We start from the raw sequence: 57,671 nt of genomic DNA, 5'->3' as shown, positions 1-57,671 counted from the left end.
GGGGACTAGAATGTGAGGCGAGGGAGTAACCCTGGTACAATTTTCGCACTCAAGAATTTAAAACATACAATGGTAACCCAGTTAATCCAGTTAGGGGAGTTTGAACGTGGGATCGGGAATCATTAACTTAAATGGTTTGGTGCGGGCAGTATGACAGCAATCCCAGAAGCAACAAGCCCAGAACCTAATCTAGTTGCTGATGTCCCCCCCTCTACTCTGGCCTTTGATCGCCAGGAGTGCTTGTCCCTGATGCTCCCGGTCAAAAAATTATCGGCCCCGGAAATTCAACAGCTATCACCCATCGCCCTAGCCTATCTGGGAGATGCGGTGTATGAACTGTTTATCCGCGCCTGGTATTTACGACCACCCAAACGCCAGAAGCTCTATCATAATTGTGTGGTGTCGCAAGTGCGAGCCGAGACCCAAGCGCGAATGCTGCGATCGCTCGAACCGTTCCTAACCCCTAGCGAATTTGAGATTCTCAAACGCGGGCGCAATGCTGCCACGGGAGGGCCGAAACGAGTCGATGCCGCGATTTATCAACAGGCAACGAGCTTGGAAAGCCTGATGGGATATTTATACCTCACTGATCCCAACCGCTTGATCTTCCTATTCACCCAATTAAATCTCGAACCTGCCGAAAGCGGTGGCTCTACTGAACTCTAAAGCCAGTTCCACCCATTACGATCACGCTGATTCCCTCCCTTGAGCTTCCCCCACGGGGAAAGAGACTCAACACCACATCGGGATGAAGCTATCTACCCCCCCAAATTATAATTGTCATGCCTGGTAAACCCGAAAATTTGAAGCCCTCCGTCCGATCCAAGCGAGAATCTTATCCGAAAAAAGACAGTGGACAGGGATCGTCCTACCCCAAAAAAGACAGTGGACAGGGATCGTCCTACCCCAAAAAAGACAGTGGACAGGGATCGTCTTACCCCAAAAAAGAGGGTGGACAGGGATCGTTCTACCCCAAAAAAGACGGTGGACAGGGATCATCCTATCCAAAAAAAGATGGGAAAAGTCGGAAATCTTTTCCCTCGGGCGCTGGTCAACCGGCCCTAGACACAGATACAGACCTCAAAGATCTGATCTATGGTCGCCATACGGTATTGAGTGCTTTAGAGGGAGAACGGCAACTGCATCGGGTCTGGATTACGGCTCAATTGCGGTATGATCCCCGCTTTCATACGGCGATCGCCAATGCCAAAGCTACGGGAACTGTCATTGATGAAGTCGATTACCGCCGCTTGGATCTCCTCACTCACGGAGAAAATCACCAAGGGGTTGCCGCACAGGTTTCTCCCTATACCTATTGGGAACTTCCGGATTTAATTGCCAATGCCTTAAAAGTCTCCGATCGCCCGGTTCTCCTCGTGGGCGATGGGATTAACGACCCTCACAATTTAGGGGCAATGATTCGCACCGCTGAGGCGATCGGCGCTCAAGGAATGGTGATCCCCCAAAGACGCGCGGTGGGGATCACATCCACCGTGATGAAAGTCGCCGCCGGTGCCTTAGAATTTTTTCCCGTTGCCCGGGTGATCAATCTCAGTCGAGCCTTGGAAGAGTTAAAAGACGCAGGCTTTTGGATTTATGGCACTGCCGCCAATGCGCCTTCGACTGTGAGCAGCATCGAATTTACCCGACCCACGGTTTTGGTTGTGGGATCCGAAGGGGAAGGTTTGAATTTGTTGACACAACGTCACTGCGATGAATTAATTTCTATCCCCCTCCAAGGAAAGATCCCCAGCCTGAATGTCTCAGTGGCAACGGGGATGGCGCTTTACGAGATTTTTCGTCAGCGATGGACTCAGCGTCCCAACATGGGAAATCTGAAGAAAAATACTGTTGAAAAAATAAATCCAAGGGAGTATAAAGAAATGTAAATTAACCACTCAGACTGAACCAACTCTTAATAGCACCTCGTCGTCATACAACGGTAAATAGGGGAATGATATGAAGGACTTGAAAGAAATCTTGATTAGCTTGCTAAACCTTTTAGGCTGGGCCTGGTGGGTGGAAATTGGCACAGACAATCCTCGGTGTACTTACTACTTTGGACCATTCCTGAGTAAAACGGAAGCCGAAACCGCTAAAAACGGATATATAGAAGACCTCGAACAAGAAAGCGCTCAGGGTATCTCCTTTGCGGTCAAACGCTGCAAACCCAGCGATCTCACGGTTTATGAGGAGCCGGGGGAGATGGGTAGTCGGGGAAAATCCCCGGCCTATAGTGGTTAGTTTGAACGGGGAGGCTGCCTCATTATTGGGAAGAACGCTCGGATGATGCAACGACTTGGGGATAGAGATCAATCCAGCGATCAATGTCCCCGAGGACTTGTGCCGGTATTTCCCAAGGAAACAGGTGAGCCGTATTGGGGTAGCAGATGAACTCAGAATGTTTCAAGTGTTCAGCAGTTTCCCGGCTAGAATCGGCGGTAATGTGGCGGTCCGCTTCCCCCGCCATGACTAAGGAGGGACAAGTAATGTGTTCCAGGTCAGAGAGTCGGTTGTAGCCCCCTCGGAGGGCGGCATTGAGTGCATTCCGGGCTGGACGGCTGGTTTGAAGATAGGCAGATATTCCGCGATCGGCTAGGTATTGGTAAGCGAGCGGAGTATGTTGCTGAATGAGGTATCGAAAGAGCGATCGCCTACCCAAGGTTTCGATATTCCATTGCCAACTGGGGATGACTCGATTAATAATCCCGGAAATTCCGGTAAATGCTAAATCTTGCCAACTAATTGGGGGATGGGAACCCCGGGGACGGGCGGCAGAAGCTACTAACATCAACCCCGTGACGCGATCGGGGTGGCGCAACGCCAGTTCCATTGCTAAAATTCCGCCTAGGGACCAACCTAAGAGTAAAAAGCGCTCCACTTCACAGCGATCGAGCAATGCTTCTATATCCCTCAGATGGTCGGTCATTTGAAAATGGCCTCGGGTACGACTTTTCCCGTACCCCCGCAAATCCGGGGCAATGGTTTGGAATCTTTGGCTTAAATGGTCCGTAAACACAGACATGGAAGCCCCATGTCCCGGATGTCCATGCAAACAGAGAATGGGAAAGCCTGATCCCCGGATAATCGAACTTAAGTGATGGGGGGAATAAGTGAGGGTTGGAGTAGACACCATGTCGAATCGTTAAGGTCAGAGGTTTTCTTTTTCATAGTATCGGGAGCAACTCCCTGGCGGCTACTGATCCCCCGTCTGGTACTCATGGGTCTATTAAAACCCGCAAGCTGTTCTATGAGCGTTCCGTAAGGAAAGCCTGGAGGCTCACAGGACAGCGCCTCTCCTGCGCGGGCTAAACAGCGAAAACTGACTGTTGAACTCCGGAACAGAAATGTTTTCAACTGGATGGGGTGTGATGATCCCCCCTCTGGTATTGATCGCTAGAACCCCTTGCTCTTAGAGTTGACCACTGCGGAAGAGATATTCTGAGATTTCAGAAATAAACTGACGAATGGTCGGTTCACTATAGGCACCATCGTCAATGACGGTAATAATATAAGTCTCGCCGAAGAGGTTCATCGCTAGGGTGGTGCCCAGGACGCGAGAGGTTTGCCCAGTTTTTTCTCCTAACCAGTGACCGAACCCACCTTCTAACCCTGCGAATCCGAGTTCATGGTCATATTGCCGTTCCAGGGAACGAATCAGAATTTCATCGCCGAGATGTTCTCGGTTATAAATTTGAATCATCATCTGAGTCAGATCATCGCTGGTGGTGGTGTTTCTGCCGATCGCCACATTCTGAGGATAAATGCGATCGCCCACAAATTTGGAATAAACCCGCGTCTGTTTGAAACCCCGTTCTTCTAAGACTTGATTAATGTAATCCCACCCCAAATAATCAATAATTTGATTGGGGCCGATATTACTACTGTGACCGATGGTGGCATTTAAAACAGTTTCGATGGGATATTTTTCACCCACGCGAAGTTCTGAGGCATCCTCCGTATAGTTAGCCGGATCAACAAAAATGGGGGTATCGAATCGGAGTTTTTCCGAGGTGACTTTGTTCATTAAAGCCACGGCGATCGGGACTTTCATCAAACTGGCGGCATCTCGCGCCGGTTCATTTCCGCGCAATCGGCGACAAGTGCTTGTAGTGAGGTGACAGATGGTGATTTTGACTTGGGAAGAAAGCCCACTGCGTTGGGCAATGGGAATTAAAAATTGGGATTGTGCTACTTCCAGACGGTAGGAAACATCCTCTAAATTAGCTTGATATTCGGCAATTTTTGCCTGGGCGCGATCGCCATAGTCGGAATCAGGGGGAACTTGATGCAGGTTATCCAGGGCTTGTTCCCAGAGAGATTTGAGGGTTTGTAATGTCTCAACGGAGGAGTTCCCAGCTTTACCCAACTCTGATGCTTGCACACCATACTTGAGTGCTTCTTCCCAGTAGGGTTTGCCATTGAGTTGTTTAGCCAGATTTCGTTCTACCGTTTCCATCCGTGCCAACAGGGTATCGTATCGTTGCAACAACGGTGCAAACTCAGAGGGGTAGGCCCATTTATCCGTAGAGTCGGACATCGAGTCAGCACAGTTCGGATTAATAGGCGAGGAATTGTCCTCGGGAGTGGGGCGATCGCCAACGGTATCCCTCTCGGAGTCCCTCTCCATTGCAGTGGGAGAACAACTAAGCGGTGGGGCTTGGGCTTGAGGTTGGGGCATCCACCACATCCCAGCCGCCAGTAGACTCAGAGAACTTGTCAGTGCGATCGCAATCCGTTTTTTACCTCTGTGCATATTGCACACCCTACCTCACAGAATAAAAACCATCGACGTTCGTTATTTTACTGAATCTTGTACCAACAAACCGAAAACAATTCATAGAGAAGAGTTTTGCGGAATCTACCCCCAAACCCTTGTAGCTCAATAGATCCCTCATCTCGTTGGGAAAACGATTCCAACAAACTAAAGTACAGAACACCCCCGAGAAATTCTCATTCCTTCATGTAACAGAATTCTCTTGGTCATCAGCAATCCGCCATTAAGAATCAGCTAATGCCTCTCTAAATTGGAGACTAGAACATTAGGAAACTTTTGGAGTCAGAGCACTGAGCTTCCCTAGGAGCCTCTAATTTTAAGGCTCAACAGCTTCTACGGAATCCGGTACGGATAGGTTTATAAAAACCCGCACCCTCAAGGGTGGAGACTCAGGGGAATTTATTTAAGTGTATATACTCAGTATCAGCCAAATAGCTGATTTCTGTTAAGACATTTGGCTGATGTGAAAATAAACGGACCGGGTAGAGAATGAATGCTTAAGTGATTTCACTTATTCGAGAGTGAGGTTAGAAAAGTTCAGGAGAGGGTCGGTTTACTGAATCACCAGAGGCGGGTGAAAAAGCCAGAGAAAAAGAGGATCACGATGGGAAGCATCTCTACCAGGATTTATTTAAAAAAAAGTATCTTTTCAAACAAAAACATCTATCCTTGGATGGATATTACAAACAAAAAAGCTCTAACTCCAGAGCATCGCTGGTCCCCGTTGAGAGAGGATCAAATGGATGGGGTGATTGAGGGGAATAAGGCTCACCCGATCAGTCTGAGCGATCGAGGGCAAGCTAAAACCCCAAAAATTTTGACGCTGGAGGGTAGCTGGTATCGATGCCACAGTCTCTAAGTGAAATTGATAAAAATTCTTAGGAAACATGGACTGTCTCCTATTTTATGCTATGGGAAGAAAAATCTTCTGAGTTAGGAGCCAAAGGGGCTACGGCGTTCCTTCAGGGACTGCTATGGGCATCAAAGTTCCTGGTTTAAGCAAAAGTAATCCTACTCCAAAAACGGGAGGTTACTCTCCCTGATTGCTTTTGCCCATGAAGGGTTAAACCCCATATCTAAAAATGACCAACTTGGCCTATAGTTACGAAAGTTAGCCAATTCTTATTAAAACAAGGTTTATTCCGGATTTCAGTGAAGTTAAAGCCCGAATATGAAGCAATTTTTTAAGTGCAAAAATTGCCACTGTTTTATAGACTAATGAAATCAGAAGACTTTCGTATCAGCTAATGCTAACACTCAAATTTGCACATTTCCGATTGAATCTGGCACCGTTTCTGTTGCCCCTCCAGCTATCTTTTGGGCCCGGACTACCCGCGCCGGATATTCACGCGATGTCAGTCCCCGTGACGAGACCCTATGAGGAGCGTCCAACTACAGAGGCAAATTCCGACTGTAAGGAGAACGATCAGAAAGAATGCGATCATCATCGAGGTAGTCGGGAGGAGCGTTCAGAACGCTAGTTTTTTAAGTTGTACGGCTGACCCTGTTCTGTGGAACTGAAAGCGATCGCTTCATGAGGTAGCGGGTCACAAATTGTGGCCCGCGAGTCCCACTCAAAGGATTGAAATTCAACCCCGAACAATCTGCTCAATTTTCTGCGCTTGCACCGGCAAGGCAGCAGTAAAGACCTCCCGACCCTGTTGGGTAACCATGACATCATCCTCGATGCGGATGCCCCGGACATCGTGAAACTGGGCTAATTTATCCCAGTTGACGACCCCATCATATTGAGAACGTCGTTGAGGGTCGTTTAAAATTGCGGGGACTTGATAAAATCCTGGCTCAATAGTGACTAACATTCCCGGTTGTAGAGTCCGGTTCAGACGCAGGTAACATAATCCAAAGCGATCGCTCCGATCGCGACCCTCCTGATATCCCGCAATATCTCCCAAATCTTCCATATCATGAACATCCAATCCCAGGAGATGACCAATCCCATGCGGAAAAAATAAGGCATGGGCGTCCATTTCCACCAAATCCTCGGGATTGCCGCGCAGAATTCCTAAATCTACCAATCCTTGGGCGATCGCCACCCCTGCGATCCGATGAATATCCGCATATTCGACCCCAGGACCCACCTGCTCAATGCAGGCGTCATGGGCCGCCAAAACTACATCGTAGATATCCCGCTGGGTGGGGGAAAACTGCCCTGAAACCGGCCAGGTGCGGGTGACATCTGCTGCCCAACCTGTGGCGGTTTCTGCACCCACATCCACTAAGAGCAAATCTCCCGGTTGCAAGGGGTTATGGTAATGCTGATTATGCAAAACTTGGCCTTCAACCGTGACAATACTGTTATAAGCACAGGTAAAATTCTGGGCCATAATTGCCCCTTCCATTGCACCCCGGACCATTGCTTCGGTTTGAGCGCGTCGAGTGGACATCATTCCGACGAGATGCGCTTGGACGGTACAGGCAGCCGCTTGTAACAGTTCACGAATCGCGGATTCATCGTGGATCAGCCGTAATTGAGCGATCGCCAGGGCTAATTCCCGATCGCGCGCAACGGTGGGGTTCCCGTGATCAGGAAACAATCCCACGGGGCGATCGAGGATATCCACCTGTTCCATCCGCGTTTTCAAATCCGTTGCTGCAACCGTTGCGGCATTTTGGCTACGAGATTTTAACTCCGAGAGGGGAAATGCCTCATCCGCCGCGATCGCCTCGGCAACCTGCGATCGCTTTGGCGTTTCTCCATGCCAGAGGGTACTCCCAGGGTGGGGATCATCCATAAACAATTCCAATCTGCCCCCTTCCAGACGAATTGCCGCATTTTCTAGGGAAAGTCCAGCAAAATATAAGAAATGACTGCTTGAGCGAAACGGGTAGACATTCGCCGGAAAATTGCGGGAACAGGGACTTCCCGACCACAAAATCACGGGAAAAGCCACCTCGTTTGCCAGCTTGCTGCGGCGCTGATGGAGGGCCGTTTCTAGGGACGTTGCAGCAGAGGATATTTGCATAAGGGATAATTTCGTCTTGGGATCAATTAGGGTGTGCTCATCCATCATAGGGACTAAAGAGATTTCAGCCCAAATCCCCCTTAAGGCGTTCTGACGAACGGTTACCCTAGTTAAAGAGGAGTCTTTATTCCATTCAACCCATGAACGCATCTAAATCGGGGCAAGTGCGCCCCTTAAAACAGACTCACTGGCCGATCGCCCAATTACCTGGGGTCAGTTCCCCGGACCAAAATTTACTGGAAAGTTGCGGGATTACCACGACTGGGGAACTGCTGCGCCGAGGGAAAACATCTGAGCAACGGCAGGCGATCGCCAGGGAGTTAGGCATCCATGTTCAATATGTGAATAAATGGGTGGCAATGGCAGAACTGGCTTCAATTCCCAGTGTCGGCTGTCAATATTGTGGATTATTGCTACACGCCGGGATTGCTTCGATCGCCCAATTGGCTGACTTACCCATTCATCGATTGCACCAACAACTTTTAAGGGTCCAAGTTGCCAATCTCCAACGCCGGGACCTTTGTCCCCCCGTGGATGAAGTGACACGATGGATTCAACAGGCGCGGACCCTTATCAAGGGATGAACAAGGGAGGATTACTCGTTCTGCGGTTGTGCTAACACTCCATGCAAGAAGATATCCGCCAATCCTTCCGCCATTTCCTGCATAGCTTTGGGAGAGGAATCGTTTTCCAGGAGGGTTTGTTGACTAAAACCTGCTACGGCAAACATTCCCAGAAAAACATGAGCCACCAGGCGAGGATTCATGGGACGATAAATGCCGCGTTCCATTGCGGTTTCAAAGAATGCCTCAGCGACATCGGTCATTTTGGAAATCACCTCCGCTTGGATGCGATCGCGTAACTCCGGGTGAAACTGCGCCTCCAGAAAGCAAACCCGCATCAAATCGGCATTCTTGTGAATATTCAACATTCGCCGCCGCATCACCTGCGCCACCGCCTGATAACTGCCCATTTCACTCAGTTCTGTGAGCAGATCCGTGAGGATTTCGATCCATCCCTCCGTTGCCAACTCTACCAAAATTGCTTTTTTATTGGCAAAATGACGGAATAGGGTGCCCTCAGCTACACTAGCAGCTTGAGCGAGGTCCCTTGTAGTGGTTCCGTTGTAACCCTTTTGGGCAAATAACCGTTGCGCCGCATTTAAAATCCGGGTGCGCGTATCGGTTTCAGCAGGTTGGGAGCGAGTAAATATATTCATCGTTAATAGAAAATAGTGCTGTGGGAAATCACATCAGTAGCGTTTTTTTCTAACCCCGGAGGACTCAACGAACCCGAATCAAACAGAGGAATAACCGCCCTTGCGTCTCTTAAAATGGCTGACCCTCAATCGAGGGGTCACCCTCAGACTGATGAATCAAAATCACCGCTTTTTTTTATTGGCTATGTCAATCTCTAGGTTTCCGATGGCGATCGCAAAATGGGGAAAATCCCGCTGGACTGGGAACGAGTCCCATTCCCGACACTTCATGATCGCCCTTGTGGTCACGCTTCTGCTATGGTCCGGGATTTCATTAAACCCGGCACTAGGGCGAGAGCAAGTCTCCCCCGCTACCACTCAATCAATCCAGCCTTATTTAGACCGGGTTGCCGAGAAAATCAGCGAGTTTACCCTGGATAATGGACTCAAGTTTATCGTTTTAGAACGACATACCGCCCCGGTTGTTTCATTTCTAACATACGCTGATGTCGGGGGTACCAACGAACCGGAAGGCAAAACCGGCGTTGCCCACTTTTTAGAGCATTTAGCCTTTAAAGGGACTCAGCGAATTGGGACCCGAAACTATCCAGCGGAAAAAGAGCTACTCGACAAACTCGATCGCCTGGATGCTCAAATTAGAACCGCCACCGCCGCTGGAAAAACTGCCGAAGCTCAACAGTTACAAGCGGAATTTGACAAAACCGAGGCGGCAGCCGCTGAGTTGGTGGTTCAGAACGAAATGGGTCAAATTGTCGAACAATCCGGCGGCGTTGGACTCAATGCTACCACGTCTGCTGATGCCACTCGCTATTTCTACAGCTTTCCTTCCAATAAGTTAGAACTGTGGATGTCCCTAGAGTCTGAGCGTTTCCTAGAACCCGTCTTTCGGGAATTCTATCGGGAAAAGCAGGTGATTCTCGAAGAGAGAAGAATGCGCACGGATAACTCCCCCATTGGCAAAATGATTGAAGAATTTCTTCAGACTGCCTTTGTGGCGCATCCCTATCGCCAACCTGTGATCGGCTATCCCGAAGATTTAGTTAATCTCCGGCGTGAGGATGTCCAGGAGTTTTTTGAGACTTATTACGTTCCCAACAATTTGACGATCGCTGTTGTTGGAGATGTGGACCCGGAGAATGTCCAGCGATTGGCACAGATTTATTTTGGTCGTTACTCAGCGGGTCCGACACCGCCGAAAGTTGATAAAACCGAGCCTCCCCAAACGGAACCGAGACAGGTTGTCGTCCGCTTCCCCTCTGAACCTTGGTATTTGGAAGGATATCACCGTCCCGGTATCGATCATCCCGATAATGTTGTCTATGAATTGTTGGCACAAATCCTGAGTTCAGGTCGGACTTCTCGTCTTTATAAATCCCTCGTAGAACAGCAACAAGTCGCCCTCACTGCTCAGGGTTTGAATGGATTTCCTGGACAGAAATATCCCAATTTGATGCTATTTTATGGCCTGACTGCGCCCGGTCATACCGTAGAAGAAGTCGCGGCTGGATTGCAAGAACAAATCAATCGGTTGACGGTAGAGGAAGTCTCGATTGAGGAGTTAGAGCGGGTGAAAACCCAAGCTAGAGCAGAGGTGTTGCGATCGCTGGCTTCTAATCAAGGCATGGCGAGTTTGTTGGTGGAATATCAAATTAAAACCGGCGATTGGCGCAATTTGTTACAAGAACTAGAGCAAATTGCTGCGGTGACGCCGAAAGATATTCTCCGTGTCTCTCGTGACACATTCCGGCCCGAAAATCGGACCGTAGGACTGCTGCTGCCAGAGGAAGAATCGTAATGAGTTATAGAATGGTTACATCTAAGAATCGACCCCCAAAATATTGGATTCTGCTGTTTGTTTTACCGATCATCTGGTTGCTATTGAATACGGTGAATGTCACTGCCGAATCGGCGAAACATTATACGGATTTGGAGTTTCCACCGGCTCCGGAAATTGTGTTACCACCTTTTGAGCGCTTTGAGCTAGAGAATGGTATGGTGGTCTATTTGATGCAGGACCGGGAATTGCCTTTAGTCTCAGGAACTGCTTTAATTCGCACCGGCGATCGCTTGGAACCGGCGAATCAAACTGGACTCGGGCAAATTTTGGGTCAAGTATTACGAACGGGGGGAACAACATTACATTCCCCGGATGAATTAAATGAGTTACTAGAACGGCGCGCCGCTTCGGTAGAAACAGGGGTAGACACGACCTCAGCATCGGCAAGTTTTAGTGCCTTAAGTCAGGATTTAGAGGAGGTGTTTGAACTATTTGCGGAAGTGATCAGAACTCCAGCATTTGCACCGGAGCAAATTGAGTTAGCCAAACGCCAACAATCCGGGGCGATCGCCCGTCGGAATGATGCGCCAAATGCGATCGCCTCGCGGGAATTCCAAAAGCTGATTTATGGCGAAAGTAGCCCTTATGCTCGGACGATTGAATATCAAACTTTGGACAATATTTCCCGGGCCGATGTGGTGAAATTTTACGAGCGTTATTTCCATCCCAATAACATCATTTTGGGCATTGTTGGAGATTTTGAAATTGCTGAAATGCGATCGCTCATTGAGCAGAAATTGGGGGACTGGAAACCCGATAAAACCCTCAGTCAAAGTATTCCCACTTTATCCCCAACCGCTCAAGCGAAACAAGGGGGAGTCTTTTTAGTGGAACGCCCTCAATTAACCCAAAGTACAATTCAAATCGGCCATTTGGGGGGAGAATTAAGTAGTCCTGATTATCCGGCATTGTCTGTCCTGAATGGGGTCATGAATGGATTTGGGGGACGGTTATTTAACCAAGTGCGATCGCGCGAAGGATTAGCCTATTCCGTGTATGGGGTCTGGAGTCCCCGCTACGATTATCCAGGAATGTTTATCGCTGGGGGACAAACGCGATCGGAAGCAACCGTACCTTTTATTCAGTCCGTATTTCGAGAAATCGAACGCATTCGCACGGAACCCATTACGGCTGAAGAGTTAAAATATGCTCAAGATACCACCCTCAATTCCTTTATTTTCAATTTTGCCGACCCGAGTCAAACCTTGTCCCGGTTAATGCGATATGAATATTATGGATATCCCGAGGATTTTATCTTCCAATATCGGCGCGGTGTCGAAGAAACCACCATTGAAGATGTGCAGCGGGTGGCACAGAAATACTTGAACCCGGATCAGTTAGTGACTTTAGTGGTGGGGAATCCAATGGAGATTAACCCTCCTTTAAGTAGTCTCACTCCCAATACTGCTGTTACTTCGATTGACATTACTATTCCTGAACCATCGAGAAGTTAGTCAGCAGAGTTTCTCCATCAGGGCTGTAGGGTGGGCAATGCCCACCCTATTTATTTGGGGGAGGCGATCGCCTAGGGTATCGGTACAGCATTAACTTCAGAAAACCGTTACCGAGTGTCTGTTTTACAGCAGGTTGCTAATGATCACCATTCTGTTCAGAAAGCAGCGTTTTTCTCACTCCTGTACTGGCATCCTAGCGGGGGCTAACTCTAGGTTTCCTAAACCCTCAACCCCGATTTCCGAAAAAATCAAATTCACTTAACACATTTTCAATTTTACGATCCGTAATAACGCTTAGTTTTTTATAACTTCATCATAACTTTATATAAATTTTAGATAAATTCCCGGTTGTGTTTTGACCTATCACTTCAATAAAAATTCACAATTCAAAAATCTGCCAAAATGGCATTTTTATGAAATTGTTCCAGGTAGCATCGGGTTATTCGAGAGTGAAAGTTAGAGGAGATAAAAAATGCTGCCCTATAAAACTGAGAATTACACAATATATAATATAAAACTAAACAGAAACTTGCTTTTCTGGGTTACCCCTGGCGTAGCGATCGCGGCGATCGGTGCGATCGCTTCATCCCCCGCACAGGCGGGTACGTTATCCTTTTCCGGAGGAATGTTAGAGTTTGAAAACTTTAGCCACAGTTCGTATTCCACGGGGGTATTGAGCCAGACAAATACCTTGGCGATCGCAGGTGAAGGCAGTTCTGTTAATGCAATGAGTCAAGCAACAGCGAACTTCTGGAATCTTCCTAATTGGGCCCCCTTGGCAAATCTAGCCTCATCAAGTTTAGTCCTAGGGCAAGGTTCTGATTACCTCGGCAAGGCACGAAGTCAAGCTCACATCCTAGGAAATTTTTCAATTGGAGAATCTGAATCATTTTCTTTTGATTTTAATGCTTTTTTGACCCTGGGTTTATTAGTAGAAGAAAAATATGAAACTGCTAAAGCTAAGGGTACGGTAAGTTTTGGCTTATTTGATACGACAAAATCTGACCAAGTTAGCCTGTTAGATTCGGTGACTTTATCGGGAAAATTATCACCAAGTCCAGGGGATAGTAACTTCATCAACTATCAATCTTTCGGTCAAATCCAAGCCACAGACTCCAGTTATACGGCATTTGATTCTAAGCAGAAATTCGCTCAACAATTAGTCAGTGGATCATTACAACGTTATTTTGAAAATCCCACTCATCTTACTTTAGTCGCTTTCAGCATCAATGAAGCTGAAGTCCAAGTTCCTGAACCAACGGCAACATTTGCTCTCTTCTTAGTAGGGATTGGATTTTGTGTAAAAAACAAACAGAAAAAAGTCCATAATTAACCTAAAATTGTTCCCTTGAGGGGAGAATAAAAAAGGCTTGTAGGACTTAAAATTGATTTTTTTAGGGGAGAAGGAAAAGAAGATAACCACGAAGCGTTTAGGGCGGAGTGGAAGATAGCTTTGGGATGGAAAACTTAGGTCTTCAAACTGTGCTATGGATGAAATAAGTTAACTCATTCGTCAGCCACTCTTTAAACATTTTTTCGATAATTTGTTGGCGAAGTTCCGGGGTGAGTTCGGCAGGAATCGTCTCTTCTACCAGAAATAGATGATACCCTTGCTGGGTTGTTACTGGGCCAATCACCTCTCCCATCGGCGCATTCAATACAGCAGCGGCGATTTCTGGGGTTAAGGTAGAACGGGAAACCTTGCCTTCACATCCGCAAGATAAACGCCGCCGCTCATCTCTATTATAAAGATGTGCGGCTTCATAAAAACTAATTTCCTGTTCTTCAATTTGATAAAAGATTTCTTGGGCAACTTTTTCGGAAGCAACAATGATTTGATAGAGCAAGATTTGGTTAAAATCTATCCGATTTTCGGCAAAAAACTTTTCCACTTGTTGGGCAAATAGAGCCTCGGCTAGTTTTTGAGTCAGTAGGCGATCGCGTATTCCCGCCTCCCAATCTTCGGGGGAAATCATTTGATCCTCAAGCCAAGCTAAAGTATCCGCAGCTTTCTCCAGACGATGTTGTGCCCGAAAGCGATCGCCTGCTGCTTGTATTTCCTCTGGAGTCACCATGACCCCTCGTTCTCGACTAGCCTCTTCGATGACTTTTTGATATAAAATTTTTTCACACAGGGTTTTGAATTGCAGTTCTTTTTTAAGAAAATCAACAATCTCTTCGGCCTCAATTCCTGCCTTGGATAAATTCGCCCTCATTACGTTATCTCCCTTAAAATTATCTAAAAACCCCTCGGGAACATCCTCTGGATAGCCGCTGTAAAAATCTAAAAATAAAATAAACCCTTAATTATTATACGATAAAATCAGGACCGTTTCAACTGATTTGATGATTTCTCAATAGAAAATCAGTTGAAACGGTCCTGATAATAGTAGCAATTAGCTGAGTAACATCCCACAGTAGAAAGCTAAACCCTACCAAAGAGTGGCTCCAGCTAAGGGATAGGGCAAGGACGGTAAAGTGTAGCCAACTGAGAAGGTATAACCTATCCCAAAGGCTAAAGAACCGGCAGAAAAAGAAGATTCAGCCATCGTAGCTGTATAGGAGTAGGTTAAGGCTAGGTCCCCCCCATTTGCCCATGAGGAAGACCCGACTCCCACTGAAGCAAATCCCCCTTCTATCGGAGAAATTTCTTCGGTCAATTCTTCGCCATATTTCAAATCAGAAATAACCATACTATTTGTTAATCTCCTGACAACAAAAATTGGGTGCAATTTTTAGAGAACATGGAAAGTCAAGGAATTGACTTTCCATGCTATTGATTACTCATTGAAATCTCGGACTAAGTTCGCCATTTAATCCGGCTATTGTTCGGATTTATAGCTAGAAACCGCTTGGGGATTGAGGGACTACGAGGCGGACGCATTTGAGGATGAGTTAGAGCTAGCGTAGTTAGAGCCATACCAGTAGTAGCTCTGATATACACTAGCACTTGCGTAAGTATCGGTATAAGTGGAGGCGTAATAGGGTCCCGAAGCATAGGCCCCTGCCCAAGCGCCTGCATAGGCATAACCGCCTTCAACTTTGAGATCTTCAGCAAGGGTTTCTACGTGAGTCAAATCGGAAATAATCATCGCTTTTCTCCTAATTAAATAAAACCAGCTATTCCAAAAAATGAGAATGCAAACTGATGAAATATCATCAGGGAAGTTTATCTCTCAGCGCTTAGATTAAAGGCGACAAATCAACCTTCTACGGGGGGTCAATTGAATCAGGTATGCAGTTCCCCTCTATCCTTTACCAGGCAGGTGGAAATTTGGAACAAGTCGGTAAATCATTAAACCGTTCAAGGCTCCGGTAAAGTTGACACTTTATACCCCGGACTTAAGCAGTATTAGAGTTAGCGAAATGCTGGCTGCTACCTTAATTTGCCCTCCAATAGTTAAAAATCTGACGATAAACTTCCCTAGAGGATAAATTTATACCCTTATGGTTTGATTTTAAAGTTTTAATATGACTCCGTGTAAGGCGACGCAAAATAATCATGAATTTTCTCCGCAATGGATGAAGTGATTTGAATCTTAACTTAGATGATTTAAAAGACCCGCTGAATTCTTGAAATATGGCGAAGTATTCAGCGGGTGATTTGTCATTTTAGCTGGATACTGATAGGCTAGATGTGCCAGATTGGCTCGAATAGTGAGTCGTAAAAGTATAACTTCCTGAACTGGCGAATGTGCCATTATATCCTATAGCAACAGCTTGAGAATCAGCCATCGCGACGTTACCAATTGCCACTCCAACGGTTAAAGAGCCGAATAAAAATGTGCCAGAAAAACCACCTTTGATGTTGTCATCTGCCATTTCGAGATGGTTCAAATCGGAAATAATCATGACTTTCCTCCTGTAGAAATTGGTGAAACTTTCGAGGGGTTAATTTTGGTTTTTATCCTAACAAGTGTTCCTGGGTTTGACCTGCCATGCTGGCAAGTTTTTGTAAGGTGTCACTGTTAATCTTTCTAGGTTAATATTAGCGAATTTTTCTGAGCTAAGGTTGCCATTTTGGCAAATTTTTAAAAAATTTAGTTTGAGAGTTGTTAGGATTAATCTAGCCTCTTTTCTGGTAAATTTATGCCATTTTGGCAGGTATTTGTCCACAAATCTGCTAAAAAACTCGCTTTTTATTTATCCGAATATTTATTTGTTACTGATATTTTTATGGAATCAAAAAGATGAGTAAGTGGTATCATAAAAGCGGTCTATAGGGATTACTTACAAGGAAAAGGGGGAAGTCAATTTAATAAAAATCGGTAATCATTACCCAGGGGAGAGGGTACAGGACGTAAAAAAAACCTAGTTCTGAAACGGAACTAGGCAGGAGTATGATGATATGTTAAAAAGTTAGTCAGTAGATGAGATAAGGGGTTAAAGAGAGGGCCGAAAGGGTAGGTTTGCCTTAAAGTTATCTACGGTTTAGAGAAGGGGTTTGTCTGCTGGCTTTGAGCGGGGAGTGATGGGGGCTGGTCTCAACATCGTTCATGGGATTTTCAACCACTTCTAAATAAGTGCGCTCTTTCAAGGGTGAATCTTCCTGCTCATGAGGGTCGAGTGAGTAGGCGTTAGTTCCATTATTTTCGGGGGTCCGATGTCCGCTCTCGGTGAGCCCTTGACGTTGTTGCTTCATCAACCGATTGTAAGTCCGATAGGGTATATAGTGGAGCGGGTTATAACCGCCAAAGCGCAGGATTAAAACGCAAGCCCAAGAATACTGTCCGGCGAGAATGGCTTCGACGACTCGATCAAATTGCTCTTGGGTCATGACTTTGTTAAGGGGGTTATTAGAATATGACATGGGAGAAGGCATGATTGATTTTTCCTTATGGCTAAAAAAAAACTTTAAAAATTCAGTCCACTTTCTTGAATCCGCCGAATTGGATCTAGGAAAATATCAGCGATTCGCTGGTGACGAATGATGATTTCCGCATTGGCCGTCTGACCGGGTTTAAAGTAGATGGGTTCTTGATTTTCGATGATGTAGTTGCGGTCAAGGGCGATCTCCACTTGATATACATCCCCCAATTGTTCATCTCGTTTTGTGTCAGGGGAGATTGAGGTAACTTTCCCGGGAATGATGCCGTAGCGTTGATAAGGATACGCATCGAATTTAACCTGAACGCTCATGCCAGTTTGCATAAATCCCGCATCGCGGTTATTGACGTTGGCAACGAGGACTAGGGGTGCATCATCCGGAGCGATCGCCGCAATGGGTTGTCCCGGCTGGACTACTTCCCCGGGGTTGCTCACTTCTAGGGAGAGAATCACCCCATCGACGGGAGCATACAGAAACCGATTGTTAAGTTGTGCTTTCGCCGTTGCCATTCGATTGCGGGTATCGGTGACTTCGCCTTGGAGATTGCTTAATTCGAGTTCGAGTTGCTTGATCTGTTGCTGGGATTCGAGTTGGATCCGTTCGGCTTCGGTTTTCTTTTGGGCAAGCTGGATTTGTAGTCTTTCTAATTCCCCTTGTGCTTGCTCAATTTGGCCTTCAGTTTCGGTAATTCGCTGGCGTTGGGTCCGGGCGGCTTGTTCAGCTTCAAATAACCGTTCCCGCACTTGAGTGGCTTCTGACATTTGCGATCGCACTGCGGCGGTTTGGCGATCGCGCAATGCTTGTTCTGCCTCAAATAACCGCTCTTGGGATTGAGTCGCCTCGGACATTTGCGCTCGGGTCAATGCAGTTTGGCGATCGCGCAATGCTTGTTCTGCCTCAAATAAACGGTCCTTGGCTTGATTGGCCTCGACCATTTGTGCTCTAATTAAGGCATTCTGGCGATCGCGCAGGGCTTGTTCAGCTTGAAACAACTGTTCTTGAGACAAAGCCCCTTCCTGTACTAAGGGCCTTAACCTTTGCAAGCGCTCTTCCTGGGCTTTGACATCCATTTCCAATTGTGCGATCAACTCCTGAGTTTTCTCCTCCAGGGGTTGGACCAAATTTCGCCGTTCCCCCTGCGCCGTCACATCAGTTTCGAGTTGCTGGATCAATTCGTTTGTCTTTTCTTCCAAGGGTGCTAACCTTTCCCTCCGTTCCGCTTGAGCGCGGATGTCCTCTTGCAGTTGGGCGACGAGTTGTTCTGAGTGCAACATTAGGGGTTCAAGGGTCTTAAGTCGCGAGTCAATGGCAAGTGCATCCTCTTGCTGCTGCTGGAGCAGGGTACGGGTTGTTTCCAAATGCTTCTGAGCTTGCGCGATCGCCGTGGCATGAGCTGCCATCTCGGTTTGAGCGATCGTCGTTCGAGTTTTTGCTTCCTGACGAGTGGTCTCCATCGCACTTTGCTTTTGTCCCCATTGCATTTCCAAGGCGGATAGCTGGGATTCGATGCGCGCTATTTCCGTGGTCAGGAGGGTGCTATCGAGTTCGGCAATCATGTCACCGGATTTAACCCGATCGCCTTCAGCAACGGCGATTTTAGCAACTTTCCCCAGTTCTACCGGATGAACGGGATATACATCCCCCTGATATACTAAGTTACCACGCGCCTGACCCACCTCGTTCACTTCCCCGAACCAGGCCCAAGCTGCAAAGGCCAGACAAAACGCCAGTCCTCCCCCCAGGACCCGACTCGGAAATGCTGCGGTAGGCTGATCCAGCAAGTTCTGTAGGGAGGGGGACCAAATTTCGTCCCCTTTTCTGGCGTCATTGAAAGACTCTGCTGGGGGGTTGGGGACAGAAGTCCCTGGGGTCCCCGCACTGGCAATCCCTCCATAGATAGAAGTGGCGCGATCGCCTGCATCGGTCAACTCCTCGACCCCATCGTCAGCGTTAGATAGATCCCGGATCTCTACCCCCTTGGATTGAAGCGATCGCTGTTCTTCACCCTGTAATGTTCGATTTTTAGCTCTGAGTTGGCTAGGGCGGATATTAATATTCATAACTCTTACTTTCCTGATTATCGATATCGTGGGGTTAGGGGGGAACTGAGCTGTTTTTCTGAGTGCTGGTACTTCCGGCCCTAGGGAGTGAGTTCAGTCCCAGGAATACAAACTCAGTTTCTTAATCAAGAATGGGCGGATGAGCCGCCGATTAGGAACAGTAGTCCGGTTTCTGGTTCTATTTCTGTGATACTGTACCGATGCCCTAAACGCCTTAACCTTTCGATGGATCTCTCAACTTTTTGGTGATGACAACATCCCCCTCTTTTAAAAATCAAGTGATACCTATTATTGTAAAAATTTATTACACACTTCAAAAGAAGAAAGCTCCTCTCTGTAAATATCCTAGACTTTTGACAGAGGGTTTCTGCCAAATTGGCATAATTGTTACAGACTTTATCCTTTCTTTAAAATTAAGGCTGGAAAACTGGGGATTTATAAGGATTTTTTGAAGGGAGAGGAAAACATAAAACTTTACATTTTAGTGATTTTACAGAGCCATATATTGGAATTTAAGATAAATTTCGTCCCTCTATAGGTAGAGAATGCTAACCTATCCTAAAAAGCCTAACCGGGTTGCCTCCACAAAACCGATGATAGGTTTTGAAATTAAAGATCAAGCTGTTGCTGGGCCAGGTGATAATAGAGACCTCGTTGCTTCATTAACTCATCATGACTGCCGGACTCGACTAGAAGTCCGCGATCGAGGACGAGAATACAATCGGCATTGCGGACGGTAGAAAGACGGTGAGCAATGATAAAGGTAGTGCGATCGCGGCGGATACGTTCTAAGTTCTGCTGAAATCGGCGTTCGGACTCCGTATCTAAAGAACTCGTCGCTTCATCTAGGATTAAAAGCTGGGGATTTCCCAACAAGGCACGGGCGATCGCGATTCGCTGTCGCTGACCTCCTGAAAGGGATGCTCCGCGCTCCCCCACCTTGGCGTTGTATCCTAAAGGCATCTCCTGAATAAACCCATGTGCTTCCGCCAGTTTGGCGACATCCACCACCACATCCAGGGGAATATCATCGGCAAAGAGCGTAATATTCTCGGCGATCGTCCCCGAAAACAGGAAACACTCTTGCGGTACAACCCCCATTTGACTCCGCAATGATTGGGGTGAAATGTGCTGAATATCGTGACCATCGATCCAGATGCGACCGCTAGTCGGGTAATACAACCCCTGGAGCAATTTCACCAAGGTACTTTTTCCCGACCCACTGCGACCCACAATGGCGATCGTTTGCCCCGGTTCCACCTCAAACGAAATATTTTCTAACGTATTGCGTTCCTGCTCCTCACTGTACCGAAACGTCATCTTATCTAATCGCACCTGGCCCCGTAATTTCGGTAACACCAGCATCCGACTTCCCGGGGATTCCTCGGGTGCAGCGCACAGGACATCATTCAGCCGTTCCACGGAAATCAGCACCTCTTGCAGTTCGTCCCACAGGTTGACCAAATCCAAAACGGGAGAGATTACCTTGCCGATCATCAGATTGAATGCCATCAACTGACCCACGGTCAGATCTCCTTGAATGACCAGCAGCGCACCATACCACAACAAGGCAATATTCCCTAAGTTTTCAATCAATCCTCCGGTGCTTTGTAGGGTATTAGCCAATTTTTGCGCCCGGAATCGAGCATTGAGAGATGTTGTTAACTGCTCCTCCCACCGCCAGCGCAATTCGCGCTCTGCTGCCGAGGTTTTTACCGTGGATACCCCGGTCATCATTTCCACCAAAGAAGAGTTTTGATCCGCAGAAGCGTTAAAGACTTCGCGGGAGACTCGACGCATGAAAGGGGTTGCCAGGAGAGTCAAAATGACGAGGGGAGGAATCAATCCCAATACCAAGAGGGTAAGGCGGGCGTTGTAGTACAACATTAAGCCGAGATATACAAACGCCGTTAGGAAATTTAACCAGGCTAAGACGACTTGGCCGATTAAAAATCGTTGGATTTTCTGGTTTTCCTGAACCCGGGTAATAATATCTCCGACTCGCCTAGATTCAAAAAATTTTAAGGGTAATTTTAAGGTGTGACTGATAAATCCGGCAATTAGGGTGAGGTCAATGCGGTTGGAAAAGTAATCGAGTAAATATCGCCGGGTAGCATTGAGGAAGATACTTCCTATGCCAAATAAGAGCGCTCCTAATGTAAAGACTGTGAGGGCATTTACACTTTTGCTAACGACCACTTGGTCGATAATAATTTGGGTGAATAAAGGGGTGACGATGCCAAAGAGTTGGATCAGCACCGAGGCGAGGATAATTTGCAGGGAGAGGGTACGGTAGGGGGAGAGTACCCGCAAGAAACTGCCGAGGGTGCGTTGCTGGCTGTGGGAGTCTTGCAGCCGTTCTGTGGGGTCTAGGAGGAGGGCATACCCGGTCCAACTGTTTAAAAATTGGGCTTTGGGGACCCAGCGCTTGCCTTCAGCGGGGTCGGAGACGAGAACCCGGTTATTTTGGACTTTATAGATGACGACATAATGCATTCCCTCCCAGTGTGCGATCCAGGGATTGTGCTGTTCGGCTAATCGGCTCAGGGAAGCGCGCACGGGTCGAGCTTGGAATCCCAAGGTTTCGGCGGCTTTGGCGAGGCTTTTGAGGGAGGCTCCGGCACGGCCCACATTGGCAATCTCCCTCACATAATTGATACTAAAGTTTTTGCCCCAGTATTTCCCCGCCATGACTAAGCAGGCGGCACCACAATCTGAGGAGGATTGCTGTTGAATATGAGGATAGCGGGCTAGGGTATCGAGGACCCGACGCCGCAGGGGTTTGGGAAAGAGGGCGAGGCTGTCGGTGGAGGGACTATTTGGGCGGCGATCGCCGGACTGATTGGGGGGTTGCTGGATAACAGGTGGACCCGTGGGGGTGTTGATTGGGGTCGCTCTTCTAGCTTTTGGGGTGATTTGTCCGTTGCCGTTTTCGGGGCGATCGCCAGCTAGGATGGGGGCGATCGCTGTGGCAGATTCCCAGTGGCTGATGGGGAGTTCAAGGACGGTTAATTCTGTGGCGGCAATCCAGTCGGCAGGAATTTCTTCGGGATATCCCCACCGGGTTCCCATCCCCAGAATTTCCAACTCAGATGCCTCTGTTTCCCGCTGAATTTCCCCACTCCTGAGCCAGTAACAACCCCCCTCCATCGGAGTGATTTCCACCAGGGAGGCACCGGCGGGGATGGATTTTTCTTGGAGATACGGGAGGAGTTGCTGAATCTGGTGACTGGAGAGCGATCGCAGTTCAGTCAAGGTTTTCAAAAAAAGCTGCCATTGCCGTTGAGTCGTTTGTTCCTTTAAATACGCTTGGAGTGCCGATTCTTGCTCCAACCAAGGCAAAAGTTCACCTTTATTAATCCGAGAGACAACCCCCTCACTGGCAGCCACGGCTCGATAAGGAAATGGATTCGGGTTGAACAGTTCATCCAACCCAAAACTATCCCCTTTCTCCAGGACCATCCCACAGATTTCTCGTTGTCGTTCGGCATCGAATACCAGCAACCGGACTCGCCCTTGATCGATGAAATAACAGGGCTTAGAAATTAGCGGATCATCGCTTGCAGTTTCTGGATCGGACTCCTCGAAACCCAGGAGCGGGTCTCCCACTTCAAACTCCTGCATTTGACAGGATTGAATGAGTTGGGTTGTAGGGACTAACTCAGAAGTTGAATCGCCCAAAATTTGCATCAGGGTGGGCTGAGTTTCTAAAGGAGGGGAGGAAGAAACAAGGGGGGATTTATCAATCTTGTTTTTCGGGAATATTCCTTTCATAATTGACCGTTTTAGGGCGATTTATTAAATCAAGCCATTTTTCCCAAAAATCAGGCTTTGAATATCTTCAATTTAGGAGGGAAGGGGGACCCAGGGAGAGAAACCTTTAATATTGATTTTACCGCTGAATTTTACTCCGATTAGTCGCCCGGATCATAGGAAAGATCGGGGTAGCTTCCTAGGGCAACTCGGGAGGAAATTTGAGGCTTTCATTTCGGCTAAGGCACAAGGAAATCACCCTGTCACAGAAGGATTTTAACCAGTCTCGCGAGTGCTTAAATTGTCCCTAGGGTGCAATTTCTAGGACACTTTCCCGGTTCAAAGAATTTTGATTAATTCTCACTCTTTTAACATAGGGTCATCCCCAGGTTAATCCCTCTCCGGATAGATTAGGGGGAAAGGGTTAAAAGCCTCGGATGGGTGAGTTCTAAGTCTTAAGGTAGACAACTTGTCCATTGACGCAGTAATGCCTCTTCTGGAACCTGGATCACCCCAAGCAGTTAACCGGCCTTAAAAGCTTGTGGAGTAAGGCTTTTGAGGGGTAAGGCTCAGTGATTGTTCAGGGGAGTGATGGAGAAAAGAATTAATCAAGTCCATGAGGGAGAATGTATTCCTGTAGGTAGAGATAGCCGCTGACTTTTTTGGGGTCAGCTTGATAGCTTCGGGCAAGATTTAGTGCTTGACTTTGCCCAAGTTTTCATCAAATCTTTAAATTTGAAACTTCCACTTTATGCTAGGGACTAAACTCTCATTAAGTTATAATAATTGAATGGAGCAATTGTGTCAGTTGGCCTCTATACCAGGTAGTAGTAAATTCATGGAATATAATATCAATCTCCACTCTTTAACCCGATTAATGGCGTTTTGGTTTTTTTGGATGAGTCTTTGTGCTGTTAATCTGAGGAAGGGGTGGCAGGAGTTTAGGAAGTTCGGTAGCAATAAAGGCATCCGGTGACTCGACTGCCTCCGATGCAATCCCCAGACGGGTGAAGTGTTGCCAGACGGGTTCTGAGAGTAACTTAACAGCAATAGTGCGATCGCTACTGGCAATAACCGCTATCACTTGCCGCCATGCATCGCACAAGCTATCCAGTTCCGGGAAATCCAGGGTGAGTTCTGATAGCTGGGAAAGCGCCTGATTCAAGCTAGGAGAATCCGGAGACATTTGCTGCGATCGCAAGCCCTGACAAGCGATTTTCAGCCAAATCGGGAGCAATTCCAGCCACCCCCTATCCTGAATCTGCTGTAAGGCAGTGTCTTCTCTACCCAACCCCCCCCAGATACTTAGAGAGGTGGTGGCAAGGGACTCATCTTGATTCGTAATTGCCTGTTGCCAGAGGGATTCGGCGCGTTGTTGAAATTGGGTAGAGAGGGATTGATAGGCATCACTGACGATTTCGGGAAGGGTAACTTGATAGACGGTTTCTCCCTGGGGTAGGCGATCGCCTCCATAAGTTAACCAATTATGCGCGCTACAGAGATAAATCTGGCGATCGATGACCACTTCTTTAGCGTGAGACTGTTCTAACTCAACAATTTGTATAGCAGACAGTCCTTCTGCTGTGGTTATCCCTGCCAATTTTGTCACCCATTCCGGAGAAATGGACGGAGTTTCTGAGGATTCCTCGGATACAGTTCCCTGTCCCATAAGAATCCAAACCCCCCGTTTTACCAGAGATTGTAATCCTTGTAATAGGCGATGATTTATCCCTTTTTCTGTCAATTTAGGCGAATAAATTAACACCTGATGGGTAGCCATTTGCAGGGTTTCTAAAACTTGGGTCTGAATCTGATTCTCCGTCATTAAAATTGCACTACCGCTTTCGGGGGGATTTTCTTCAGCATTATCCCCCTTACTATTTAAAGTTGGGATTACGACTTGGCGGACTTGTTCCAGTCTAGCTTCAACCCCTGGATTCTCCTGTAGAAAACTTCCATCACTGGCGATCGCCCTCAATTCAAACAACTCTGTTAGGGAAATTCCCTCCTCAGATTGAAGTGTTTCTAGCCAAAGAGTGGCAGATTCGAGTAACTGTTGTCCCCGTCTAAATTGGAGCGTTAAACCCTGATTTAGGGTATCAAAAATGGCAAATAGTGCCACCGATTGCCAGCGCATTTCTGGCGATTCTGCAATTTTAAAAGCAGTGACTTCTTTGCCGGATTCGGGACTGTGAAACCCCAATCCTTGATGGATCAGGCGTTGTTGGACTTCCGTGAGGGTCAGGGAGTCTATGGGTTGGATGCGACGGTTGAGGGGGAGAAAATCCCCTAAATTGGGGAGGTTTAAGGCGGATTCGCGGAGGGGATTGAGTTCAAAGGTAGTTACCTGTAATAACGGGTCGGCGATCGCATAGAGGGGATGACTTTCGGGCGGTTGCGGGACTGACCCTTTTTCATAAAAAATTCGACCTTCGGGGGTGAGTTTAAGGGACCCATCGGGCAAAACATTTAAGGTATTTAATGCCAGGAGATTGGCGGTGGTACTTCTGACAAAAATGGGGTCTAAACCCAGGACTTGGGCAAGTTCAACTTCAGTGGGTGACGGGGTAATTTCTAGACTGGCCCGGAGGATAAATTCTTCTAAAACATTAAATTTTCTCGGGGCGGTTACCATCAATTCGATGCCTGTTTGAACCAAAGCGTAGCGGAATTGTCTAGCGGCAATCACCGATAATCCCGGACTGGTTTTTTCCAGCTTTTCCACGGAGGATTGCAAGGAGGAATCAATGGGTTTAGGGGAGGATTCGAGAAACATCAATGAGACCTCCTTGATGACGTACAACATTAGACACTTCAGAATAAATTCGGCCCACTTCCCCATGATGATGGGCAAATAATTCATGACAACCAACGATAACCAGCAATTCTCGGGCGCGAGAAAAAGCCACATTCACCCGTTCTGATTTTTTAGCAAATCCAACTTTTCCTTCTGCATTGTTACGAACCATGCTAACAATAATGACGGACCGTTCCATGCCTTGAAATTGGTCAACGGTTCCGGTTCTAATTTGCAAGGAAGGGAAGCGATCGCCTTCCAAAATTCTCTCTTCAATCCGGTTGAGTTGCGCGCGATAAAAGGTAATGATACCAATTTCTTTAGGGGGATGGCCCTGGGCGATTTTTTCTGCCCAAGTGGTTTCCATATTCTGACATAACTGTTCGATCGCCTCAATTTCTTTGGGATTAATAAAGGAGGTCCCTTCTTTACGTTCGCCAAAGGTGGAGTCTTGGGGCATTTTCACCCAGATCAGGTGTTGATGTGGCTGGATGATGGAACTATCTAGGTGATGTTTGCGGGCTTGATCCGGGTCTAAAATACCACATTGCAGACGGCGATCGTAAAATTGATTAATCGCGCCCATGATGTTGGGATGCATCCGATACTGAATGGTTAGCATAGTTTTGATGGACTCGGGGGCGGCATCAAATTGCAGTTTAAAAAATGAGTCTTCCAAAAATTGCAATGCCTCTTTACTGCTACCCATTTCCACAGCAATATCTTCGATGGTATCATCATTTAGCATAGGCGGTAACTGACAGCGATCGCCGACTAAAACTAATCGTTTCGCTTTGAGGGCGGGGATTAATAATTCTGGGGGCGTGCATTTGCTGACTTCATCGATAATCACTACGTCAAATTTATTAAATTCTTCGGAAAAGTCTCGTCGCGCAGCTTGGACACAGGTAATCCCTATCACATTGGCATTGTCCAGATAAATTTGACGCAATTCAGTCCGGTCCTGTTCCGAGGGATTCCGAAGTTTTTCGATCCAATCTTGCACTAAGTTTTGATAGCGATTGAGATACTGTTCTTCCTGATTGCCTGCCTGTTCCCAGGTTTCAAACTGACTTTTGACTTGATGTAAAAAGGGTAATTCAAAGCAGTGATCTTCAGAAATTTGCGGCAGGCGATCGCGCAGGGTTTCCCAGGTTTGCCGCCACCAGTTACGATGGATGAGTAAGGGTTCGGGTAGATTCGTGGTGAGTTGTTGGGTGATTTCATGCAGTTCTAGTTCACACTGTTCTAGTTGTTGTTGCAGGGGTTGCAAATTTTGTTGCTGCTGGGTGAGATAACTTTTAATTAGGGTATGAATATGACCTAAAACTTCAAAGGGGGCTAAAGTACCAAGGGCGGTTTCTAAGGTAGCAATTCGACTCTCCCAAGATTGCACTATTGTCCCAAATTCTGAGGGTTTTTCCCAAATTAAAGCCCGGTTAGCTTGATATCGCTGGACTCCGGTTAAAATTGCCGGAGGGAGGTGCGGTTGTTGGCTTAATTGTTGTAACTGTTCTAACGCTTGTTGAAGAGTTTTTTCCCCTTCTTGACGCAATAAGTTGAGGGCAGCTTGCGATTGTTCAATTTGGGGTTTTTGGGCGGCAATCCAATGCTGAATTTGATGCCACTGTTGTCCGATATGGCTTAATCCTTGTTCCGTTTCGGTTTTCAGAGGGAGTAAACATTGCCGCGCCTGGGTGACAATTTCATCAATGGTGGTTTGGGCGATTTGTTGCAGGGTCAATTCGACTGACTGAACTTGCCATAAGGTGGCATACTGTTGTTGCTGCTGCTGTAAAACTTCCTGAGTTTTGACGACTAAATTCTGCCGTCCCGATGTCGTCAATTGGGGATAATTGCCATATCCTGCCGCCAGTTCCCGCCAGAGACTGCGATCGCTGGCTGAAAAGACAATCGGGGGCTGATTCAGACTGCGGTGCAAAAATTCATTAAAATAGGAATGATTGCCTTTGGTATTGCGAAAATTTCCCTTAATTTCATAAGCTAAGGCTTTCAGAAATTGCTCCCAATTCGGCAGTTCCGTCACTGGATAATTCCCATAATTGGGCATAATTACCACATTCAAGGTTTGGGCTATAGTCAGTAAACTAGGCGGAACGTGAATTAATTTACTGTTAAAGGGTTGACCCGTTTGCACCGATTGTTTTAAAATTGTATAAACTTGGGCGGGCGCTGTTTCCAACCAAACCCCAACCTCCTTAATCACGCGGTCAATTTCTAACTTCCGAGTTTGTAAATTTTGGAAGCGTTGCTGGAGGGATTTTTGCTTAGTCAAAGCTTGTTCATATTCCCCTTGCCGTTGATGCAATGGAGTGGAATCTGCCCGAAATTGTTGGACGGCAGTAGACGCAGCGGCGATCGCCTCAGCAGTGCGATCGGCTTCTGTGACAATTTCCCTCAATTTAGCCAACTCTGGCGCAACAGTTTCACAACACCAAGCGGCTAACCCAAATGCACCGAGATCGGGACGAACCCAGCCCAATTCTTGGGTTAAAGGTAACGCCACTCGCACTGCATCAATAAACGTTTTAACCCTACTATCTTCTAGGGTATAAGGGCGAATTTCCGCTAATAACTTCACTACATCCGGCGATTCCCAGGATACATTTGGTGCAGTAGCTAACAACGTTGCCAACTCCGCATTCACTCGTTTTACCTCGGGATTTTGCGCTTGTGCGGCTTGATATTGCTGTTCCCAAATTGCCCGATTTTCGATTAAACTCTCCTGACGCTCTTTCCAAAACAGGCGATCGCTGGCGAGTGCTTCTTCCGCCGCCAAATACATCTCAAATTCCGCCGCCACTTGCCGCATTTTATGATAAAATGCTAAATCATTGCGCCGTTTTTCCAAATCTGTCTCACAGTGACTTGCGGTATTTTGCAGCCAAGTTCCGATCGCATTTTCTTCTAAATAGGGTGCACCTTCTTCCTGCACCTTCTCCGCTTTTCCCTTGCGCAACGCCCGAATCACGGGACTATGAACCAATCGACTCAAGGCATTATCCACCGCTAAATTCGCTTGGGATGCGATTAAAGTTCGTCCCCCTCGCCGCGCCACTTGGTAGCAAATTTCCGCAATTACTGTGGTTTTTCCTGTTCCTGGAGGACCTTGAATTAAGACCAAATCTTTGGCAGATAACACCATTTCCACTGCGGCAATTTGGTCCGGATTGGCAGCCGGTAATAATAATTCCGCCCTCTCCAGTTTAATCGTTTGTTTAGGAACTCGTGCCTGTCCCGAATCAAAGAAAAATTGGCCTAAATAGGGATTCTGGCTATGACCCTGTTCTAGGCGTTTTAAAGCGGTCATTTTATGATTGATTTGACTTAGTTCCCCAAAGGCTTCAAACAAAAAATAACCCCTTTCGGGTAACTGATAGTAACCCCCCGACATCAACTCTAGCAAGTCACCATCCGGCTTAATTCTGATCAAACGCCGTTCTGAATCTACAGAGTCAATTCGCCCTAAAATTCGTCCATCTCGGCCACTTTTTCCTAGGGGAGAACTTTCAAACAAACGAAGCTGTTCGCTGCGGGCTTTATAGGTACGACTCCAGAATTCTGCTGCGGTTAATTCGGTTTCGCTGCTGCCGTCAATGGTTGCCTCACGACTCTCGATTTCAAAGCTAATCCGGCGCGCATCTGCCCCATAATTGTGACCCATAAACGGCACACAAAACTGACGAGACTCCGCAATCCGTCTCTCAATTTCCACATAAACTCGCCATGCCTGAAGTTGTTCTTCCGTGGGAATTAAATCTCCAGAAACTGGCAGCTTTGCCATGCGTTTTAAGGCGGAACGGGGAACACCTAAATCATACTGGTGATCCGGTAGCAACCGCAAAAGACAAAGGACTGTAAACCCGTCCCCCCGTCCCCGAGTCAGGGGAACAAAATTGACATCAATCAAGCGTAATCCCCCCCGTCCATCGGGACTGACTACTGCTATTAAAGATAAAGTTTTGTAGCGCTTTTCCAGCAAGGGAATTCCGGGTTCCTCCCGATCGCAAGCTAGGGTGAGTTGCCACCGTTCCTCTCCCGCATCTTTCCCCGTCCCCAAACGGCGCAAGTAAAAAGAGTGCGATCGCTGTTCTAACAGTTGTGAGAATAACAGTTCCGCCCGATCGCGACGACTGCGGAAATCCTCATCGCGATCGCCAGGTTTTTCCCCTGCGAGTTCCCGAATCACATTCGCGATCGCGGTTTTGCCAACGAACCGATACCCCCACTTTGCCTCCTCCTGCTTGGCAGCCGATTTTTCCGAGGGTACTACCGTCGTCACCCACTCCACCCGACTGATAATCTCCGCCGTCACCTGAATCTCACGCTTGTCATCCTCGGAACATAAATATACTGACCCTGACAACCGAGTTCCTGCGGGGATTCCCTGGGAATTCACCGCCATTTGCAGCAACTGCAATCCGGGGGACAAATACTGCGATCGCACTTGCAACCAATCCAAGTCCGACACCACCTGACAAGACTCACCGAGTTGCAGTTCCCAAGCTTTTTCTACCTGGCGATTGGGTTCAATTTCCCCAAACTCCAATCGCGCCGGAACCTCCCAAATCGCGCCTTCCCACTGGACATTTTCCGCGCTGCCGGTTAATCTCACCTGATACAAAATCGGCGCGGTATTTGCCTCACCCCTCACCGCCACAGCACCTGTTTCACCCCCAACAGTTCGGGCGATCGCCAAATTCTCCAAGCGCACTCCGGCAACCGTCACCACCACCGCAGGCGCATCCACTGCAAACAGCACAGAATCACCGCCACTCCCGCGAATTGTGACTGAACGCGCGATCGTGAATGTCCCCTTGTAATCTCCCGGTTTTAGAGAGATTTCATATCCATCCCGGACAATTTCCAGTAATTCACTAAAATTGCTAGGATCTGCTTCAATCGATGGCACAATCACTCCTGATTCATAACAAGCGGGATACGGAATCCGATACTGAGAGGTTTGCAAAAACCTGAACTTTCCAAGGTGGGGCTATACAGACAAAACCTGCCTCCCCAGGGTACTCGATAAAAACAACTTTTCATATCGGGCTTCTATAGGAAACCGTAGTTTTATTTTAACTAAAATTGTCTCTGCCTACCACATCGCATTTTTAGAAATCATCCTCAGTTTTTTAAAGTAATTATCATAAATCCTCTATTTTGTCAACCTCTATTTTTTCTTCTATTTCTTCATTCTTATCGCTGCTATCCTCCGCCGAAACTTCTAATTTTTGAGCCAATATTTCCAAGCGATGTTGTTCTTTTTTGAGCTTTTCTTCTAAGGCTTGAAGTTGGTCTCTCCGGGCTTCTAATTCTAGGGCACGCCGGGAGAGTTCCTGACTTTGTAACGTCAAAGATTGTCGCCATTGTTCAATTTCATCCGCCTGGTCCTGTAAAAATTCGGGCGTCAATCCTTTAGTCAAATATTGTTGAACCAGCTTAATCGCCCATTCCGTCGCCTCATTGATGGTGCGAATTTGTCCCCCAGTGGTAATATCCGCTAAAACGAGAATTCCCTCGCCAAATGCGTTGGCTTCTGTGGTGACAATTGGATCAGTTTCCGATACCAAAGCCCAGATCTCTCCAGATTTCTGACAGGCTAATAATCGCAACCCAGTTTTGCCTAAGAATCCTTTTTTTTGCACCTGAGCTAAGTATATCATTGCAGTCTGCTTCAAAAGGTGATGGATTGGAATGGGCGAGAATTATCGTTTTCCGGTCCCATTCTCAATGAGAGAGAGGACCGGAGGCAGATTTATCTTCAACAGTTAGGGTGGTTTCGGATTATTCACCTCTTAATTGACGGAGGCGATCGCGTAAAATTTCACCCTGTTTCTCTGCTTCAGCGAGGCTATCTCGCGCCCCTTGGACCACTTCAGGAGGGGCTTTATCCACGAACTTAGCATTAGATAATCGTCCAGAAATCGATTTAACTTCCCCCTCAATTTTATCCAAACTTTTCTCTAGTTTGGCACAGAGTTGTTGGATATCTACTACTCCCGCTAGAGGCACTAAAACTTGAACAGTTCCCACCACTCCGGCAATGGTTTGTTCCGGTTCTTCTGCTAAAGCAGGGGTAATAGTCAACTCTGCAACTTTGGCTAAATTTTGAATATAAGATTCCCCTCGCTGTAGAATATCCCGTTCTTTATCGCTGTCACTTTGCAAAATTGCCTTAATTTTTGCCCCGGGTTTAATTTCCACCTCAGCGCGTAAATTCCGAATGGTGCGAATTGCACCAATGAGTAACTGAAAGTCGGATTCTAATCCACCGTTTATCAAATTAGAATCAGCGTCGGGATAGAGTTGCACCGCTAAGGATGCCGTTGACTCCGCTTGGGTTAACGTATGCCAAATTTCCTCGGTAATATGAGGAATAAATGGATGGAGTAATTTGAGAATTCCTTCTAACACAAAGGCAAGGGTTTGTTGTGCCACTCGTCGGGAAGCGGCATCTTCTCCCTGTAACCGCGACTTGACTAATTCAATATACCAATCGCAGAAATCTCCCCAAATAAACTCATACAAGGTTTTGGCAGCATCCCCTAACCCATAAGTATTAATTGCTTCACAGGTTTGCTGCACCGTGTGATAATAGCGCGACAAAATCCAGCGATCGCACAGTTCCAAATTCGAGGGATTCTCTCCTGGATTTCCCAACTGTTGCGGCGTCTGTCCCTCCAAATTCATCATTACAAACCGCGCCGCATTCCACAATTTATTCGTGAAATTCCGCGAGGCTTCTACAGAAGCAGATTCATCCGTTGTCCGATTATATTCTAAACGAATATCTTGACCCGCGCCAACTACTTCTCGAATTAACGTATAACGGAGAGAATCAGTTCCGTATTTTTCAATCAACAGCAAGGGGTCAATGCCATTCCCCGCAGACTTTGACATTTTCTTGTTATTTTCATCCCGGACTAATCCATGAATGTAAACGTCTTTAAAGGGCATTTTCCCCGTAAAATGTCCCGCCATCATCGTCATCCGCGCTACCCAGAAGAAGATGATATCGAAACCAGTAACTAGAGTTGTGGTGGGATAATAGGTGTCCAAATCTTCAGTTCTATCCGGCCATCCCAAGGTTGAAAACGGCCATAATCCCGAGGAAAACCAAGTATCCAACACATCCGGGTCTTGTTGAATTTCGACGGTTTCTCCAAATTGAGCTTTTAGTTTGGCGGTAGCTTCCTCAGCGGATTTTGCCACCACAAATGGCGTATCATCGGCAATCATTCCCCCGGTTTCACTAATCGCATACCAAGCGGGAATTTGATGTCCCCACCAGAGTTGCCGAGAAATACACCAATCTTTGAGTTTTGCCAACCAATCGCGATAAACTTTCGTCCAGCGATCGGGGACAAACCGAGGGGAATTTTGCTCATCCAGGAACGTCAAGGCGCGACTGGAGAGAGAGTCAATTTTCACAAACCATTGCGTTGAAATCAGAGGTTCGATGGGGACTTTACCGCGATCGCTATAAGGAACCGTATGCTTATATTCCTCCACCTTCACCAGCCGTCCCTCTGCCTCCAACTGCTGCACCACCGCCTTCCTGGCATCCTGGCGATCGCGTCCGGCAAAAGGTCCAGCATTCTCATTCAATGACCCATCTTTATTCATAATGGTAATAAACGGCAAATTGTGCCGCATTCCCATTTCAAAATCATTGGGATCATGGGCCGGAGTTACTTTAACACAACCCGTCCCAAAACTCGGATCAACAAACTCATCTCCCACAATCGGAATTTCCCGATTCATAATCGGCAGAGTTAACATTTTCCCAATTAACCCTTTGTAGCGATCGTCATTAGGATTAACAGCAACTGCCGTATCTCCTAACATTGTTTCGGGTCGAGTCGTCGCCACCTCCACAAATCCCGAACCATCACTCAGGGGATAACGAAAGTGCCATAAATGACCATTCACTTCCCGCTGTTCCACCTCCAAATCCGACACCGCAGACTGACTCGCCGGACACCAGTTCACCATATATTTACCGCGATAAATCAGTCCCTCGTCATGCAAGGCGATAAACGCTTCCAGAACCGCCTTGGAGAGTCCGGTATCCATCGTAAACCGTTCGCGAGTCCAATCCACGGAAACTCCCAACCGGCGCAACTGATTGGTAATCGTATTCCCCGACTCTTCTTTCCACTGCCAAGCGCGTTCCAGGAACTTCTCCCGTCCCACTTGATCCCGCGTTTTGCCTTCTTCGCGCAGTTGCCGTTCCAAAATTGTCTGAACCGCAATACTGGCATGATCCGTCCCCGGCAACCACAGGGTATTGCGCCCTTTCATGCGATGATAGCGCACCAGCACGTCAATCAGGGCGCTTTCAAAGGCGTGTCCCATGTGTAAGCTACCCGTAACATTGGGCGGGGGAATCATGATACAGTAAGGCTCTCCCGGGTGATTCGGGTCCGCTTTAAAAACCTGATTCTCTTCCCAAAACGCTTGCCACTTGGCTTCTGTCGTCTTGGGTTCATATTGACTCGGTAAGTTAGGAATGGTGGAAGTCATCGGGAATATAAGGTGAACGGACTACAAACTGATCTATCTTACGATTTTGCCACAAGCCTTTGACGGAAACGAACGGAAAATAATCAGGACCCCTCCAGGAAGGATGGTGCGGCAGTTCCCGAGGGACCCGGACCCCCACAGTTGGAGACGGAGGGCGCTAGGGGAGGAGTCTATGCCATTTCTAAGGGTCCTGGCGATCGGCGAAGGGTGGGAGAAATTGCTTGTTGTGGAATCAAAAAGGCGATCGCTGTTAAGTTTATCAAATCTGTTTTGTAGGGAAGCGCTAATTTCACTTCTCTACAAAACCCGATTTTAATTGTCAGTCACGGGAGGAAAAGCCGCCATCAATTCTTCCAAAGAATTTCCATCTATCAGCCTGTCCGCGACCATTTCTAATTGCTCCCGGTTCAATCGTTGCAAGTTAGCTTCAACCGCTTCCGATACTTTTCTAAACCGATGCCGGATCATGCGTTGGATGATTCGTCGTACTACTTCTTGACGTCCTTGTTCCAATCCTTGCTTGAAAATTTCTTGACCCCAAGGGGATTCCACGAATGCCTGGGTGAAAGGATTTAGGATTTTATCCACGATATTTTCCTCCTAATACATAGCTATAAAAAATCCCCAAGTAGCTGGTTCCGGTGGGTCAGGACTTAAGCATATTTTGATAACCTGGGCTAAATGTAGAGGCGATTCGCGAATCGCCTCTACATTTAGGGTTTAACTTTTAAGAGTGTGTAAGTCCTGGCTTTTCTACAGAACTTGACTTTAGTTGTCAGTCCCTGTAGGAAAAGCCGCCATCAATTCTTCCAAAGAATTTACATTCATCAGCCTTTCGGCAAACAGTTCTAATTGCTCCCGGTTCAACCGTTGCAAATTAGCTTCCACCGCTTCCGGGACTTCTCCAAACCGACACCGGATTAGGTGTTGGATGAGTTGTCGTGTTTCTTGGCGTCCTTCTTCCACTCCTTGCTGTAAAATGTCTTGACCCCAAGGGGATTCCAATAATGCCTGAGTTGCAAAATTCAGGATTTTCTCCACGATATTTTCTCCTAATACATAGCTAGAAAAAATTCCCAACAATCGTTGTAAATCTTCCGACCGTTCTTCCTGTTGTATTCGGACTGCGGCGCGACGTAAGATGGTTTCGTTTGCACCCCCTTTCATCACCGTTGCTAAGGGCAATAGGGCCTTGAGTTCCGGTTGAAAGGCAACCTCGGCATCGATTTCCCAGAGGTTGATCACCTCATAGTCTTGCCTTGCCTCTAGTCCCATAATACTCGATTCATAACGAGTGGGAATGGGGGTGTTCCCGGTTGGCGGAAAAATATTGACCACCATCGGATGCACGCGCAAATCATATTTTTCTTCTGCCAGTGCCGCATAAGCCCGAATCCGCACAGGCATCCGAGGATCCGGGCGAAATTGGACTTCGGTTAGGCTAATAAATTCCCCTTCTTCCTCGCTATAGGCTTTGATGAGGATATCGCTATCTCGACTCAGCCATTGAAATTCTGAATCGAGAATGACTTGGGCAACTGTACCGGATGATCGAGTCACCCATTTGACCCATCCATCGGGGTAAAGTCCGATTAATTTTTTACTGCTAATATCTGCTTTCCCCATTGTTTTATGCGGATATTTTCCCTTAATATTATAATTATTTTATATAAAAAGCAAGATAATTTACAAATATTTTTGCTTGTTAAGCATACCCGATTCAATAGGCTAAAGTATGCTATCTTTCTACTGAAGTGGGAGCATTTTACTTCCTAATACTGCTATAAAGGAGCAAGATACTCCCACTCCTTAAAGGAATTCTCCAATTATTCCAAGAGTCGCTCTATAATAATTAGGATTAAACCAGGAATCACTTATGGCCTTAATCGATCAGGTTAAACAAGTCTGCGATCGCCTTGCGAACCACGGATGGCGAGAATTACTGTTACAGCATGGATTGGATATCACAGCGGCAAACTTGGCGGGGGAACTGGGAAAAATCCTCCCGAACATCAACCGCACTATTCCAGGATTTACGGATTTTGCCGATGAAGGGAATCGGGCGATCGCACCCGGATCTCCTGGGCGCAGTTTACTCTATCATGCCTTAGCTTCGGCGACGGTGATTACCGGGACCCCGGGCAATGAATTAACCGCCTTTCCCACCCTCGCTGAGATTGAGGCGGTGGAAAACTACGTTTATGGCGTCAAACCCCCCTCCTTAACGGAATTGCGGGTCAAGGCGAATTATGGACCCTTGGCGATCGCTGTCTTTGCCGCCGAATACCGTCCCGCCTCGGATACCCCCCATCAGAAACACGCCGATTTGTGCTTTTCCCGGACTGGGGTCGCCCGAGTGGGAACCGCTGAAGCCCTGTATGACGGTAAACATCGCGGGTTTTTACCCTTTGTAGAAGGGGACTCCCAAGCCATGCGGGTGATTCCCGCCCGGTATAGCGCCTATGTTGCCGTGATCCGGCGAGGCGATCGCCCAGGATACAAGCCGATGCGAGTGCGCGATGGAGACGATCGCCGGTTATTTTGGTTTCCCTTACACAAACTGTTTAACGGTAATGAATGTATCCGTAATTTTAACTTAACCCTGACCCTAGAAGCCAAGCATATCAATGAAAAACTCCGTCGTATCCATCTCCAACTCCAAAACCAAGGGTATGACACCGGCTGGAGTGAACCGGATATCAGCAATCCCCCCTTTATCTTTAGCGAAGGTATCGCCGAATTCTCACAAAATCCCGATGATGGTATGGGAACCCTCATCCCCATTGTTCATCCCCATCTCGTTGCCGTAGCAGAATATCAAGGCAAACCTCTCACTTATCAAGTTCCCGCCAACTATGGCTTAACCCTCTCCTCCAGCTTGCTAATTCCCGCAGACAACGAAGCCCGACGCGCCCCAGAATATGTACACGCCCGTCACCAAGTGCTACCCAATGGCACAGTAACCGACCTGAATGAACGCCCCAATGTTGCTAGTATAGTAGCCCAAGGTGGATACAATGCCTTACATTACCTCGATTTTACTGCCGATGGCTGGATTGAGGCCCTCTGCCCGGAATTAGCCATTCAAATCCCCCGACGGGTTCCTGCTTATTCCCTGGTGAGTGCCCCGGATTACTTCCCCACCTGCGATCAACGGCACATGATGGATTGGTGGGAACAATCGGTGCCAGAAGCAGTGAGAAACAGCATTTGGCGAATTCCCCCAGAAACCTTGTCCGATGAGCGAATGCCGCCGAATTTGGCCTTACCGGGCTCCGATTTTCGCCCGGAAGATACCACGGTAACGGCGATCGTCTCCTTACCCGGAGAACCTTTTGTCAAACAACGTCCCCTAGACCGTTTCATCCTGAATCGCCAATCCTACCTCCCGGATGCGGCTGCCGGAATCTATGCACCGGGATGGGATGTGAGCTTTGATCGCACTCCAGAAGGCTTGGATTTCCTAGCTGCTTATGGTTTAGGTAGTCCCTTCCCGGAAGATTCTAAACTTTGTGCCGCACTTAGTGCCTTTTGGCCTGCGGTCTCTCCTGATGCCGCCCGTACCTTTGAACCGATGCGAAGTTGGCCCACCGTCAGCCCTATGACTGATGCGGAAATTGGGCAAACCGGCGAACTGCCTTGGGATGGGGTTCCGGGACCGCGCCTGGTCCAACTGCCCGATCGCCAGGTGGTCGAATATGAGGCGATCGATCATGTCGATTACGTCACCAATGCCTTACAGGGTAAATTCACTTTAGCCCTAACAGGACAAGTAGATGTGAGAGAGTACGAGGCGAGAGTGCTGACAATGGCCTATGTCTATCACGCTTTAGGGATCGAAGAGGAGAAATATTTTCCTCCCGGACAGTCCGAGGGGCAAGACGCTGAGGCATTTGGCCGAATTGTTAATGAAAAATCCAAATGGGGGGTTCTCTCCTTCCGGGAAGTGACCCCAACGGAGACAGAACTACTAGAAGCCCAAACCCAAACAGGTCAACGCTTACGGGGAAAAATTTATCGCTTTGAAATGTATCGACATGGAAATATAACAACCCCGGAAGACGTTCGGAAACGCTGGGTAGAAATCCGCGAACGGGTCACCCTGTTTGTGGATGGACTGCGGGTGTTGATGAAACGGGATTCCGGCGTCTGGGAATCGAAAAATGTGTGAGGTGGACGTGGCGATCGCCGGGAGTGGTCCGGGAGGCACTGCTGCCGCCATTGCCTTGGCACAGCAAGGGTTCCGAGTGGCGATTGCCGAAGCGGAATCTTTCCCCCGCGATCGCCCGGGGGAAACCCTTCACCCCGGCATTGAACCCCTGTTACAGCAGTTAGGAGTCGGCAGTCGCCTCTTAACTGCCGGATTCCTGCGTCATCCCGGAAACTGGATACAATGGGAGAGCAATCGCCGGTTTGAACCCTTTGGGTCCGATGAAACTGGACCTTGGCAGGGATTTCAGGCATGGCGGGCGGATTTTGATACAATCTTGCGCGATCGGGCGGTGGAATTAGGCGTCAAAGTCCACCAACCCTGCCGCGCCTCACATCCGATTGTCAGCCAAAACCGAGTTACAGGAATCGCCACGAACCAAGGTGAAATCAAGGCAAAATTTGCAGTCGATGCCACCGGCAGTAGACAATGGTTAGCCAAACAATTAAAGTTAGCAATTAACCCATTTTCTCCCCCCTTAATCGCCCATTATGGCTATGTCCAAGGAGACTGTCCTATTCGAGATCATGCACCGGCGATCGTAGCAGGCGAAGGGGGATGGATTTGGACCGCCAAAGTCCGTCCCCAACTCTACCAATGGACTCGCCTAGATTTCCACCACAAACCCCTAGAAAAAAACTGGCAACCCCCCGAATTCCAAACCCTAAAACCCTGGAAAAAACCCGCCGTTGCCGATGTCACTTGGAGACAAGTTTTTCCCCCTGCTGGACCGGGTTATTTTCTAGTTGGAGATGCCGCCACAGTCCTAGATCCAGCCTCCTCTCATGGAGTCTTAAAAGCCATCATGTCCGGCATGATGGCCGCCTATTTGATTACCCAAGTCTTGCAAGGGAAAGCCTTGGAGGGTAACGTTATAGCAGGATACAGTCAGTGGATGGAGAGTTGGTTTCAGAAAGATATCGAAACGTTAAAAACCCTTTACGCCTTACTCCCGAATGCCCCAGATTGGGTAAGATAGATAAAGCAGGGTAAGATTTGTATGTTATAATCCAAATTGAAGCGTTTAGCGAAAATAGCTATGCATAAAAACGAAGTGAAGCTGGAAATTATCGACGCTCAATCACCCTATTTGGAAGCAGTAATTGCATTAGGGGATTCCAACAAAAAGACTTTAAGCTTTTTTCCTAAAGGAGCTTTTCAGGATCATGCTTCACGGCGTCAGATTATTGTAGCTATTGATTCTAACAAGAAATGCGTGGGCTATCTTTTATATGGGAAAGCTGAAACTTGTGATAGGATAACACTTAAGCATTTATGTGTAGCTGAGTCACACCGAGGCATGGGCATTGCTAAAAAGCTAGTAGACTTGCTAAAAGAGGAAACTAAAGAATATAGTGGCATTGGCTTGACCTGCCGCACAGATTATGAAGTAACCGAAATGTGGCCTAAATTAGGTTTTGTGTGGAGTCATGATAAAAAAGCAAGAACATTGGGCAAGACTAATGCATTTTGGTGGTTAGAGAATAAGCAATTACCCCTCGTTTATGCTGCCACTCAAAAGCAACTAGAAAAAACTCTATGTGTTGTTATAGATAAAAATATTTTCTTTGAATTAGCCAGCCCTGAAAAACTGGATAAAAACGCCGATTCAAAACTTTTATTGACAGACTGGCTGCAAGCTGATGTTACAATTTGTTTGGTTGACGAAATTTTCAATGACATCCGTCCAATTAAGTCAGAGCAAGACAAGAAAAATTTGCGAAAATTAACTGAAAATTTTATAATTATACCTTCTGAATCCTCTAAAGTTGATTCAGTATTGTGTGATTTAAAACAAATAACTAAGGACCATAGTGTATTATTTAGCTTAAGACATTTAGCGAAATGTATTGCTTCTGAATCTCGTTTATTTATAACTAACCAATTACAATTAGTGGAAGGAGTAACTGAAAAAATATATGAAAAATTTAAGGTTTCTATAATTACCCCCCAAGAGCTAATTATTAAAATTGACTACCTTCGCCAAAAACCTTCCTATCAGCCTGCTAGTATAGCTGGCACTAATTTAATAGAGAAATCAGTTCAAGCGAGTGAAATTGATTTGTTAGTTGATTCTTTTTATTCTTCAATAGAGGGTCAAAGTAAATCTGAATTCCAGCAGCTATTGCTTCGGTATATTACTGAACCTGCTCGGTTTGAGTGCAACGTTGTTTCCGATAAACATAATACACCAATTACCCTGTGTATCTATGATACCAACAAAAACAAATCTCATGAGTATGAGTTAGAAATTCCTGTTTTGAGAATTGCCGACAATATTTTAGGAAAAAAATTAGGAAATACTCTAATTCGTCACATTTTGTTGAAAGCAACATCAAGATCTGCATTTAATAATAAAATGTTTACAAGGATTACCGATTGTTTTCTTAATGATTTTGTCAAAATAGCTATTCAAGAAGACAACTTTACCACGGTAACCAATGGTTTGATTAAGGTTAATCTGGCTGTTGCAGAAACAGCTCAAAAACTATCTGAGCGTCTCAATTTTTTAGCATCTGATTTGGGAGAAGAATATTATTTTTGCCATCAACTTGCCACAGGTCTTAAAGAACTAGCTTCAACAATGGATGGTAAACTTATGTTAAAAATGGAGCGATATCTTTGGCCCGCAAAAATTATTGATGCTCCCATACCAAACTTTATAATTCCTATTAAGCCAACTTGGGCTAGAGAACTATTCGATTATGATTTAGCGAATAAATATTTACTTTATAATACAACGGAATTAGCTATTAATAGAGAAGCAGTTTTTTATAAAAGTACAAAAGGCGGATCTCAACACTTAAAACCTGGAGTAAGTGGTAGAATACTATGGTATGTTAGTCAGGATAATGATAGAGGCTATAGTGAACATGAAGTAAAATGTATTAGGGCCTGTTCTATTTTAGACGATGTTGTTTTTGGGAAACCCAAAGATTTATATCAGCGATTCAAAAATTTGGGGATCTACACTTTAAAAGATTTAATGGATATAGCCAGAAATGATGAAAATCAAGATATAATGGCTTTAAAATTCAGTGAAACGGAGGTCTTTGAAAATCCCATTCAACTCGACAAGGTTAGGCAAATTCTCCAAAAAGACTCGGAAACTATGCAAAGTTTAAGGTATATTAATATTAATGCTTTTCATAGAATTTACAGTTTAGGTCGTTAGATTTTCTATTCTTGATAAAAATGTCAAACAAAATTTTATTATTATCTGTTCGTCCCAAATATGCAGTCAAATTGTTTAATGAAACCAAAAAAGTGGAGTTGCGGAGGCTTAAGCCTAATGTTAGTACAGGAGATTTTGTATTAGTGTATGTTTCGTCACCAGTTAAAGCAGTATCGGGAATATTTTATGTTGAAAACATTATTCAAGATACTCCGAGCAAGTTATGGGATAAAGTTAAAACACTAGCAGGAATAAGTAAAATTGAATTTAAAGAATACTATCAAAATTGTAATTTAGGATATGGTATTTTCCTGAAAAAATCAGAAGATTTTAAACCCCCTATATCCCTAGAAATTATTAAAAAAAAATGGAAAAATTTTCATCCTCCTCAAAGTTATAAATACCTGAGCTATCCCGAATTGGAGTGCTTGAAAGGAATGGCGTTAAAAGCTGATGAATAACATAGTTTAATTATAAAAATAATCATAAAAATGAATGTTTTATAGTTAAATAAAGTACCAAAATCTAAAAGTAAACAATAAAATGAATGTTTTATAGTTAAATAAAGTACCAAAATCTAAAAGTAAACAATGATGAAAATGTTGGATACAAAGTTAATAAATTTATTTAATGAATTTGTAAAAACATATCCTTTCACCCCTAAAGGAATTGCACATATCTCTGCTCATAATGAACAACAAAAGCAGGGGCGTCGCAATTTTAATTGGATATCGGAAGCTGCGGATTCTGGCCGAGGTATTACAAAATATGTAATTCTACACTTACTGCTGCATGACGAATCATCTAGCAGTAACAAAGAAGGAGGTTGGATACATACATCGCCATCAATTAATGGAAACTGGGAAACATTGTTTGAAGACTCATGGTTTAGCCAAGAATCAAATTATTCAGGTATTTCTGATGCAATTTATAATTTTATTCAACAGTGTAACAACGATCCAAATCAGTTATCTACATCTTGTATTACGCTTTCAAACTTTTTGCCTTTAGAAAATTTTTCCGCAGAAATTATTACTCCCATTTTGAATGCGCTCAAGCCAGATGACTTTCTTATAGTTGATGAAAACTCAAGATTAGTTATTAATCATTTTGCCAATACAGATTTTAGTCCAAAACTTACCGACTATCCTTCTGCTAATGCCACTGCGAAACAATTGATTAATAAACTGGCTAAAGAAATGCAGCAGCCTGGAGTCCCAGCTATGCAGGAAGGTGACTTATTTGATATGTTTTGCTATTGGCTGGTGGCTGTCAAAAAATATGATTTCAGCGCCCCCACTCTTTCTACCTTAAATAAAATCGCTGAACAACCGATAGAGTTAATACCCCAAACTGTCCAACCCGAATATACTCTAGCTGACTGCGCTGCTAAAACGGGCATTAGTGAAGACCTATTAAAGCGATGGAGCTACGCCATTAATCGCAAAAAGCAAGCCATATTACAAGGTCCCCCTGGTACGGGAAAAACTTACCTTGCAAAACAGCTTGCCAAGCATTTAATTGGGGGCGGTGATGGGTTCATGGAACTGGTGCAATTTCATCCCGCTTATTGTTATGAGGATTTTATCCAAGGGATTCGCCCTCAAGCAAACGAGCATGGACAGCTTGATTATCCAGTGGTTCCAGGGCGGTTTTTGGAATTTTGTAAAAAAGCAGAGTCTTGTGAAGATACTTGTGTTTTAATTATTGATGAAATTAACCGGGCGAATCTCTCTAGCGTGTTTGGAGAGTTGATGTACTTACTTGAATATCGGGATAAAAAAATTCCTTTAGCGGGCAGTAATGAACTGTTTGGCATTCCTGAAAATATCCGGATTATTGGGACGATGAATACCGCCGATCGCTCGATCGCCCTCGTGGATCATGCACTGCGTCGCCGCTTTGCTTTTATCGAACTGCGCCCCAATTATGAGATTCTACGGCGTTATCACGAACGAGAAGCAACCGATTTTCCGGTTGATGGGTTGATTGCCACATTACAGCGCGTGAATCAGGTAATCGATGACCCCGATTATGAACTGGGTATCTCGTTCTTTATGCTGCCCGATCTGGCGTATCAAATCGAAGATATCTGGCGCATGGAAATCGAACCTTATTTAGAAGAGTATTTTTTCGATCAAAGGGACAAACTTGAACCCTTCCGCTGGGAGGCGATCGCCAAAACAATTTTACCCTGACCCTGATTTTTCAAAATTGGAATTATGGTAAGATCCGATAGGGCAGTGTTTATGCGGGCGAAATCCAAACTTGTCTTGGATTCGGTGCTTTTCCGGGAATGACAGGTTTAAGATTTTAGTAACTCCCCCTATTGAAAACTGCTATCTCTATCCGTTTATCTAAAATCTCTCAATCAAATCCCCAAAGGCAATGACTATCACAAACTATTTTATCGACATTGAAAGCGAAGCGGGAATCAGCATTCATAACCTGAATCCCTACATCAAAGACTTGCTAGAGACAAATCCGGTTAAAAATGGTTACGTTCTGGTATTTGCTCGACATACCACCACTGCTTTATTTATTAACGAGTATGAAGAAAGATTGCTGGATGATATCAAGGTCTATTTGGAAAAATTAGCCCCTCCCGATGCCAAATATCTCCATAACGATTTGCATCTGCGCGTCGTCCCTCCCGATGAACCCATCAACGGACATTCCCATCTGATGGCAATCACCCTCAACAATAGCGAATACATTCCCATCGTCGAGGGAAATTTAGCCTTGGGGACTTGGCAATCGGTGATGTTAATTGATTTAGATGGACCACGAAAACGCAATCTGCTGATTCAAATTTGTGGGGAATGAGGGGGAACCCAAAAATGCCGGTTTTCTCCCGGTGGGCTAAACTGATGGAAAGTCTATAAAAATCATTTGAACATCCGAGGTTTTCTATGAATCGAGAAACCATTTCTTTTGAAATTTCTCAGGATCTCCTCGCTGCTTTAAAATTAGGCAGCGAGCAATTGAAGGAAGAGATGCGACTAATGGCAGCCATTGCCTATTTTCAAGGAAAAAAACTCTCTCTCGGAAAAGCCGCCGAATTAGCAGGAATCAACCGCTTGGAATTTATGGATATTTTATCACAAAGAGGGATAATTTTATTCGATTATGACGAAACGGAATTAGAGACAGAACTCAGGGGCATTAGTGAGTTAAGAGGGGATAATGATAGTTAGTAATGCCACCCCCTTGATTGCTTTTGCAAAAATCAATCAACTTTCCTTACGCAAAAAAATCGTAGGAAATTTGGTCATTCCTACTGCCGTTGCTCGTGAAATTTCTACCTACCCTGTAGGGAAATCAGGATTTATTGATTTACCGCAAGAAACCTGGATAAATGTCGGTTCTCTTGCTTCTGATCAACAAGTGAATTTACTCTTACCCATGCTGGATAGAGGAGAAGCGGAAACTATTGCTTTAGGGTTGGAAGAACAGGCGAAACTTGTGCTGATAGATGAACTTTCAGGTCGGAAAGTCGCCCAGGTCCTCAATCTTAATATCTCCGGCGCGGTAGGCATTTTAATTTTAGCGAAGCAAGTCGGAGAAATTGCTGCGGTGAAACCCTTGATTGAGGCCATGCGTCACCAGGGAATCTACTATAACCCAAGGTTTATTAAGGCGGTTTTGCGGCAAGTGGGAGAGGGGTGAGACAACATGAATGCCAATCGGGTAAGCACAATTGAACTCAGGGAATATGAAACCCAGCGATTTCCTCGGAATGCTATTCCTGAATTTATCATTAAGGTATTGCAGCAAAACTATACGAGTCAAATTAAGGTAACGCTTCATAATTCCCAAAGTGGGGACGAATGGCAATTCAAGGCAAAAGGATGGGTGGGTTATATTGCGGTGACTCCAGAATTTGCGGTCAAAATCAACCCAAAAGTGGCGATCGCCAATCTGTTCGGAATGTTAGAATATGCCTACGACCTCAACAGTTTTCGCTTTCTACAGGGTCTCATCCCCTGCAACACTTTAGAAGACTTTTTCGATCGCCTCGCCAGTCTCCTCGCCCAACTCATCCGCGATCGCACTCGTAAAGGATTGTATCGCGCCTATCTCCCCCAAACTGGGCAACTCGGATATGTGCGGGGACGCCTCGACACTCGCCACGCCATCCGCAAACCTTGGGCGGTAAAACTGACTTGTCACTACGACGAACAAACCAGCGATCTGGAAGATAACCAGATTCTTGCTTGGACTCTACATTGTATCGCCCGAACTGGACTCTGTAGCGATCGCACTCGTCCGTTTATCCTATCGGCATATCGCGCCTTGAATGGATGGGTGACCCTGCGCCCTTTCACCGCTAAGGATTGTTGCGATCGCACTTATAACCGCCTCAATCAAGATTACCAACGCCTCCACGCCCTCTGTCGTTTCTTCCTGGAAAATATCGGACCTAATCACGACAGCGGAAATGCCTCTATTCTCCCTTTTTTAGTTGATATGGCGAAACTTTATGAGCGATTTGTCGCCGCCTGGTTAAAAGTCCATTTGCCTTCAAAATATTCTGTAAAAGCGCAAGAACGGATTGAGATCGGGAAGGACAAGAATCTGTATTTTAATCTGGATCTGGTCCTCTACGATCGCACAAACCGTCAAGCAATCTATGTTTTAGATACAAAATACAAAACGGGTTCTAGTGTTAAAGCTGAGGACTTTCACCAGGCGACTTCTTATGCCATTTGCAAAAATTGTAAACAGGTCATTCTAATTTATCCTGAACCCTTAACCATCCCCCTAGATATAACCATTCCCCTAGATAAAAATAACCACTCTATCCGCATTCGCAGTCTGATTTTTTCCCTTGATCGCAATCTCAAGGAAGCTGGAGATTTACTTCTGGAATCTTTGGGATTATCGTAAAGGCTGAACTTCCGATTATTCTGTTACCGGGCAAAGTATCTGATGTGGTCGGGTGGAATGAAAAAATATTGCATTTCTGGGTTTCTTTTGAGCGATCGCCACTTGAGTTGGGTATCATAAGCTAGAGTCTGCGAGAAAACCTATGCCTAGAATTAAACCGCCCTCGTCAATGCCGCCGAAAATTAGCCCCAGTCCTCGCAAAAACTGTGAGATGGGGGAACAAGTGGAACTCTCTAAAATGATGACGAAGCGACAGCGGATCCAGCATGAGCTTCAGATGATGAAACAGCGCATGGAGTTATTGAATTCTCAGTTAAGTGTGTTGGATAGTCAAATTGAGACTAAGGAAAAGGCGATTCAGGAGTTGCGGCAATCTTCAGGTCAGGGTTTGGCGGCGGTTTCTGGGGAAATTAAGTTAATTCAAGACCGTTCAATTCGGTCTCAAACTCCCCTGTGTGAAGCAACTCATCGGGGGAATTCTAATCCGTTTAAAACGTTTCATCTGGAATATTAAGTTTCCGGTGAATTGGGGGTGGTATCTCCATCCCCGTTGTTTTATTTTTAACGGTTTTCGAGGGTTCAGGTTAATCCAGGACGGTGATGGAGAAAGAAGATAATCCATCCTCGCTGATGAATGCTTCGGGTTCTATTTCTTCTGCTTGTTCAGCTTCCATCTCTTCTTCCATTGCTTGAATTTTGAGCAACAGTTCCTCTTCTTGTATCTCAAAATCTTCTTCAGAAATATCGCCCATATCAAAGGCGAGTTGTAAGGCTAATAACTGTTTTTGGACATTTTGAATATCATCGAGTTCGCTGGTTGCTCGTTCTAGGAGTTGTTCGCCTAACCAAACGATGCCGCCAAGGGGTCCGGAGATGGGAAAGGTTAACAGTTCAAATAACATAGGATTATCCCTCGGATTCGAGTTGGGCAAAGGTATAAGGGGCGGTAAAGTTATTATAGCGAATTCGTAGGCGATCGCCAAAGGTTTTATCGATCGCCTCTACTGCATCACTAAACTCCGGTTCCCGGTCCCAAGGAATTAAATAGGCCGTATTATATATCATTTCTTCGGTCATCGGATCGCTTTCGATGATTTCTTCCGCCAAGGGATTTAATCCGGTTTGAAAGGCAGCAATCACAGCTTGTTTTCTGAACTTTAAGCTGCTTTCTATCATCTGACCGATATTGATGACTTCTTCCATGCTTAAAGCTCTCCCTAAGCTGGCATCACGCATTTGTTTTAAACTAGGATTCTCTTCTAGTAATGCCTCTATCTCGCTTTTGCTCTCCCAAAATACCTTAACACTAACTTCCCGCCGTCCTTCCAATTTCTGAAATAGGGCTTGGAGTTTCCCCTGATAAGGATCAATTAAGTCTCGAATTACCGTATCCCAGGTTTTAACGACTAATCCAAAGCGCAGGGGGAGTAAAGTGCGAAATCCGGCGTTCATCGCCTCTTCTAAGACTTTTTCATGACCTAATAGATTGCGCCGGGAGGTTAGATATTTGGCCTGTTTGGCTTCGGAATAGAGGAAATGAAATCCTTCGATGGTTTGGTTATGAACAGGTGCGCGATCCAGTCCAGCGATCGCCAAGGTGTCTGGCAGGGGTGTAGGCAAAATTCCGTATAGATAAAACCCTAAACTCATTTTAATTTATTGGGTAATTTATTCAACAACAGTTACAACGGTTGGGAGGTTAAGACTAACCTCAGTTTGGCCTGAATTAAATTCAAGTTTGCTACGCCAATGTCAATGTCTCCTTGGACAACAATACCAACATTTAAAAGGCGGTCTAGTAATTCTAATACTGACGCTTCTTGACTTGGTTCGCCGGGATAGTAGCTGCCTGGTTTGGGTAACAAAGTACCTACTTCTCCAAGGTCCAGGTTTAAATCATTGGGGTCAATCTCGAAAATATCGCACAAGCGCAGGATTTCTTCTTCTAGTTTTTGCAAACTCTCGGCAGCCGCATCTAACTCAGTTTCACTGAGCACTTGTTCGTCCATGCGACGAATGACTTGTGCTTCCATCAATTGCCGAATCAGTTCCACAAGGGTTAAAACGAGGGATGCTAACCCCGCTTTACTGTTAATGGCGCGACGAGTGGGGAGAATTTCGCTGATTGGGGACGGTTCGGACGGGGTTTCAGCTAATGCCATGAGGTTGCGGTTTTCTTAAGGGTTTGACCGGGTTTAAATCTCTCCAATGCTTCCCCGGGGTTCGGGGTTGGGTTCAGGAATGGGGGGACTGCTGGTGAGGGCTTTGAGCGATCGCATTTCGGCTTCTAAGACTTGTAGGCGATCGTGCAATTGGCGGTTTTCTTCGATTAAATCTTGGTTTTTACTACTCAAATAAGGGTCATTTTCCCACCAGTTGATTCCCATTTCTCTGGCTTTATCGACGGAGGCAATCAGTAAGCGAATCCGGATATGAAGTAGCTCGGTTGTAGCAACCGAAATTGAAATATCCCCGGCAATGACAATTCCTTTATCTAAGACTCGTTCGAGGATATCTGCTAAAGTCGAGCCTTGGGTCGAAGTGGCAATGGTTCGATTGGAGTTGGATTTAGCACTTGAAGGCTGTATCGGGTTAGAAGACACGATGGATTTAACTCAGTAAAGGGATTTAATCAGTTTGGACTGGAGTTAGTTGTACTCAGTCCGTCCTAAAAGATTTGGTCCAATCTAAGGCAATTCTCAGGAGGGAATTGATTGCGATCGCCCTAGCATCCAATCTATCAGAACAATCAGACCGAATGAATATCCTCTGTTATTTTTCCCGGTTTAACCTGCGATCGCCCACCTAAACCTCAGTTTTTTTAGGGTTTAAAGTGACCCCACTTTATTTAGATATTCTAACACGCCAATTCCCTTTAAACGGCTGCATCCTTCCTATCTTTTGTTAAATTTTCTTTTGACCTGACTGGTAATGGTTACAGGTCTAAGTATTATAAATCAAAAGGGGTTACACCGCTTATATAGTTTCATAAATATTTCTAAAGAAATATTGCAATTTTTGGGGTTGGTAGTAACGACTTCAGTCACTCCCACCATCACTGCGTAAGAAATTCAGTCATTTTGAACATCCGCACCCTGTTAATTGACCTCTCTTGACAAAAATCCCCAAACATGATTTAAAAATAAACCCTGGGATAGAGAAAAAGACTTAGAGAGAATTTCTAGCCCCTCCAAAACCCCCAGACCCCTAAAAATCTCTCTTTAAAGTTTTGTTAAATTTGTAATTTTCTTGATAATTGAGGTTGCCGAGTGAGGTACGATAACAACAAGTAGATTTCCTTAACAAATCCCCCATCGAATCAGGGTGTGGAACTCGCGGCAAACTGAGGAGAAGATTTTGCGATCGCCTCTTAAGGATAGCCCTGAAAAAAACACCCAGAGCGCCCGGATAAAACTCAGGGAAATTACTTAACTAAATCTGCTTAAAATCTATCTTTGGGGGTCATGAGTTAGAAGGGGGTGGATTTCAGCATAACGGCAAAACACCGGAAACATCAAGGGAGGGACTGTTGTTTCAGTTCGACTTGTGCAGATAAAATATCAAGGCGAACAAACCCTGTTCTTCCTCTAAATTTTAGGGGTTAAACCGGAGTAGGAGGGGTCCCTTTAAATGTTGCGTCTTGAAGGGGGCAGCAGGAGGGGGGAGAGAACCATCGCTGACATAAAAAGTCAATATTTTTATGTTAAATGGACTCAATCCAGTTATTAATCCACCTGAATCAAGGGGTGGGCAAGTTCAAGTCTTTATTTACGCTCTGGAGCAATCATCATGGCAGTTGAAAAAGTCAACTCATCGTCCAGTCTAGCCGAAGTCATCGATCGCATTTTAGATAAAGGAGTCGTGATCGATTTATGGGTACGGGTATCCCTGGTGGGAATCGAACTGCTGGCGATCGAAGCTAGAATTGTTATCGCTTCGGTGGAAACCTATTTGAAATATGCGGAAGCGGTAGGGCTGACTTCCCAAGCTGCTGTACCTGCGGCTTAATCCATGATAGTGGATTGAAAATAGCGATCGCCCGGAGATCTAACCTGCTGCCTGCGAAGAAAAGCAGCAGCAGGTATTTCCCATCCATGAAAAAGGGAAAATTGACCCGGAAGGGAAAGTCAGACTCGGCAATGTCTTTAAAATTTTGCCCAGGATTTAGGTGGGATTATATCGGGAGGAAAAGTCGTGTCTTTGCGAGAACAATGGAATGCTGCTAGGGCGCAACGTCAAGCAGAACTTTTAGTGCGGCAACAACAGGTTTTAGAACAGCGCTATGAGACTCAAATCCAATTAGAAGAAATTGCCGCAAAACGAGCAGAAATGGCGGTGGAAATGAGCGAGTTTTTACAGGACTTTTATGCCAACTTAAAAGCCGATGTTGCCGCTTTTCGAGAGGAAACGCGATCGCAACAGGAACAAATGTGGGCTGCTGAAAAACAGCAACGAACTGCCTATGTAACCAACCTGCAAGCGTATGTTTGGGGGACAGCGCCTACCCCCATGAAACCCCGTCCCAAACCCAGTGCGGTTTCCTTGAATCCCCCTAAGCGCTAACTCAACGGACGTGATGCAAAGAGGTTATTTGTGACCACAGTTTTACAAGCCACTTCCCAGAATTTTGTTGATACACCAGCCATTCATCGTCTGACCAAACGCGCTTTGCGCTATCTCCATGCGGGATTTTCCGTTCACCTGCGTGGTCCCGCAGGAACGGGTAAAACCACCTTAGCCATTCATCTAGCTAATCTGTTAGAACGTCCAATTGTTTTAATGTTTGGCGATGATGAATACAAATCATCAGACTTGATTGGTAACCAACGGGGATACAACCGCAAAAAAGTGGTTGATAACTTTATTCACAACGTGATTAAAGTCGAAGATGAATATCGTCAATCCTGGGCCGATGCGCGGTTAACCACTGCCTGTCGCGAGGGATTTACCCTGATTTATGACGAATTTAATCGATCGCGTCCCGAAGTGAATAATGTGTTGCTATCAGTTTTAGAAGAAAAACTGTTAGTGCTGCCCACCAGTGCACAACAACCGGAATATATTCGTGCTCATCCCCAGTTTCGCGTGATTTTCACCTCCAATCCCGAGGAATATTGCGGAGTCCATGAAACTCAGGATGCCTTAATGGATCGGTTGATTACCCTTGATATTCCTGAACCCGATGAACTCACTCAGCAAGAGATCGTCGTTCAAAAATCAGGATTAACCCGAGGGGATGCGGCAATGATTGTGCATTTGGTCAAGACCTTTCGAGAACGGAGTACCACCCATGAAAAATCCTCGGGTTTACGCGCTTGTTTAATTGTTGCCACAGTCTGTCACCAAAATAATATTCCCGTCTTGCCCAGCAGTTCCGACTTTCGAGAAATTTGTGGAGATATTTTGCTCTCGCGGGCTAAAATTCCTCATGGAGAGGGTCTTACTATTCTGGCGCAACTGTTTAAAGAAATCATGGCGGCAGACAAACGTCCCGCCCCTGGGGAGGTTTTAACTCATGGTAAATTAGGTTAGTTTAGCTAAACTCTAGCTTTCTAGGGGCGGTAGGTACAGAATTGGTTAGAACCCGGGTTTCTTGAGAAGATTTTTGCTTATTCTTAACCACTCTCGGCCAGAAACCCCGTTTTTTATCCTTTGAAACTCAATCTCAAACTGTATCGATATCCTCGGGAATAATATCACCCGTCAAGTTTAACCTGAATGGCGATCGCTCAATTAGCAGCTACGAATCCCCTCCAATGATTTTCAATAACTCTGTTGCTGTTCCACCCACCGTTAGAGAAATTAATCTGGGCTATTCTTATCCAGAAATTCCCTTATTTAATGGGAGTAGCGATTGGATTGAAATTCCTTATTCGGGAGATTTTAATCCCCCTCAGTTTACAGTAGAACTGTGGGTAGACTATCAAGGAGGAATCGGTTATCGAGCAATTTTAACCTCGGTTTGTAGTTCTGCTCAAGAGGGAAGGCGGGGCTATCTTTTTTGTGTGAATCCCGCAGGAAATTGGCAGTTTTGGGTAGGTAGCGGCCAACCGGATGCGCCTTGGGTGATCCTGACTGGACCCAGAGCTTCAAAAGGGATCTGGACACATTTAGCGGCAAGTTATAATGAGGCGTCGCAAACACTTTTCTTCTATATTGATGGGAGTGTAGTGGCCCAACGGTCCGCAATTCTCTTTCATCCGAATAAGCGTAATTCCCTGCGAGTGGGGGCCGGGGCCACGGAACAAAGTGGCGCGAGTCCTTGTTTTTTTCAAGGACGGATTACACAAATTAGAGTCTGGAATAGTCCGTTAGTTTCTGCGGATATTGCCACTCTATCAAGTCAGGATTTAAGCGGCGATCGCCAAACTCTAACCCCATCCATTGTTCCCTCTCTTTCCTCGGGAGTAGAACTTTCCCCAATTCCTCCAGAAACCCACACCGAACCGGATGTTTTATTAGAAGAAACTCCCCCAGGGATTGAAGAAGAAATCGGGCAGGAGGAGATAACTGACACTGAACCGGATGTTTTATTAGAAGAAACTCCCCCAGGGATTGAAGAAGAAAAAATCTGGCAGGAGGAAATAACGGACACCGAACCGGATGTTTTATTAGAAGAAACTCCCCCAGGGATTGAAGAAGAAATCGGGCAGGAGGAAATAACTGACAGTGAACCGGATGTTTTATTAGAAGAAACTCCCCCAAGGATTGAAGAAGAAGAAATCTGGGATGAGGAAATAACTGACACCGAACCGGATGTTTTATTAGAAGAAACTCCCCCAGGCATTGAAGAAGAGGAAATCTCGAATGAGCAGAATACTGAACTGGAACTGGATGTTTTATTAGAAGAAAATCCTCCAAGGATTGAAGAAGAAATCGGGAAGGAAGAGATAACTGACATCGAACCGGATGTTTTATTAGAAGACACTCTTCCAGTGAGGGGGGAGGAAAAGATAGAAGAACCGCCCGAAGTATTGGAAATATCTCTTACTCTGGAAGAACCAGAACCAGAGGTTGTACCTTCTGCGAAATCCTTCCAGTCCGCTTTAATGTTTAATGGGATTAATAGCAGTGTAGAAGTTAAAAATCCCTTTAAAAATAACCGGACCTTTACCCTCTCTCTGTGGGTTAAACCCTCATTGATGGATCAGGGGTGGTGTGGGGTGTTCAGCAATGATTCTGGAGAGCATTTACCTCCCCTGGAATTGGGAATTGCCCCGAAAGGGGGATTGTATTACGATTCCTTTGATGCGGCGGGAACTTGTCGATATCATGATACCCTCGACGGATTCTTTGAAAATGCCGATCGCTGGGTACATATTGCCTGGGTGAAAGCAGGAACAGAATATCAGTTTTATCGTAATGGCGAGTTATATGCCATCCAAGCGGCACCGGATCGGTTTTACTTGGGTCAATCCCAAGCACTGATTGGAATGGGGGAAAATGGGTTTGCTGGGGCAATTCGTGATGTGAGAGTCTGGAAAGTCGCCCGAACTGCCGCAGAAATTCGCCATGATTTACACCGTCTTTTAACCGGCGAGGAACCGGGATTATCCCATTACTGGGCGTTCAATGACGGCAATGGCGCGATCGCCTCTGATGGGGCAAAATGTGCTAACCGAGGGAACATGATCGGGGCCACCTGGGGACAAGGCAACCCCCCTAGAAAGGGTGATAATTCCCTAAATGAGGGATTACGGCCTGTGTTATGCTTTGCGAGGGAGACAAACTATATCGAAGTGGACGACCCTTTCGAGAATGATACCACCTTTACGATTTCTCTGTGGTTGCAACCGGCGATCGCTGGCCCTACTCCCTATGGCATCATGGGAAAACGCTGGTGGCCCTCCGCTTTTAAACCGGAACTATGGGGGATTGAGTACCAACAAACTTTATACTATCATACCTCAGATTCCTCTTCCCCCAACCAGCGTCACGCGGCACCTTTGTTAAACTTCTTTTCTGGGTGTGAAGGAGACTGGGTGCATCTCACTTGGGTAAAAGCCGGAACCGAGTATCGGTTTTATCGCAATGGGACATTATTTGCTACCCAAGTTGCACCAGAACGCTTCTATACTGATAATACCAGCTATTGGTTTGGCAAGTTGGGAATCGGAAATTCGGTTTCGCACTTTCGGGGGCAAATGGCAGATATTCAAGTCTGGAGTGTCGCACTCAGCGAGGAACAAATTCAGCAGCATTTGCAGGAGGGTGTCACGGGAGAAGAGCCTGGATTGCGCTATTATTGGCCGTTAAATGAAGGAGAAGGGACATGGGTTCAAGATATCGCTAATCCACCCCATCCCGGAAAAATTCGGGGTGCGACATGGCAGATTGAGGAAGTGGCGATCGCCCTCCCAGAACCGGAATCACCCCTACCTCACTTTATGTCATCGGTACTCACCTTTGATGGAGAGGATGATGCCGTTATCCTGCCCGAACTTGGGGCCATAAATCGCACTTTTACCTTGTCCCTGTGGGTTAAACCGGCAACCTTAAACGATGAACGGTGGCATGGGATTTTCAGTAAGGGGGGAAAAGAGGCGGATCAACTGGGACTCGCGTTATGTCCTTGCGATCGCGCCTTGCAGTATCACTCCCTCGGGTTAGGTGAGAAAACCCCTAATACCCATGTCTTGCTTAACTTCTTTGAAACCGGCGATCGCTGGGTTCATATCACTTGGGTGAAAGCGGGAAGTCTCTATCACGTTTACCGCAATGGCGAATGGTTTGCCACCCAACCTGCACCCGAACAATTAGAACAGACTCCCGGAGACTATTGCTTAGGCAAATCCCAAGTTTTTGCAAACCGGGATGGCTTTTTTGCCGGTCAAATTGCTGAGGTGAGACTCTGGAACGTGGCGCGAACTGAGGCAGAAATTCACCGAGATTTCACCCACCGATTGCAGGGGAATGAACTGGGATTAACTGCCTATTATCCCTTAAATGAAGGGAGTGGGGATTGGGTGGGCGATCGCGGACGGATTCTCGGTGCGACATGGGAACAGATGGAAATCCCGATTCGGTAACATAGCCGATCGCGGATGCTTGAACAATGGGATAATCAGATGCAGATTAAGAAACTGGCAGGGGAGAAATCTCAATGAAGATAACGGATCAAAAATTCACGTCGATTACCCAATATAACTCCCTTCACCTTGCTTTATTCAGTGGCAAAGGGGGAGTTGGAAAAACTACCCTCGCTTGTGCTTTTGCCCGCAATTGGGCTCAATTATTTCCCCAAGACTCTATTTTATTAATCTCCACCGATCCCGCTCATTCTTTAGGGGATGTGTTGCAGCTTCCGGTAACCACTGCCGCCACAGCATTACCGGACTTGCCCAATTTAAGCGTGCGATCGCTCGATGCCAAAGAACTCTTGGGAGAATTTAAAGCTAAATATGGTAAATTCTTAGAATTATTAGTAGAACGGGGCAGTTTTGTTGAGGGAGAAGATTTAACTCCAGTATGGGATTTAGACTGGCCCGGATTAGATGAAATCATGGGATTGCTGGAAATTCAACGATTGCTCACGGAGAAAGTTGTAGATAGAATTGTTGTAGATATGGCCCCCTCCGGTCATACTTTAAATTTATTAGGCATTAAAGATTTCTTAGATGTCGTGCTAAATTCCTTGGAACTCTTCCAAGAAAAACATCGCGCCATCTCTAAAACGTTTAGAGGAACCTATACCCCCGATGAAGTCGATGAATTTTTGCTTGACTTGAAAGCAGACTTAAATGAAGGGAGAACTTTGCTGCAAGATGATAGGTTTACTGCTTGCTTAGTGGTGGCGATCGCAGAACCGATGAGTTTATTAGAAACGGGGCGATTTATTACTAGCTTAGAAGAATTATTAATTCCTTGTAGCGGATTATTCATTAATCAAATTGCCCTAAACCCCGAACCAGATTTAGACCGCTATAGTGAACAACAACACCTCCTCGAAAAATTCCTCAACCTCCCCGGTCATCACCCGGTTTTCATCCTCCCGCAACAAACCAAGGAACCCCTAGGTGCAGCGGCCCTAGATGCCCTGATTCCGCAATTGCAAGCCCTAGAACAGGTGCAATTGGCTCCCAAGGCGATCATAAACTGGCCGGAAAAAGTCCCTCCAAGCTTCCCGGATTTTATCGCAGAAGGTCGCCAATTAATTTTAGTTGGAGGGAAAGGAGGCGTGGGAAAAACCACCGTTGCCGCTGCATTAGGCTGGGGATTGGCGCATCGCTATCCGGATAAAAAAATTCGAGTCATTTCTATCGATCCGGCGCATTCATTAGGAGATGCTTTTGGTCAAAATTTGGGACATAAACCGAGGCAAATTACCGATAATTTAAGCGGTCAAGAAATTGATGCCGAGGTCATACTCGAACAATTTAGAGAGAACTACCTCTGGGAATTAGCGGAAATGATGAGTGGAGAAGGTCCTAATCCTGGAAGTATCAAAATTGCTTATACGCCTGAAGCATGGCGAATGCTGGTCGCCCAAGCGTTACCAGGAATTGATGAGATGCTTTCCTTAATTGAAGTATTTGATTTATTAAACCAAAACAAACAAGATTTAATTATTTTAGACACGGCTCCCACGGGTCATTTATTGCGGTTTTTAGAAATGCCTTCGGCTTTATCGGATTGGCTGGCTTGGATTTTTAAATTGTGGATTCAATATCAAAATGTGTTAGGGCGCGTAGAATTTATGGGCCGATTGCGGACGTTGCGACAACAAGTTGTTAAAGCACAGAAGCAGTTAAAAGATGCCCAACATACGGAATTTATTGGGGTGATTCAAGCACAAGCGGCGATTCTGTCGGAACAGGTGCGCTTAACCGAGTCATTGCGAAATATGGAAGTGCCTCAACGGTATGTAGTTCATAATCGGTATCGCCCAGGGTGTGAAATTGATGGCGGGTTATTTCCGGCACAAATGGTAATTCGTTTGCCAGTTTTGCCGCGTTCGGTGTCAGCTTTAGAGCGGATTCAAGGGGCTGCTGATTTATTGTTTTAATTTGGGATGGGATAGGCTTGAATAAAATATAAACAGGTGCTTAAGCCGCAGAGAGTGCGTATCACGGCAGGGCCAGGATACAAGGGAAACGTGTATAGAGTAGGGTTTGTACTTCCGGTCCCCTCCCCTTGC

The 57,671-nt window shown here is 46.0% G+C and carries 44 protein-coding genes; 23 read left to right on the top strand and 21 right to left on the bottom strand.

Annotated features, from left to right (window positions below):
* Positions 1-150: 150 nt before the first annotated feature.
* The 3 genes from NG796_RS02640 to NG796_RS02630 all read left to right on the top strand — a co-directional run bounded on the left by NG796_RS02640 (position 151) and on the right by NG796_RS02630 (position 2,244).
* On the top strand, positions 151-666 hold the full coding sequence (locus NG796_RS02640) for a Mini-ribonuclease 3 (protein ID WP_317619260.1): 516 nt from the start codon (positions 151-153) through the stop codon (positions 664-666).
* Between the two features lie 446 nt (positions 667-1,112).
* Complete coding sequence (gene rlmB / locus NG796_RS02635) at positions 1,113-1,889, top strand: 23S rRNA (guanosine(2251)-2'-O)-methyltransferase RlmB (protein WP_411268783.1); 777 nt, start codon at positions 1,113-1,115, stop codon at positions 1,887-1,889.
* A gap of 70 nt (positions 1,890-1,959) precedes the next feature.
* Positions 1,960-2,244 carry a DUF1816 domain-containing protein gene (locus NG796_RS02630; RefSeq protein ID WP_261204359.1) on the top strand — a complete coding sequence of 95 codons (285 nt, stop codon included), beginning with the start codon at positions 1,960-1,962 and terminating at the stop codon, positions 2,242-2,244.
* A gap of 22 nt (positions 2,245-2,266) precedes the next feature.
* On the opposite strand, the gene NG796_RS02625 is transcribed toward NG796_RS02630, so the two are convergent.
* The 3 genes from NG796_RS02625 to NG796_RS02615 form a co-directional block, all read right to left on the bottom strand.
* On the bottom strand, positions 2,267-3,136 hold the full coding sequence (locus NG796_RS02625) for an alpha/beta fold hydrolase (protein ID WP_261204358.1): 870 nt from the start codon (positions 3,134-3,136) through the stop codon (positions 2,267-2,269).
* A gap of 276 nt (positions 3,137-3,412) precedes the next feature.
* The gene (locus NG796_RS02620; RefSeq protein ID WP_261204357.1) at positions 3,413-4,756 is read right to left on the bottom strand and encodes a serine hydrolase; all 1,344 of its coding nucleotides are present in this window, start codon (positions 4,754-4,756) and stop codon (positions 3,413-3,415) included.
* A 1,610-nt stretch (positions 4,757-6,366) separates the two neighbouring features.
* Positions 6,367-7,761, bottom strand: coding sequence for an aminopeptidase P family protein (locus NG796_RS02615; protein ID WP_261204356.1), 1,395 nt, complete (start codon positions 7,759-7,761; stop codon positions 6,367-6,369).
* Between the two features lie 140 nt (positions 7,762-7,901).
* Between NG796_RS02615 and NG796_RS02610 the strand changes: the two genes are divergently transcribed.
* The gene (locus tag NG796_RS02610; RefSeq protein ID WP_261204355.1) at positions 7,902-8,345 is read left to right on the top strand and encodes a DUF4332 domain-containing protein; all 444 of its coding nucleotides are present in this window, start codon (positions 7,902-7,904) and stop codon (positions 8,343-8,345) included.
* Positions 8,346-8,356: 11 nt separating this feature from the next.
* Here the strand turns inward: NG796_RS02610 and NG796_RS02605 are convergent, their stop codons facing one another.
* Positions 8,357-8,980 carry a TetR/AcrR family transcriptional regulator gene (locus NG796_RS02605; protein ID WP_261204354.1) on the bottom strand — a complete coding sequence of 208 codons (624 nt, stop codon included), beginning with the start codon at positions 8,978-8,980 and terminating at the stop codon, positions 8,357-8,359.
* A 268-nt stretch (positions 8,981-9,248) separates the two neighbouring features.
* On the opposite strand from NG796_RS02605, the gene NG796_RS02600 reads away from it, so the two are divergent.
* The 3 genes from NG796_RS02600 to NG796_RS02590 all read left to right on the top strand — a co-directional run bounded on the left by NG796_RS02600 (position 9,249) and on the right by NG796_RS02590 (position 13,604).
* Entirely contained in the window at positions 9,249-10,775 is a 1,527-nt protein-coding gene (locus NG796_RS02600) for a M16 family metallopeptidase (RefSeq protein WP_411268786.1), read from the top strand.
* 11 nt (positions 10,776-10,786) lie between these two features.
* On the top strand, positions 10,787-12,271 hold the full coding sequence (locus NG796_RS02595; protein WP_261204352.1) for a M16 family metallopeptidase: 1,485 nt from the start codon (positions 10,787-10,789) through the stop codon (positions 12,269-12,271).
* A gap of 529 nt (positions 12,272-12,800) precedes the next feature.
* On the top strand, positions 12,801-13,604 hold the full coding sequence (locus NG796_RS02590; RefSeq protein ID WP_261204351.1) for a PEP-CTERM sorting domain-containing protein: 804 nt from the start codon (positions 12,801-12,803) through the stop codon (positions 13,602-13,604).
* Positions 13,605-13,746: 142 nt separating this feature from the next.
* Here NG796_RS02590 and NG796_RS02585 read toward each other — a convergent pair whose 3' ends face one another.
* From NG796_RS02585 to NG796_RS02525, 13 genes are all read right to left on the bottom strand, one after another.
* Positions 13,747-14,487 (bottom strand): peptidylprolyl isomerase, encoded by a 741-nt coding sequence (locus tag NG796_RS02585; protein ID WP_261204350.1) that lies wholly within the window; start codon positions 14,485-14,487, stop codon positions 13,747-13,749.
* Between the two features lie 216 nt (positions 14,488-14,703).
* On the bottom strand, positions 14,704-14,964 hold the full coding sequence (locus NG796_RS02580) for a hypothetical protein (protein ID WP_261204349.1): 261 nt from the start codon (positions 14,962-14,964) through the stop codon (positions 14,704-14,706).
* A 919-nt stretch (positions 14,965-15,883) separates the two neighbouring features.
* Positions 15,884-16,123, bottom strand: coding sequence for a hypothetical protein (locus tag NG796_RS02575; protein WP_261204348.1), 240 nt, complete (start codon positions 16,121-16,123; stop codon positions 15,884-15,886).
* 568 nt (positions 16,124-16,691) lie between these two features.
* The gene (locus NG796_RS02570; RefSeq protein WP_261204347.1) at positions 16,692-17,093 is read right to left on the bottom strand and encodes a HetP family heterocyst commitment protein; all 402 of its coding nucleotides are present in this window, start codon (positions 17,091-17,093) and stop codon (positions 16,692-16,694) included.
* A gap of 32 nt (positions 17,094-17,125) precedes the next feature.
* Positions 17,126-19,159: an HlyD family efflux transporter periplasmic adaptor subunit gene (locus NG796_RS02565; protein ID WP_261204346.1), complete on the bottom strand. Its 2,034-nt coding sequence runs from the start codon at positions 19,157-19,159 to the stop codon at positions 17,126-17,128.
* Between the two features lie 609 nt (positions 19,160-19,768).
* Positions 19,769-22,933, bottom strand: a complete 3,165-nt coding sequence (locus tag NG796_RS02560; protein ID WP_261204345.1) for a peptidase domain-containing ABC transporter — start codon at positions 22,931-22,933, stop codon at positions 19,769-19,771.
* A gap of 853 nt (positions 22,934-23,786) precedes the next feature.
* Positions 23,787-25,688 (bottom strand): hypothetical protein, encoded by a 1,902-nt coding sequence (locus tag NG796_RS02555; protein WP_261204344.1) that lies wholly within the window; start codon positions 25,686-25,688, stop codon positions 23,787-23,789.
* Entirely contained in the window at positions 25,666-30,699 is a 5,034-nt protein-coding gene (locus NG796_RS02550) for an AAA domain-containing protein (protein ID WP_261204343.1), read from the bottom strand. The genes NG796_RS02555 and NG796_RS02550 overlap by 23 nt, the downstream gene beginning before the upstream one ends.
* A gap of 178 nt (positions 30,700-30,877) precedes the next feature.
* Complete coding sequence (locus NG796_RS02545; protein WP_261204342.1) at positions 30,878-31,396, bottom strand: hypothetical protein; 519 nt, start codon at positions 31,394-31,396, stop codon at positions 30,878-30,880.
* Positions 31,397-31,517: 121 nt separating this feature from the next.
* Positions 31,518-34,259, bottom strand: coding sequence for a valine--tRNA ligase (locus NG796_RS02540; RefSeq protein WP_261204341.1), 2,742 nt, complete (start codon positions 34,257-34,259; stop codon positions 31,518-31,520).
* A gap of 170 nt (positions 34,260-34,429) precedes the next feature.
* Positions 34,430-34,552, bottom strand: a complete 123-nt coding sequence (locus tag NG796_RS02535; protein WP_261204340.1) for a hypothetical protein — start codon at positions 34,550-34,552, stop codon at positions 34,430-34,432.
* A gap of 19 nt (positions 34,553-34,571) precedes the next feature.
* Positions 34,572-34,847, bottom strand: a complete 276-nt coding sequence (locus NG796_RS26410) for a DUF4351 domain-containing protein (RefSeq protein WP_261204339.1) — start codon at positions 34,845-34,847, stop codon at positions 34,572-34,574.
* A gap of 180 nt (positions 34,848-35,027) precedes the next feature.
* Complete coding sequence (locus NG796_RS02525) at positions 35,028-35,885, bottom strand: DUF4351 domain-containing protein (RefSeq protein ID WP_261204338.1); 858 nt, start codon at positions 35,883-35,885, stop codon at positions 35,028-35,030.
* Positions 35,886-36,135: 250 nt separating this feature from the next.
* Here NG796_RS02525 and NG796_RS02520 point away from each other — a divergent pair, with 250 nt between their 5' ends.
* The 10 genes from NG796_RS02520 to NG796_RS02475 all read left to right on the top strand — a co-directional run bounded on the left by NG796_RS02520 (position 36,136) and on the right by NG796_RS02475 (position 47,048).
* On the top strand, positions 36,136-38,430 hold the full coding sequence (locus NG796_RS02520) for a hypothetical protein (protein ID WP_261204337.1): 2,295 nt from the start codon (positions 36,136-36,138) through the stop codon (positions 38,428-38,430).
* The gene (locus tag NG796_RS02515) at positions 38,423-39,448 is read left to right on the top strand and encodes an NAD(P)/FAD-dependent oxidoreductase (protein ID WP_261204336.1); all 1,026 of its coding nucleotides are present in this window, start codon (positions 38,423-38,425) and stop codon (positions 39,446-39,448) included. Before NG796_RS02520 ends, NG796_RS02515 begins: the two co-directional genes overlap by 8 nt.
* 60 nt (positions 39,449-39,508) lie before the next feature.
* Positions 39,509-41,644 carry a GNAT family N-acetyltransferase gene (locus NG796_RS02510; RefSeq protein ID WP_261204335.1) on the top strand — a complete coding sequence of 712 codons (2,136 nt, stop codon included), beginning with the start codon at positions 39,509-39,511 and terminating at the stop codon, positions 41,642-41,644.
* A 20-nt stretch (positions 41,645-41,664) separates the two neighbouring features.
* A complete protein-coding gene (locus NG796_RS02505) occupies positions 41,665-42,105 on the top strand; it encodes a hypothetical protein (protein ID WP_261204334.1) in 441 nt (146 codons plus the stop codon).
* Between the two features lie 129 nt (positions 42,106-42,234).
* A complete protein-coding gene (locus tag NG796_RS02500; RefSeq protein ID WP_261204333.1) occupies positions 42,235-43,842 on the top strand; it encodes an AAA family ATPase in 1,608 nt (535 codons plus the stop codon).
* Between the two features lie 190 nt (positions 43,843-44,032).
* Positions 44,033-44,470 (top strand): secondary thiamine-phosphate synthase enzyme YjbQ, encoded by a 438-nt coding sequence (locus NG796_RS02495; protein ID WP_261204332.1) that lies wholly within the window; start codon positions 44,033-44,035, stop codon positions 44,468-44,470.
* A gap of 86 nt (positions 44,471-44,556) precedes the next feature.
* Entirely contained in the window at positions 44,557-44,841 is a 285-nt protein-coding gene (locus NG796_RS02490) for a UPF0175 family protein (protein WP_261204331.1), read from the top strand.
* Positions 44,831-45,313, top strand: coding sequence for a DUF3368 domain-containing protein (locus NG796_RS02485; protein WP_261204330.1), 483 nt, complete (start codon positions 44,831-44,833; stop codon positions 45,311-45,313). Before NG796_RS02490 ends, NG796_RS02485 begins: the two co-directional genes overlap by 11 nt.
* A 6-nt stretch (positions 45,314-45,319) precedes the next feature.
* Positions 45,320-46,534: an McrC family protein gene (locus NG796_RS02480; RefSeq protein WP_261204329.1), complete on the top strand. Its 1,215-nt coding sequence runs from the start codon at positions 45,320-45,322 to the stop codon at positions 46,532-46,534.
* Positions 46,535-46,676: 142 nt separating this feature from the next.
* Complete coding sequence (locus NG796_RS02475) at positions 46,677-47,048, top strand: hypothetical protein (protein WP_261204328.1); 372 nt, start codon at positions 46,677-46,679, stop codon at positions 47,046-47,048.
* Positions 47,049-47,118: 70 nt separating this feature from the next.
* On the opposite strand, the gene NG796_RS02470 is transcribed toward NG796_RS02475, so the two are convergent.
* From NG796_RS02470 to NG796_RS02455, 4 genes are read right to left on the bottom strand one after another with little or no spacing between them, the layout of a single operon-like run.
* Entirely contained in the window at positions 47,119-47,436 is a 318-nt protein-coding gene (locus NG796_RS02470; protein WP_261204327.1) for a gas vesicle protein GvpG, read from the bottom strand.
* 4 nt (positions 47,437-47,440) lie between these two features.
* Positions 47,441-48,184 (bottom strand): GvpL/GvpF family gas vesicle protein, encoded by a 744-nt coding sequence (locus NG796_RS02465; protein ID WP_261204326.1) that lies wholly within the window; start codon positions 48,182-48,184, stop codon positions 47,441-47,443.
* Between the two features lie 32 nt (positions 48,185-48,216).
* Positions 48,217-48,696, bottom strand: coding sequence for a gas vesicle protein K (locus NG796_RS02460; RefSeq protein ID WP_261204325.1), 480 nt, complete (start codon positions 48,694-48,696; stop codon positions 48,217-48,219).
* 33 nt (positions 48,697-48,729) lie between these two features.
* Positions 48,730-49,122, bottom strand: coding sequence for a gas vesicle protein (locus NG796_RS02455; RefSeq protein WP_411268785.1), 393 nt, complete (start codon positions 49,120-49,122; stop codon positions 48,730-48,732).
* Between the two features lie 89 nt (positions 49,123-49,211).
* Here NG796_RS02455 and NG796_RS02450 point away from each other — a divergent pair, with 89 nt between their 5' ends.
* The 6 genes from NG796_RS02450 (at position 49,212) to NG796_RS02425 (ending at position 57,539) form a co-directional block, all read left to right on the top strand.
* Positions 49,212-49,343 (top strand): hypothetical protein, encoded by a 132-nt coding sequence (locus NG796_RS02450; protein ID WP_261204324.1) that lies wholly within the window; start codon positions 49,212-49,214, stop codon positions 49,341-49,343.
* Positions 49,344-50,323: 980 nt separating this feature from the next.
* Entirely contained in the window at positions 50,324-50,542 is a 219-nt protein-coding gene (gvpA, locus tag NG796_RS02445) for a gas vesicle structural protein GvpA (protein WP_254567340.1), read from the top strand.
* Between the two features lie 186 nt (positions 50,543-50,728).
* The gene (locus NG796_RS02440) at positions 50,729-51,097 is read left to right on the top strand and encodes a hypothetical protein (RefSeq protein WP_261204323.1); all 369 of its coding nucleotides are present in this window, start codon (positions 50,729-50,731) and stop codon (positions 51,095-51,097) included.
* Between the two features lie 30 nt (positions 51,098-51,127).
* On the top strand, positions 51,128-52,066 hold the full coding sequence (gene gvpN / locus NG796_RS02435; RefSeq protein ID WP_261204322.1) for a gas vesicle protein GvpN: 939 nt from the start codon (positions 51,128-51,130) through the stop codon (positions 52,064-52,066).
* Positions 52,067-52,290: 224 nt separating this feature from the next.
* Entirely contained in the window at positions 52,291-55,563 is a 3,273-nt protein-coding gene (locus NG796_RS02430; protein ID WP_261204321.1) for a LamG domain-containing protein, read from the top strand.
* 74 nt (positions 55,564-55,637) lie between these two features.
* Complete coding sequence (locus tag NG796_RS02425; protein ID WP_261204320.1) at positions 55,638-57,539, top strand: ArsA family ATPase; 1,902 nt, start codon at positions 55,638-55,640, stop codon at positions 57,537-57,539.
* Positions 57,540-57,671 lie beyond the last annotated feature (132 nt).

The sequence above is a fragment of the Laspinema sp. D2d genome (assembly GCF_025370755.1).
Taxonomy (GTDB): domain Bacteria; phylum Cyanobacteriota; class Cyanobacteriia; order Cyanobacteriales; family Laspinemataceae; genus Laspinema.
This window is presented reverse-complemented; position numbering and strand designations above follow the sequence as displayed.

Bases quoted from the DNA above. Each gene is read 5' to 3' on its own strand.
- NG796_RS02540 (WP_261204341.1), bottom strand. From the start codon at position 34,259: ATGACTTCCACCATTCCTAACTTACCGAGTCAATATGAACCCAAGACG.
- NG796_RS02555 (WP_261204344.1), bottom strand. From the start codon at position 25,688: ATGTTTCTCGAATCCTCCCCTAAACCCATTGATTCCTCCTTGCAATCC.
- NG796_RS02605 (WP_261204354.1), bottom strand. From the start codon at position 8,980: ATGAATATATTTACTCGCTCCCAACCTGCTGAAACCGATACGCGCACC.
- NG796_RS02525 (WP_261204338.1), bottom strand. From the start codon at position 35,885: ATGGGGAAAGCAGATATTAGCAGTAAAAAATTAATCGGACTTTACCCC.
- NG796_RS02630 (WP_261204359.1), top strand. From the start codon at position 1,960: ATGAAGGACTTGAAAGAAATCTTGATTAGCTTGCTAAACCTTTTAGGC.
- NG796_RS02430 (WP_261204321.1), top strand. From the start codon at position 52,291: ATGATTTTCAATAACTCTGTTGCTGTTCCACCCACCGTTAGAGAAATT.
- NG796_RS02545 (WP_261204342.1), bottom strand. From the start codon at position 31,396: ATGATATACTTAGCTCAGGTGCAAAAAAAAGGATTCTTAGGCAAAACT.
- NG796_RS02620 (WP_261204357.1), bottom strand. From the start codon at position 4,756: ATGCACAGAGGTAAAAAACGGATTGCGATCGCACTGACAAGTTCTCTG.
- NG796_RS02465 (WP_261204326.1), bottom strand. From the start codon at position 48,184: ATGAGTTTAGGGTTTTATCTATACGGAATTTTGCCTACACCCCTGCCA.
- gvpA (WP_254567340.1), top strand. From the start codon at position 50,324: ATGGCAGTTGAAAAAGTCAACTCATCGTCCAGTCTAGCCGAAGTCATC.
- NG796_RS02595 (WP_261204352.1), top strand. From the start codon at position 10,787: ATGGTTACATCTAAGAATCGACCCCCAAAATATTGGATTCTGCTGTTT.
- NG796_RS02495 (WP_261204332.1), top strand. From the start codon at position 44,033: ATGACTATCACAAACTATTTTATCGACATTGAAAGCGAAGCGGGAATC.
- NG796_RS02640 (WP_317619260.1), top strand. From the start codon at position 151: ATGACAGCAATCCCAGAAGCAACAAGCCCAGAACCTAATCTAGTTGCT.
- NG796_RS02575 (WP_261204348.1), bottom strand. From the start codon at position 16,123: ATGATTATTTCCGATTTGAACCATCTCGAAATGGCAGATGACAACATC.
- NG796_RS02570 (WP_261204347.1), bottom strand. From the start codon at position 17,093: ATGCCTTCTCCCATGTCATATTCTAATAACCCCCTTAACAAAGTCATG.
- NG796_RS02505 (WP_261204334.1), top strand. From the start codon at position 41,665: ATGTCAAACAAAATTTTATTATTATCTGTTCGTCCCAAATATGCAGTC.
- NG796_RS02500 (WP_261204333.1), top strand. From the start codon at position 42,235: ATGATGAAAATGTTGGATACAAAGTTAATAAATTTATTTAATGAATTT.
- NG796_RS02490 (WP_261204331.1), top strand. From the start codon at position 44,557: ATGAATCGAGAAACCATTTCTTTTGAAATTTCTCAGGATCTCCTCGCT.
- NG796_RS02565 (WP_261204346.1), bottom strand. From the start codon at position 19,159: ATGAATATTAATATCCGCCCTAGCCAACTCAGAGCTAAAAATCGAACA.
- NG796_RS02560 (WP_261204345.1), bottom strand. From the start codon at position 22,933: ATGAAAGGAATATTCCCGAAAAACAAGATTGATAAATCCCCCCTTGTT.
- NG796_RS02580 (WP_261204349.1), bottom strand. From the start codon at position 14,964: ATGGTTATTTCTGATTTGAAATATGGCGAAGAATTGACCGAAGAAATT.
- NG796_RS02615 (WP_261204356.1), bottom strand. From the start codon at position 7,761: ATGCAAATATCCTCTGCTGCAACGTCCCTAGAAACGGCCCTCCATCAG.
- NG796_RS02520 (WP_261204337.1), top strand. From the start codon at position 36,136: ATGGCCTTAATCGATCAGGTTAAACAAGTCTGCGATCGCCTTGCGAAC.
- NG796_RS02600 (WP_411268786.1), top strand. From the start codon at position 9,249: ATGATCGCCCTTGTGGTCACGCTTCTGCTATGGTCCGGGATTTCATTA.
- NG796_RS02485 (WP_261204330.1), top strand. From the start codon at position 44,831: ATGATAGTTAGTAATGCCACCCCCTTGATTGCTTTTGCAAAAATCAAT.
- NG796_RS02475 (WP_261204328.1), top strand. From the start codon at position 46,677: ATGCCTAGAATTAAACCGCCCTCGTCAATGCCGCCGAAAATTAGCCCC.
- NG796_RS02460 (WP_261204325.1), bottom strand. From the start codon at position 48,696: ATGGCATTAGCTGAAACCCCGTCCGAACCGTCCCCAATCAGCGAAATT.
- NG796_RS02425 (WP_261204320.1), top strand. From the start codon at position 55,638: ATGAAGATAACGGATCAAAAATTCACGTCGATTACCCAATATAACTCC.
- NG796_RS02470 (WP_261204327.1), bottom strand. From the start codon at position 47,436: ATGTTATTTGAACTGTTAACCTTTCCCATCTCCGGACCCCTTGGCGGC.
- NG796_RS02585 (WP_261204350.1), bottom strand. From the start codon at position 14,487: ATGAGGGCGAATTTATCCAAGGCAGGAATTGAGGCCGAAGAGATTGTT.
- NG796_RS02480 (WP_261204329.1), top strand. From the start codon at position 45,320: ATGAATGCCAATCGGGTAAGCACAATTGAACTCAGGGAATATGAAACC.
- NG796_RS02510 (WP_261204335.1), top strand. From the start codon at position 39,509: ATGCATAAAAACGAAGTGAAGCTGGAAATTATCGACGCTCAATCACCC.
- NG796_RS02515 (WP_261204336.1), top strand. From the start codon at position 38,423: ATGTGTGAGGTGGACGTGGCGATCGCCGGGAGTGGTCCGGGAGGCACT.
- NG796_RS02625 (WP_261204358.1), bottom strand. From the start codon at position 3,136: ATGGTGTCTACTCCAACCCTCACTTATTCCCCCCATCACTTAAGTTCG.
- NG796_RS02610 (WP_261204355.1), top strand. From the start codon at position 7,902: ATGAACGCATCTAAATCGGGGCAAGTGCGCCCCTTAAAACAGACTCAC.